The sequence below is a fragment of the Pseudomonas sp. FSL W5-0299 genome, from assembly GCF_005930655.1.
GTDB classification, from domain to species: domain Bacteria; phylum Pseudomonadota; class Gammaproteobacteria; order Pseudomonadales; family Pseudomonadaceae; genus Aquipseudomonas; species Aquipseudomonas mandelii.
Genome location: NZ_RXHX01000003.1, coordinates 227013 through 284131 on the forward strand (window position 1 = coordinate 227013; position 57119 = coordinate 284131).

The window sequence follows — 57119 nt, forward strand, 5'->3', positions numbered from 1 at the left end:
TTTGTAGCGTTTATGACCGAGCACCGGATCTCCGATGTAGACCCAGCCCTGATGGACTCTTTGCATGACCACAAAGTGTTTGTAGCCACGGATATCCATGAGGACCACTACCGGGATTCTGATATCACTCAACGTTTCCGGTGCTACCCGATAGCCACGGGCTCGCATGCCGATGCTTTCCACGTAACGCTTCATGTCGAGCATGGAGAATCCCTGGACACGGACAAGATCTTGATCGGAGTGTGCCAGCATGCCTTCGATGATCTGTTCTTCATTCACGTCCAGCCAATAGGCTTGGCGCAAGATGGTCGCCAGCGCCGCAGCGCCGCAACTGAAGTCGGTTTTCTGTTGTACCAGGTCGGCAAATTTGCGCTCGCGAACGCTCTGGATCGGCTTGTACACCAACGCGCCGCCCGGCAGGATGGAGAGCGGCATTTGTGCGGCCTCGATCACAGTGGCCACGCAAAGCAAAAATGCCAAGGCGAGAATACGCATGATTGGACGCCCTCTGGTGATGTTGAAAAAGGCCCCCGTAAGGGGGCCTCCAGAGACAGCATTTAGAACGATTGGTTGGAAATGGCCAACGAGTTGCTTTGTTGGTTGCCCACACCAGCCGCCACGTTGACGCCCAGGTTGCCACTGCCGCCATTCACCGAACCGCTCAGGGTTGCAGTGTTGGTCACAGGGTTGGCCCAGCCAGTTGGAGTCAGCACTTGATAAGAGTAGGTGTTGCTCAAATCATAAGAGCTGCTTTCACTGTAGCTTTTCGCTTTTGCATACTCAGACTCGGACGATTGACTGCCCGATTTTTCGTACGAGGAGTCAGACGACTTCGAGTACGACTTGTCATACGATTTTTCGAACGACGAATCGCGCGATCTGTCGTACGAGGAGTCGCGCGATCTGTCGTACGAAGAGTCGTGCGATCTGTCATACGATTTGTCTATCGATGCATCAAGCGTCGCGTCGAGCGATGCGTTAAGCGATGCGTCGGAAGACGAGCTGCGGGTGCGGTCGCCGAAGCCAAAATTGACGGTAGTGGAGTTGGAAGCCGCCGAAGTAGCGTCCAGCGTAGCGTTCAAGGAAGCACTCAAAGAAGCGCTCGAAGAACCGCTTGCACTACTGCTGTTGGAACCGCTGGCATTGCTGCTGTTGGAACCGCTGGCATTACTGCTGTGAGAACCGCTTATATCAACGCTTTTTGACCCGCTGGCGTCATAGCTTTTGGAACCGGCTTTGTTCCAGCTGGAAGAAGCGCTTTGACTGCCGCTTGCCTCAAACGACTTATCTTTGGAGAAACTGCCGCTCGCCGTATTGGTAACGGTGATCGTATCAACGCGGTAGGTCCGATCAGCGTTGTTGTTCACGATCAGGCCGGGACCGTTTTGAACGGCGGACGCGGTGGCGGTTGCATTACCCAGTGGAGCATTGGCGTTGGCAATTGCCATGGTATTTTTCTGCTGGTTCAAATCGCCGCCAGCAATGTTGATACCCATGTTGCCGCTGCTACCGCCGCCGGATCCGCTCATCACGGCAGAGTTGGTGGAGCCAAAGTTGTCGACGCGGTTATTGTTGCTGACTTGCCTCACGTCAGCGGTGGCAGTGGCCGTGCCGAACACAAAGCTGTTATCGATCGCGGCGTTGTCGGAGGCTGCGTTGGCGATGGCGGCGGCGTTGTCTTGCTGGTTGCCGTTACCTGCCGCCACGTTGACGCCGACGTTGCCGCTCGCGCCTGCGGCCGAACTGCTCATCTCGGCCGAGTTTTCTGTCCCTTCATTCCAGATGCTATTGCCGGTACTGTTCTGCCGGTCCGTCGCATTGGCAGTCGCATTGATTGGGACCATTCTTGCAGGAGGGGTTTGTTGTTGGCCACCGTTGTGATGACCATGATGGTTGCCACGCCGATCATTTTGCCCAGCTTGTACAGCAACAGCCATGACCGCAGCAATTGCGAAAACCAGAGGCTTTAGTGCCATCGAAGGTTTCATGGTGATTCTCCGTACTTTATTTTAGGTTAAGTGTTGTTTCTTACCTTTTCGGGTCAATCCACGACCCTTACGCTCAGGGTATTGGCCATTCGGTTTCCCACCCCGGCGCTCTGATTCAACTGGATCACCCCACGGCTACCGGTGAATGCCTGGTCACTGGTAGTGACCAGGCGATGGCCTGGTGCAGAGTCAGTTGGATCGGAGTTGTTGAGCAGCGCCACGTTCTGTTGCATGAGGACGCTGTCGTCGATGCTTTGCGGCTGTTTACTAATGCTTATCCGCAGTGCGTTGGCTTGCTGGTTACTGGCGCCCGCGCTCTGGTTGACACCCAGTACGCCGTTGCCGTGACTGAAGGAGTCACCCTGGATGTTGGACTGGGCATCAATTCTGGGGTCGACAACGGTGCGCAAACGCTGGCGAATCTGCGTGGTCGCACTGGCATTGGTACCAATAGCGATGGCCCTGGCGTTGGCCTGTTGCTGAAGATCGCCCGCCGCCTGGTTGACCGTGAGGTTGCCTTGGTACTGCATACCCGAGCCGTCGATGTCGGCGTTGTTGATGACGGGAGGTTGGGCAAAGGTCGATGCACTGCAAAACATGGCGATCATCAGCAGCGAACGATTCATCTTAACGGTCTCCCGTTATGATTTTCAGAGCACCCAGGCCTTGCTGGATGTTGGAATTGACCATGTTGGCAATGCCATTGCCTGAATTTCCCGAACGTCCGGCAGGGAGGTTAGACAGTTGGGTTTGGTTGCTGATGTTGCCGCCCAGGTTGTTAGTGTTTTGAGTGACCAGGCGGTTGATGCCTGCACCACTGGCAACGTTGGCAAAATCGCCGTCGCTCAACTCGTTCGTTTGCTGGAGAATTTGTCTGGACGGGTTGGCATTGACGGTCGTGGGGTTAGGGTCGGGGATGAGCGGCGGGATGGTTGCGTTGCGGGTCTGCACATCACGTTTGATAGTTATGATGCCGTTGTCAGCCTGCACGGGCAGGCAGACTGTTGAGCCCAGTGCGCATCCGATCAGCAGGCTAAAGATGCTTCTATCAAATTTCCCCACGGCGGCAATTCCTTCTGTAAATGGAACGCTGGCCCTTATCAGCGTTGCGAGGTAGAGAGCAGAAGGTGTGCCGCTTTCGGTTATTCGTTTAAAAACAAGTGGTTGGATTAAATTGTCGGGGTGGTCAAAAAAATTGTGTAACGCCACTGAGACAGAGCTACGCAAAAACGACATCCATGCGGGCGGCGGTGCACGCTGGGGGCGTTGAACGCAGGTTGTATCAGAGGCTTAACATTTTCTTGCAGGAACGCTCGGGCCGCTTTAGTTCGCGGGTTTGCGTGGGATTGGGTGTTTCAGGAATGGACAGTTGCAGCGGGGCGGGGCACTCCGGTCAGGCCTTGAGCAAACGTGTCACAGCCTCGAATGCGGCGTCCTTGCGCTGTTGCCAGTCACCTTGCAGCACCTGACAAGGTTGGCGGTGCAGGTCAAGCCATGCACGGCTGGCCTGAAAAAACGCCTGGCGTTCTGCCAGTTGCGGCTGGCAACGCTGCCCGTCGTCATGCCAGGCCACGGTTTCAGGGCTCAGCAGCAAATGCAGGTCGTAGTGCCGGGCCAGCAAGGCTTGCTCGATCCATGCCGGGCAATCGCTAAACAACGTGCGACTCCAAAGGATATTGCTTAAGAGGTGCGTATCGAGGATCAGCAGTGACGGTTGCCTGGCGCGTGCTTCGTCCTCCCACGAAAGCTGGCCATGAGCTATCGATGTAATGTCATCGTAGCGGGTTTCACGGGCTTCGCTGTCGATAAAGTGTCGAACGTACTCATTGACTAATATGCCGCCAAAATTGGCGTGAATCTCGCCCGAAAGCCAGCTTTTACCGCTGGATTCAGGGCCCGCGAGCACCAGCACTTTCATGCGCGCAGAGCCGAGTCGGCGCGCCATTCACGCCAACCTTGAACGGCCAGCAGCAGGAACAGTGCATAGAGGGCGGCGGTCAAGTACATGTCCTTATAAATGAACAGCCCGACGAAAATCACATCGACGGCGATCCACAACGGCCAGCATTGCACGCGTTTTTGCGCCATCCATAACTGCGCCACAAGGCTGAAACCGGTCAGCGCAGCATCAAGCCAGGGCTGCGCGGCATCTGTCCAGTGCGCCATGGCGGCGCCCAGCAGCAGACTGCCGATGGCACCGGCCGCAAGGCCCGCAGCGATCGATTTGCTCTCAAGCCGACTGACCTGCCGGCCGCTATTGGCTTCGCCCGCGCGGGTCCATTGCCACCAGCCGTAGAGCTGCAGCGCGGCGTAGATCACTTGCAGGAGCATGTCCGAATACAGCTTCACTTCAAAAAAAATCCAGCTATAAAGCAGCACCATGACCAGGCCGATCGGCCAGCACCAGGGGTTCTGTTTGACCGTCAACCAGACGGCGATCACGCCGAGGGTGGCGGCAAACAGTTCAAGCCCGGACATGGAGGTTCCTTGGTGAAAACGAAAGAGGGGGGCGGATTGTACCCAGAGAGAAGGCCAATGCGGTAGCAACCCGAAACTGGCGTCTGACGCACACTTGTGGCGAGGGAGCTTGCTCCCGCTCGGCTGCGAAGCAGTCGCAAAGGCGCTATCCCGGTTTACCTGAAAAAACGGGATTGCCTATTTCAGGGCCGCTTCGCGGCCCAGCGGGAGCAAGCTCCCTCGCCACAGGGTTCTGTGTCTGCTTTTACACGCGGAACTGTTTGAGCAGGCTGTTCACCTGCTCGCTCAAGTCCTTGAGCCGAACGCTGGCCACACTCGATTGCTCGGCCGCCAGCGCAGTGCTGTGGGACAAGCCTGCCGCCTGGGTGACGTTCTGATTGATGTCTTCCACCACATGGGCTTGCTGCAGGGTTGCACTGGCGATTGATGCGTTCAGCCCGTTGAGGTTGCGCAGCGCCTGACCGATGGCATTGAGGCTGGCGCCGGCCAGACCGGCCTGTTCGATGGTCAGTTGCGAGGCTCGACTGCTGTCGCCGATCACTTTCACCGCCGCTTCGGAGTGAGTCTGCAGGCGCTCGATCATCGACTGGATCTCCGCCGTGGACTTCTGGGTACGCTGGGCCAACAGGCGCACTTCATCGGCCACCACCGCAAAGCCACGGCCTTGTTCACCGGCGCGGGCAGCCTCGATGGCGGCGTTGAGTGCCAGCAGGTTGGTTTGCTCGGCGATGGAGCGGATCACCTCCAGGACACTGCCAATCTGGGTGCTTTCAGCGGCCAGTGTGCGAATCACTTCCACGGCTTGATCGATGGTGCCGGACAGTTTGTCGATCTGCTGCAAGCTGCCATCAATATTGATCTGCCCCTGCTGCGCCTGGGATTCGGCATCGCGCATTTCGCTGGCCGCATGCTCGGCATTCTTGGCCACGTCCTGCACACCGTAAGTCACTTCGTTGATCGCGGTCGCCACCAGCTCCATCTGCTGGGACTGTTGCTGACTGCGTTGCTGGGCCTGGGCGGCGTCATTGCCCAGTTCGCTGGACGACTGGCCCAGGGCGCTCGCGGACACTTGCAGCTCGCTGATCACCCCTCGCAGTTTGGCAGTGAAGGCATTGAAGTGCCGGGCCAGTTGCGTGACTTCATCCTGGCCATGGGTGTCGAGGCTGCGGGTCAGATCGCTTTCGCCGCTGGCGATGTTGGCCATGGCGTTCACCGTGTCCTGAAGCGGTCGCACGATACTGCGAGCGATCATGATCACCAGCAACGCCATGATCAGCGCAATCACCAGGCCGACGAACGAAGCCTTCCAGACCTGGCCGTAGAACTCGGCCTGCATGTCATCGATGTACACGCCCGAACCGATCACCCAGCCCCAAGGCTCGAACAATTTGACGTAGGAGGTTTTCCCGACCGGGTCGCTGGCGCCCGGCTTAGGCCAGCGGTAGTTGACCGTACCGGCGCCTTTGGTTTTGGCGACGGCCACCATTTCGTTGAACAGCGCAAAACCGTCCGGGTCGCGGATCGCCGAGAGGTTTTGTCCATCGAGTTTGGGGTTGGCCGGGTGCATCACCATCACCGGCGTCAGGTCGTTGATCCAGAAATAGTCGTTCTGGTCATAACGCAGCCCGCGCACGGCGGTCAGTGCCTGCTTCTGCGCGGCATCGCGGGTGAGTGTGCCGGCGGTTTCCAGGCCGTGGTAGTAAGTCAGAATGCCGCTGGCGGTCTGCACTACGTGCTGGGTTTTCTGGGCTTTTGCCTGGTATAGATCGGTATGGATCTGCTTGAGCATCAACACGCCCAACGTCAACAACATCAATACCGACACAATCAAGATGAGCCACAAGCGTCGGCTGATCGACACACTGCGCAAGCTGTTCATAACGCTGTCACTCCGATTTCTTTTTCTTGTAATAAACGATTGCCAGCATCCAACCACGCTTTGCCGGTCGGGCCTATACGACCCAAGTCTCATTACGCGGCAGCGTTATCGGGGCTTGTCTGATAGGATTTCGGCCCCGCGCGGAAAAACCTGAATCCAAGTTGATTTTTCACGGAGTTTTTACGGCTCCGTCTGGATCCTTTGCGCGCGGGACTTCAGCTACGCTTGGCGCGGTGAACGCTTAAAAAACTAATGGGGCATGCCTTGGCGCATCGCCTTTGGGGGATTGATGGAACTTTGGACCGCCTTGCAGGCATTGATTTTAGGGGTTGTAGAAGGGCTGACGGAATTTTTGCCCATTTCCAGTACCGGTCACCAAATCATAGTCGCGGACTTGCTCAACTTCGGTGGCGAACGCGCGATGGCTTTCAACATCATTATCCAGCTCGGGGCGATCCTGGCGGTGGTGTGGGAATTTCGCCGAAAGATCTTCGACGTGGTCGTCGGTTTGCCGACACAACCAAACGCCCGGCGTTTTACCGCCAACCTGTTGATCGCGTTCCTGCCTGCGGTGGTATTGGGGGTGATTTTTGCCGATCTCATCCACGAATACCTGTTCAACCCGATCACCGTGGCCACGGCCTTGGTCGTGGGCGGGATCGTGATGTTGTGGGCGGAGCAGCGTCAGCATGAAGTGCATGCCCACACTGTCGACGAAATCACCTGGAAAGATGCCTTGAAAGTCGGTTTCGCCCAGTGCCTGGCCATGATTCCCGGGACCTCGCGTTCCGGCTCGACCATCATCGGCGGCTTGCTGTTCGGGTTGTCGCGCAAGACGGCCACCGAGTTCTCGTTCTTTCTGGCGATGCCAACCATGGTCGGTGCGGCGGTGTATTCGGGCTACAAATACCGCGACCTGTTCGTACCGGCTGATCTTCCGGTGTTTGCGATCGGCTTCGTCACGGCGTTCATCTTCGCGATGATTGCCGTCAGAGGCTTGCTGGTGTTCATCGGCAGCCATAGCTACGCGGCATTCGCCTGGTATCGCATTGCGTTCGGCCTGTTCATCCTGGCCACCTGGCAATTCGGCTGGGTCGATTGGGCCGCCGCACGCCCATGAATGACTCCAGCGCGCGCAACAATCCCGGACGCAGGTCCGGGGGCGAGCGGGTCCAGCACCCTCGGCTGAAATTGCTGGTGTTGGCGATCCTGTGCGCGCTGCCGCTGACGGGTTCAATGTCGTTGTGGCTGCATGGGGTGTCGCTGATTCCGCTGGCGGCTTACGGCATCGTCAGCGTGCTGGCGTTCTTCCTGTACTGGAGCGACAAACGCAAGGCTCGCGCCGACAGCTGGCGGACACCGGAAAATGTGTTGCACGCGGTGGAGCTGGCGGGCGGATGGCCGGGTGCCTTGCTGGCCCAGCAAGTGTTTCGGCACAAGACTCGCAAGGTCTCGTTCCAGCTGGTGTTCTGGCTCATTGTGCTGATGCATCAGGTGTTCTGGATCGACCAGCTGTTCCTCGGCGCTCACCTGTTTGCGCTGCTTTAAAGCAACAGGCTGACCTGGGTGCGCTTGGGCAGCTTGCTCACCACCAGTTGATGGGAACGTTGCAACAACGCCCGAAGTTCCTCGGATCCCAGCGGGTAGGGCGTTTGCATGATGATCCACTGGGCCCGCGCCAGGTACGGCGCCGGGTGAATCCCCGGGCGGTCGCAATGCCCGAGGAACAGATCCTTGTCGACCTTGAAGGCCAGGGAATCGCCGCGCAGGTTCTGCAAGGCGAACATCTTGTTCCCGGCAATCGAAAACACCCGAACGCCTCCCCACTTGTAGTCTTCCCGCGCACCGGGCAGCGCGAGACAGAACTGCGCGACGTCCTCTTCGCTCATGCGTCCAGCCTTCATATCAATCGGTCCCCACAGGCATTGAATGATTCGATCAAATGGTCGATCCAGGCGCGCACGGCCGGCATCACCCCGCGCCGATGAGGGTAGACCGCTTGCAGCCAGCCGCCAGGCAATGACCAATCGGGTAGCAACTGCACCAGCGAACCATTTTCCAGCTCCTGTTCGCAATACATCATCGGCAGCATGGTGAACCCCTGGCCGGCGAGCGTGCAGGCCTTGCGCACGATGAAATCGTCAATGCCCAATCGCGCTTCCAGGCTCAAATCGTAGCTTTTGCCCTGCTGATCGAGCATGCGAATGTGCACCAGACGGTCGGCTTCCAGCGCACCAAGCACCGGCAAGGATTTCAGGTCTTCGGGGTGGTTGATCTCACGTCCGTGCAGGAAGGCCGGGCTGGCGACCATCGCCATCTGTGCCTGGCGCAAGCGACGGGTCACCAGCAACGGATCTTCATCGCCCAACTCACGGACCCGCAGCGCGACATCGACGCCTTCGGTGACCAAGTCGACCCGGCGATTGAGCAACATGACTTCCAGTTGCACCTGAGGGTGTTTTTCGAGGAAGCGGCTGATTACCGTCGGCAGCATTTCGTGGGCCAGCCCGACGGGGCAGGACACCCGCAAGCGTCCGCGAGGTTCGCTGGACATACTCGCCACGGCTTCATCGGCCATCTCGGCTTCCAGCAGCATCGCCTGACAGTGCCGCAGGTAACGTTCGCCCACCGCCGTCAGCTTGAGTTGCCGGGTGGTACGTTGCAGCAGGCGCGCGCCGAGGCGTTCTTCCAGCTCGGCAATGCGTCGCGACAATCGGGATTTGGGAATCCCCAGCAAACGCCCGGCTGCGGCGAAGCCACCGGCTTCGACAACTTTGGCGAAATAGTAAAGGTCGTTGAGGTCTTGCATGATTGGAAATCCGATTGTTCTATCAGTGGGACGAACTATCGCATTGTTGCGGACTAATCAGCTATTGGTTTCATCTGTAGGATCCTCCCCATCAGATCGCCCGGTGGCGATCCTCACCTGGAGATCCCTTATGAAACTGCTGCATATCGATTCGAGCATTCTTGGTGACAACTCGGCTTCCCGTCTGCTGAGCAGCGAAGTCGTCAAAGCCTGGCAAGCCGCCGAGCCAACCGCGGTGGTGACCTACCGCGATCTGGCCGCCGATGCCATCAGCCATTTCTCCGCCACCACCCTGGTTGCCGCCGGCACCACCGCTGAACTGCGCAACGCCGCGCAACAGCACGAAGCCGAACTCAGCGCCACCACCCTGGCCGAATTCCTCGCGGCCGACGCCGTTGTCATCGCAGCGCCGATGTACAACTTCACCATCCCGACCCAACTCAAGGCCTGGATCGACCGCATTGCCGTTGCCGGCCAGACCTTCCGCTACACCGAAGCGGGCCCTGAAGGCCTGTGCGGTGGCAAGAAAGTCGTGATCGTCTCGACGTCCGGCGGTCTGCATGCCGGTCAGGCGACTGGCGTTGCGCACGAAGAGTACTTGAAGGTGCTGTTCGGCTTCATCGGCATCACCGACATTGAGTTTGTTCGTGCCCATGGCCTGGCCTACGGTGACGAAGTGCGCACCAAAGCCATGAGCGATGCCCACACGCAAATCAGTGAGCAATTGTTCGCCGCCGCGTAAGGCTTGCGTAAAGCGCTCAAACAGCTCAGGCACCACCCAAAAAACTCTGTATTCTGATCACGCAAGTGCCAGACGCAGAGTTTTTTGTTTCTGGTCATTACAGGTTGTGGCCCGGGTTATGCAATCGAGGGTTACCGACTCCGGTCCAGTAACAAGGTGGGGGCATCCCATGGTGCGTCTTTGTGCAACGTTTCTGATTTGCCTGCTCAGCAGCCTGAATTCAGTGCACGCCGCGCCTGCGCCGCACCCTCACTGGAGCGTCGGCTTCCATGAGATGAGTTTTCTCGATCCTCTGGACTTGCAGCCGATGCGCGCCATCGCGTTCTATCCCTCGAGCGACCGGGAACACACCAGCAAAATCGAGGGTTACACGGTCGAGGCAGGGGAAGACACCCGCGTCGCCATGGGCCGTTTCCCGATGCTGATGCTGTCCCACGGCAACACCGGAACCCCGCTGGCGCTGCACGACCTCGCCACCTCGCTGGCACGCAAAGGGTTTGTGGTGGTGGCGGTGATCCATCCCGGTGACAACTCCCAAGACCACAGCCGCCTCGGTACGTTGAGTAACCTTTACGGCCGGCCCATCCAGATTTCCGAAGCCATTACCGCGACCCTGGGCGACCGTATGCTCGCGCCTTTCGTCAATGCCGATCAGGTCGGCGTGATCGGTTACTCGGCGGGCGGCGAAACGGCGCTGATCCTCTCCGGCGCCACGCCTGACCTGGATCGTCTGCGCCGCTACTGCCAGGAACGCCCGGACGACCACGATGCCTGCAACACCCAGGGCGAGCTGATTGTCGACCGGGATGATTTGCAGCCTGTGGCGGATCCACGTGTCCATGCCTTGCTGCTGATGGCGCCGCTGAGTCTGAAATTCGGACGCCACACCTTGGCCGACGTGCATGTGCCGGTGCTGCTCTACAGCGGTGATGGCGACAAACTGGTGGCGTTCGACAAAAACGCCGCCGCCTTGGCGCGCAAGCTGCCGATTGCACCAGACTTCAAATTGCTGGCCGGGGCAGGGCACTTCGTGTTCATGGCGCCGTGCAATGAAGAGCAGATCGCCGCCATGCCGGCGCTGTGCACCGATGCCGATGGTGTTGACCGCGAAGACATCCATCGCAACATGGTGTCCGAAGCCGGGCGGTTCTTCTCGCACGCGCTGGGCAAGCCTACCCGGGCCGGGATGCAGACTGCGGATCAGTAATTTCCCCACCACCCCTGTGGGAGTGAGCTGGCTCCGGGCGGCGTTCCGATGATAGCGATCTGTCAGGCGACTGATGTATTGAATGTTCTACCGCCATCGCCAGCAGGCTAGCTCCCACAGTGGCGTCAGCTTGTTGCGCGGCGTTTGAGTAACAAGGTCAAGCCGAGCCCGGTGACAGACAACATCGCCGCACTGAAGAAAATCCACGAATACCCCAGGTTCAACGCCACCGCGCCCATCAACGGCCCGGCAATCGCCAGTGCCAGGTCGAAAAACACCGCATAAGCACTCAAACCCGCGCCGCGACTGGAGTTGGGCACTTGCTTGATTGCTTCCACCCCCAGCGCCGGATACACCAGCGAAAGACCGAACCCTGCCAGGCCCGCGCCGATCAGCGCATAAGCGGTCGAAGGCGCTAGCCACAACAGCACCAGGCCCACGGTTTCAATGCTCATGCACACAATCGCCGAGGTGAAACCGCCGAAGCGGCTGATCGCGGAGATAAACAGCAAGCGCGACAAAATAAAGCAGATCCCGAAGACCGTCAGGCACCAGGCCGCGCCGGTCCAGCCACGGCTGACGTAATACAAGGTGATAAAGGTCGTCAGGGTGCCGTAACCGATAGAGGCCAGGCTCAGGCTGGCACCGAAGGGCGCAATACGCCCGAACACCGCCCAGAAGGGCAGGCGTTCGCCACGAATCACCGGCACCGAGGGTTTATTGCGGATCAGCAACAAGGCGGCCAGGGCCAGCAATGACAACGCGATCCCCAGGCTGGCGAAGCCGTACTCGGCGACCATCACCACGCCCAGCGGCGCCCCGATCGCAATGGCGCCGTAAGACGCAATGCCGTTCCACGAAATCGAGCGCGCGGTGTGCTCCGCGCCGACCTGGCCCATGCACCAGCTGATCGTGCCCACACCAATCAAGCCCTGGGCGATGCCGAGCAACAAGCGTCCGGCGATCAGGATCAACAGGCTCAGCAGTGGAAAGCTTTGCAGCAAGGTTGAAATCAACGTCAGCACACCGCTCAGCACAATCCCGGACAGGCCGTAGACAATCGCCCGTTTGGTGCCAATGGTGTCTGACATGCGCCCGGCCATCGGGCGGCTGAGCAGGGTGGCCAGGTATTGAGAGCCAATGGTCAGTCCCGCGACGATCGCGCTGAAACCCAACTGCTCATGGACATAGCCCGGCAACACCGCAATCGGCAGGCCGATGCAGAGGAAGGCAATAAAGGTATAGAAAACGATGGAGACGATCTGCAGGGTGATCGCCATGGAGCTTTGCGGTGGCAGTTGCTGCACAGACATGACGGCTCGTTCGCGGTCGGCGGTGGGAGAACTGCATCATGGCTTGGGTGGGGTATAAAAGGAAGCAGGCTAACTATATTCGTTGTGGTTGAGGGCGCCCAAATCCATTCAGCCTCGAATGCAAAAAGCCCCGAATGCAAAAAGCCCCATCACCAGGACAGGGCTTTTACTTGCCGCTTGCAGCTTGAAACTAATAGCTGCTCTTAAAACACAACGCCCTGGCTACGCAGGTAGTCATCATAAGTACCGCTGAAGTCGATCACGCCGCTTGGGCTTAGCTCGATGATGCGGGTGGCCAGCGACGATACGAACTCACGGTCGTGGCTGACGAAGATCAGCGTGCCCGGGTAGTTTTCCAGCGCCAGGTTCAGCGCTTCGATCGATTCCATGTCCAAGTGGTTGGTCGGTTCGTCCATGATCAGCACGTTCGGCTTTTGCAGGATCAGCTTGCCGAACAGCATGCGACCTTGCTCACCACCGGAGATAACCTTGACCGACTTGAGGATCTCGTCGTTGGAGAACAACATGCGGCCGAGGGTGCCGCGAACGATTTGCTCGCCGCCCTGGGTCCACTGGCCCATCCAGTCGAACAGGTTGCAGTCGTCTTCGAAGTCGTGCGCGTGGTCCTGGGCGTAGTAGCCCAGTTCTGCGGCGTCGGTCCACTTCACGGTGCCGGCATCCGGGGTCAGTTCGTTGACCAGGGTGCGCAGCAGGGTGGTTTTACCGATACCGTTCGGGCCGATGATCGCGACGCGTTCGCCCGCTTCAACCTGGAAGCTGAAGTCCTTGAACAGCGGCTTGCCGTCGAAGCCTTTGGCCATGCGCTCGACAATGACAGCCTGACGGTGCAGTTTCTTGGTTTGTTCGAAACGGATGAACGGGCTCACACGGCTCGAAGGCTTGACTTCGGCCAACTGGATCTTGTCGATCGCCTTGGCGCGGGAAGTGGCCTGCTTGGCTTTCGAGGCGTTGGCCGAGAAGCGGCTGACGAACGATTGCAGCTCGGAAATCTGTGCCTTCTTCTTGGCGTTGTCCGACAGCAGTTGCTCGCGGGACTGGGTCGCCACGGTCATGTACTCGTCGTAGTTGCCCGGGAACAGGCGCAGCTCGCCGTAATCCAGGTCAGCCATGTGGGTGCACACGCTGTTCAGGAAGTGACGGTCGTGAGAGATGATGATCATCAGGCTGGAGCGCTGGGTCAGAATGTTTTCCAGCCAGCGGATGGTGTTGATGTCCAGGTGGTTGGTCGGTTCGTCGAGCAACAGTACTTCAGGATCGGAGAACAGCGCCTGAGCCAGCAATACGCGCAGTTTCCAGCCTGGGGACACTTCGCTCATCGGGCCGAAGTGCTGCTCGATGCCGATACCCAGGCCCAACAGCAATTCACCGGCACGGGATTCGGCGGTGTAGCCGTCCATTTCGGCGAACTCGGTTTCCAGCTCGGCCACGGCCATGCCGTCTTCTTCGGTCATTTCCGGCAGCGAGTAGATGCGGTCGCGCTCGGCTTTAACCTTCCACAGCTCTTCGTGACCCATGATCACGGTGTCGATGACGGTGAATTCTTCGTAGGCGAACTGGTCCTGGCGCAATTTACCCAGACGCACGTTCGGCTCAAGCATGACCTGGCCGCCGGACGGCTCGAGGTCGCCGCCGAGGATTTTCATGAAGGTCGACTTGCCGCAACCGTTGGCGCCGATCAGGCCGTAGCGGTTGCCCGCGCCGAACTTGACCGAAACGTTTTCGAATAGCGGCTTGGCGCCGAACTGCATCGTGATGTTAGCTGTAGAGATCAAAGGTTTTTCCTGCGAAGCATTCAGAGTAGCTAGGGTTGCGGCAGTACCGATTCAGTACCCGTTTCCGTTTTTCAAACCACGGGAAATGCATCCCGGTCAGAAGCGGAAGGTCCATCTGGCAATAAGTGGACAGCAGCAGTTGGAGCGCTTGGCCCGAGTCGAAGTGCGCTGAGACGGGGTTCATTCCCGTCATCAACCAAGGGGGGCGCGTAATGTTTGGCGGCGATTGTACTGGTCTGGCTCTTTAAACGATAGGGCGTTGAGGCCGCACGGGCGCTTTGGTGGCACCAGCGGACAGATTTTCACATTTGAAGGTTAACTATTGGTTACAAAATGAGACTAAAATGCCACTTTTCAACAGGCGCCGACCGTCGGTAGAGGCTCAAGGACGCGCCACCGGGACCGCTGTTTCGTATTCAGACGCTGCACAAGACCCTTGGGCCGCTAGGTTGGCCGGGGACGCAGTTTGTTCACTTCTGACATGTGACGATTTCTGTGAAACTGATCATTGCCGCTATTTACGTTGTATCCATTGCCTACGTCCATCTGCGTGGGCGGGTGCGCCACAAGCTGGGCCGCCAACTGAGCGATCACTCGTCGTTTCTCGCGCCGATCAATTGCTTCCTTTATCTGTTCTCGAAAATCCCCAACAAGCCTTATCTCGACCCGGCCGATTTCCCGGACCTGAGTCCGTTGCAGGCGCACTGGGAAGAAATTCGCGCGGAAGGCCAGAACCTGCTCAGGGCCGGGGAGATCAAGCGCTCGAACCAATACGACGATGTCGGTTTCAACTCGTTCTTCAAGACCGGCTGGAAGCGTTTCTACTTGAAGTGGTACGGCGACAGCCATCCTTCGGCGACGAAACTCTGCCCGCGCACCACTGAGTTGGTGCAAAGCATCGGGTCGATCAAAGCCGCGATGTTCGCCGAGTTGCCACCGGGTTCCAAACTGGTCCGCCACCGCGATCCCTACGCCGGCTCGTACCGTTATCACCTGGGCCTGGAAACGCCGAACGATGCCGGTTGCTACATCAACGTCGATGGTGAGAACTACCACTGGCGCGATGGTGAAGCGGTGATGTTCGACGAGACCTTCATTCACTACGCCGAAAACACCACTCAGCAGAACCGCATCATTCTGTTCTGCGACGTCGAGCGGCCGATGAAGTATCGCTGGGCGGCGGCGTTCAATGGCTGGTTCAGCCGTAACGTGATGTCGGCGGCGGGCGCGCCGAATGATGCCGGGGACAAGACCGGGGGCATCAACCGGCTGTTTGCCAAAATCTACGCGATTCGGCTGCGGGGCAAGGCGCTGAAGAAGCGTAATCGCAAACTTTACTACCTTGAAAAGTGGGCGATCTTTGGTGGGTTGCTGGCGGTATTTGTGCTGATCTGAATGTTGTATGCCGGCTTACAAACCCTTCGCGAGTTGGCTCGCTCCTACAGTTGACCGCGATCATTTGTAGGAGTGAGCCTGCTCGCGAAGGGGGCCTGACATCCAACGCGAAAACAACAATCAGCCACGAGACGTCTTCGTGGCTTTTTTGTTCGCTGCAGGTTTAGCCGCCGGTTTGGCCTTGCCGGCAGTCTTGCCACCCAGACTACGTTTAAGCAATTCAGTCAAATCAATCACATCAGCCGTCTTGCGTTCCTCTTCACCCGTCGCCGTTTCCACATCCTCGATCTTGCCTTCGTTCGCCTTCTTCTCGACCAGCGCCATGATCTTGTCTTCAAAACTGTCGCGATAATCCTCGGGCTTCCAGTCGGCGCTCATGTCCTGCACCAGACGCTTGGCCATGTCGAGTTCGCCCTTGGCCAGTTCGGGCTTGGTCACCTCAGGCCCCAGCTCTAGCGTATCGAGGCTGCGTACTTCAGCGGGCCAACGCAGCATGACCAGCACCATGGCCGATTCCAGGGGCATCAGCGCCGCCAGGTGCTGACGGGTATGCAGGACAACATGGGCGAGGGCGACTTTATTGGTTTTGCTGAGGGTTTCGCGCAACAGCGCATAGACCTTGCCGCCACGTTTATCCGGCGCGAGGTAGTAGGGCGTGTCGATGTTTTGCAGGGGGATCTGTTCGGCGTCGACAAAAGAGAAGATGTCGATGGTCTGCGTGGACAACGGGTGCGCCGACTTGATTTCTTCCTCACTGAGGACCACGTACCGGCCCTTTTCGTACTGCACACCTTTGACGATGTGTTCCTTGGTGACTTCCTTGCCGGTGACCTTGTTGACGCGTTTGTAACCGACCGGCTCCATGCTACGGCTGTCGAGCCAGTCGAAATCCACCCCCTGCGAGGACGTCGCCGACACCAGCGCCACAGGGATATGCACCAGCCCGAAACTGATTGCGCCTTTCCAGATTGCCCGTGCCATGGTCGTCTACTCGCGAGTGATGTGTTCAGGTGACCCGCGGCGCGGCGCAAAAGTTTCAGCGGGCTGCGGCCCGGTCCTGCTGGACCGTCAACTGGTGTTACATCTTAAGAAAGAGGTTTTAGTTAACAAATCCGAACCCCGGGCGTAGCGTGCTATCGAAGATTCTATCCACGCTGACGCCCAGAGGCTTCCCATGAACAGATTCGTGCTCGCCTGCACCGTACTGGCATTCAGTGGCCTGATGAGTCAGCTGGCCCAGGCATCGCCACTTTCGTTGATGCTGCTGGCCCAGAGCCCCACGGGCAATTCCAGCAACCCCTACAACAGCCCGATCCGCCGGGCCAATCCCAATAGCATGCAAGGCACACAACCCGCAGCCCCGGTCATTCGCGGGCCAAATACCGTCCCGGTGCCCCGTCCACCGACCCTTGATAACGGCGGCATCGGCAATCGCTATCCCCAGAACCATACCGCTCCCGCCAGCCCACCCAAATTCATTCCCAATCCGCCCCCTCGAGATGCAGGCACAAGCAACCGTTGAACGGCAGGACAGCGTTCTTGCCAGCTATTCGAACGACAAAAGGAATCGTGCATGTTGCGTAAAACCCTCTTGGCCACCTTCTGCGCCAGCGTACTGATCACCGCCACGGCACCCGTTCTTGCGGCACCGCCCCAGGAGATGAAAAGCGAACAAGGCACCCTTGAGGTCTGGCAAGTTGCGAAGGGCCTGGAACATCCGTGGGCTCTGGCGTTCCTGCCCGATCGCAGGGGCATGCTGGTCACCGAACGGCCCGGCAACCTGCGAGTGGTGGATTACGATGGCAAGCTCTCGGCACCGATCAATGGGGTGCCAAAGGTCTGGGCCAAGGGGCAGGGCGGCTTGCTGGACGTGGTGCTGTCGCCCGACTTCAAGCAGGACCGGACGGTTTATCTGTCTTACGCCGAGGGCGGTGGTGCGGGCGACAAGGCCGGTACGGCGATCGGGCGAGGCCAGTTGTCCGAGGACCTGAAAACCCTCAAGGACTTCAAAGTGATTTTCCGCCAGGAGCCGAAGCTGTCGGTCGGCAACCACTTCGGCTCACGATTGGTGTTTGATCGCGACGGCTACCTGTTCATCACCTTGGGCGAAAACAACGATCGGCCGACCGCTCAGGACCTCGACAAGCTGCAAGGCAAGGTCGTGCGAATCTACCCGGACGGCAAGGTGCCGGACGACAACCCCTTTGTCGGGCAGTCGGGCGTACGCCCGGAAATCTGGTCCTATGGCCAACGCAATCCGCAAGGCGCAGCGCTCAATCCATGGACTGGCGTGCTCTGGGAAAACGAGCATGGCCCCCGCGGCGGTGATGAAATCAACATCATCGAACGCGGCAAGAATTACGGCTGGCCGCTGGCGACCCACGGCATCAACTATTCCGGACAACCAATCCCGGAAGCCGAGGGCAAGACCGCAGAAGGCGCCGTGGCGCCGCACCATGTCTGGGAAAAATCCCCCGGCCTCAGTGGCATGGCGTTCTACGACGCTGATCGCTTCAAGGCCTGGCAGCACAACGTGTTCATCGGTGCGCTAGTGAGCCAGGAGCTCATCCGCTTGCAGGTTGATGGCGACAAATTGGTTCACGAAGAGCGCTTGCTCGGCGAACTCAACAAGCGCATCCGCGATGTGCGACAGGGGCCGGACGGTTACTTGTATGTGCTGACCGATGCGGACGACGGCGGGCTGTACAAGGTTGGCCTGAAGTAACCCGATTCGACCTCTCTGGGGGTTTGGTGGCGAGGGAGGCGCAGTGCTGACGCGGTTGCGCAATCATGCCGCCAAGGAACACTTCAGCGCCGAGGCCATCGGGCTGATCGACGACCTGATCATCGAAAACAACCAGTGCTATAAGCAGGCGGAAATTTACTCCACGGTGTTTTCCGGGCTGATCGACGCCCGTGGCAACCTGATGAACAACAGCATGAACAATCTGCTGCGCAAGCTGACATTAATTAACGTGGTGTTTTTGCCGCTGAACCTGATTGCGAGCATTGGCGGCATGTCCGAGTTCAGCATGATGACCGGGGACACGCCGTGGTGGGTGTCGTATCCGTTGTTTCTGGCGGCGATGATGATTGGGGCGGGGGCGATGGTGCTTGGGCTCAGGCGGTTGGCGAAATGACGATGTCGACTGTCAGGCCGTCTTCGCGGGCAGCCTCGCTCCTACAGGGGGATACGCTCCAATGTAGGAGCGAGGCTTGCCCGCGAAGGCTCTATCCGCAACACAACACTACTGTGGATCAAACTCGCTGGCGTGCATCACCGCAATTCCTGCGATTCTTGAGCCCCCGAACCACGAGGTACAACAGCGGCCCGACGGACACGAAAACCGCCGTAATCAGCAGATACGGAATCACCGATAACCCCGACTGCCCACGCTTGCGCGTATCCTGGTACATCCAGACGCCTGCAAGTGTCGCCAACAGATAAAGATCAATCACCACCTGCGCAGTATCCGGGCGTGACATCAAACCGATGCCGAAGTCGATCAACGACTGCTCCGCCTGAAGCATCACGGAAACGGTGTAGCCGGCAAAGGCGATCAAGGCAATGAGGGGCAGGGCGACAGACTTCATGGTTTCCTTCCTTGGGACAATGAGCGATGTCCGCCAGCCTACAGAGACCAAGGAAAATTGACCATTGACTTGCCCGCAACGCCCGGCTAATTTCCAGCCATGACTTCCACCGTATTGCGCTGCCAGCCAAGCATTATTACCGCCATTCCTTATTTGGCGGGCTAGCTCACGACTGCAGCACCCAACCCGCCCTAGAGGCGGGTTTTTACTTTCTGTCTCCTGGGCCCCGATCAATGTCAGGAGACGACCATGAGCAGCACCCCCGCCCAGCAGGCCTTGCTTGAGCACTATGTGAAAAAGATCCTCTCCGCGCCGGTGTATGAACTGGCCGTGCGCACACCGTTGCAACCCGCGCCAGCGCTGTCCGAGGCCTTGGGTAATCAGATCCTGCTCAAGCGTGAGGACTTGCAACCGACCTTTTCCTTCAAGATCCGTGGCGCTTACAACAAACTGGTGCAACTGAGCGATGAGCAAAAGGCTCGGGGCGTGATCACCGCTTCAGCGGGCAATCACGCCCAAGGCGTAGCGTTGGCGGCGCGTGAATTGGGGATCGCTGCGACGATTGTCATGCCTTGCACAACACCAGCATTGAAGGTGCACGGGGTGCGCAGTCGGGGGGCAGAGGCCGTGCTGCACGGCGAGAGCTTTCCGTTCGCCCTCGAATACGCCCTGAGCCTCGCCGAGCAAACCGGTTGTACCTTCGTCTCACCTTTCGATGACCCGGACGTAATCGCCGGGCAGGGCACCGTAGCCATGGAGATCCTGCGCCAGCAACAAGGCCCCCTGGATGCGATCTTCGTCCCGGTGGGTGGCGGAGGTCTGATCGCCGGCATCGCGGCGTATGTCAAATACCTGCGCCCGGAAGTCCGCATCATCGGCGTCGAATCAGAACATTCCGCGTGTCTGTACGCGGCGTTACAAGCTGGCGAGCGGATCGTCCTGCCCACCGTGGGCACGTTCGCCGATGGCGTGGCCGTCGCGCAGATTGGCGCCTATGGATTTGAAGTCTGCCGGTTTTGCGTCGATGAAGTGCTGACCGTCAGCAACGACGAACTGTGCGCCGCCATCAAGAATATCTACGACGATACCCGCTCGATCACCGAGCCCTCCGGTGCCTTGGCGGTGGCCGGCATCAAGAAGTACGTCGCTCAAACCGGTGCGTGTGGTCAAACCCTGATCGCGATCGACTCGGGCGCCAATATCAACTTTGACAGCCTGCGGCATGTCGCCGAGCGCGCCGCGTTGAGCGACGCCTCAGCGTGAGGAGGGGCGCTGCGGTTACTCTTGAACGGCTTTCTCGACCTTGTCCGACGCCGACCAAATCCGATAGCGGACTTCGACGTCCTTGGGCACGTAGAGCACGATCGGCAATTTGCTGTTGTAACGAAGCATGAAGCCGTCACCGACCACCGGCACAAACGCCTTTTTACTCTTGCCGTCGGGGCAGGCCATCATCGTGCTCATCGGGCCGATGACTTTTTCCAGACGGTAAAAGGGGTAGCCCCAGCCTTCAAGGTTTTTTTCCTCAAGGATACCGCCCAGACGTTGGCGATTGCAGTCCACCGTCAGCGTCTTGCCCGCCAGCACCTCAACCTGGAAGTTTTCTTCCTGTGGCTGCGGCGCTACATGAATGACCTGGCGGGTAAAACCGCTTTCCGGTTTAGGGAACGGCGCGACGGTTTCGAGCTTTGCTGCACAGGCCACGCTCGAAAGGCTGGCAACAATCAGCCCGACGGTATTGATACAGGTCAAAAAACCCATGATGCCTCCTTGCGTGTGAGTAGGGTCAGCGGATACTGGATTGGCAGGCGCATTCTTACTTCCGACTGCCACCAATGCAAACCCGGTCGGGAATGTATGCAAATTGCAGGGTTCAAACTGCCCTTTCTTGCAGATTGCATGAGGCCTTCTTCAGGCATGTCCGTTAAATCATTGATTTACCGATGAGCTGCACGGCGAAATTTGCGGCATGCTTTATGCTCAAGCAGATCTTAAGTTGACCAGGACATTATTGAGTCAGCTCTAACCACAAGGAAGGTCTGCTGTGTGAAACGTAGAAACTCCGTCGACGGAAGAAACGGCGGGAGATTTCACCACGGACCGACGTTGAATTTTTCTGGCAGTCTCACAATCAGGAGAGAGTCGCCATGTTTCTTTCTGCCTTGGAACTTCGCAATATCGTTGAAAGCAGTTTTCTGCCGAAGCGCTGTCAGTGCACGCTGTCGCCGGACCTGTCGATGACCGTCAAGGTGTATTCAGACCGTGAAACCGATCACCTTGATTTGATAAGGACGGGGATAGATGCCAAGCACCTGAACGGTTGCCGTGAAATAAACGACCTGATTGCCGGTCTACGCTCTGAGATGCAGCATCAGGAAGAGAATCGACCACTGCATCCCGCCGGGAAAGCGCTTTAACCTGCAGTTTCGAATTCTGCCGACACGCGCCGGGCCTGGACAAACCCCAGTCCCAGCGCCGATTCGACCATCACCGCCAGCAATATGCCCGGCCCGGCATGGCCATTGAGCCATTCGCCAAAACCCAGTATCGCCAAGCCGAAACAACCCACGGTAAACCCGGTGCTCAGCGCATTGCGGGTGACCGACGGCGCCTCGTTCCGAACCAGATAAAACATCACGCCCAACGCCGCGAACAGCACTGCACTGCGTCGCGCGACAAACCCCGCCGCAGACGAATACTCAATACTCCAGATCGCCAACAACCCATCGGGCATCAAACCCCAGACCAGGGCCAGCAGAAAACAGAGAAGGGAAGTGAAGGTCGACACGATACGAAACGATAACTGCATGGCGGATCCTTGCGGCAGTGAGGGAGGCGCCAAAGCATAGCGCCTGATCCCTCACAGGAGTACCGCAAAGTGCAAAATCAGACCTTTCAGTCAGTTCTGATAACTGCAAGCGTCAGAAAGCTTCCGGTAGCTGATTTCTTCAGGCTTGCCTGACGTATCGATGTACTTCATGTCGGCCGTGATCACTTTGCATTCCAGCGTGTTCGGCTCAGTCAGCGCGACCACTTTGCCGATGTTCAGCGGCATGCCGTAGTGATAGGGGGTGGCTTGCGAGGACGACGTGTCATTGGCCTGCGCAAGACCAGTAAACGCGGTGCAGGCGAGGGCGGAAGTCATCAGCAGCGTACGGATGTTCATGGGGCGATCTCCAGTGCAGGCGTTGAGTCAGCTCGACGGTTGAGCGTCGAACCTGCCGCACTGGGCGTCAGAGGGAGCTGAGGGCGTGCGGTCCAGTAAAGTCTTGGACCGCGCGGTTAACGGATGGTTAACCCGGCTGAACGCCGCCTGTCGCGAGGTTTTTTCTGTCGGATGATTCGTTAGGAAAGCGTCTACGAAGTCTTCGGCTTGGTCCTACAAAGTCAGATGCTTTGTCGACTTTCGCCGGATGGGGTGAAGCGACTACTGTTTGGGCTCGCTGCAAAATCAGCGGACAGGTTTGGTCACCTGATTCCATCACATTTGTGTGCCATCATTCGCGCTTCGGACTTCTCAGTCCTCGTAGTGCGTTGCAATGGCGGCTGTGTGCTGGACGCCTTCGGGCGAGCCGATTTGATGGCGTCGGTTGACCAAGCCTGTACACAGCCGCCTCCCATCGTTTGGTCACGGTGCTGGCGATTACTAACTGCTCATCGAGTAATTACTATGCCAACGTTAAACCCGTTTCCCGATCGCTATCGCTCAATCAACAGCAGCGTTACCGACTCAAGTCCTTTGGTGATCGACACCGAAGCCAATCCTCAAGACATCCTCGAAGCCGCTCTACAGCGGGTCCGTGCCTCCAGTCAGCTGCTTGAAACGCTCCACTGCCAATGTTTCAAGCACGGCGATGTTCAGGATATTCCGCACATTACCCATGCGGTTTACCTTCTGACTCAGGATGGCTGTGACCTATTGCAGGTTGCCCAGCAGCGGATGATTGGGTGGAAGGCACCGGTCTGACGCCACTGCGGTACATAACAAGCCAGTCTCCTGCGGACACTGGCTTGTTTACACGCGTACCGAGTTAAAGCATTCCTGAAAACTACGCTGTCCTCAGGTCACTGCTGCTTGCATCAGGAATCATCGCGAGCTGGACCTCGACACTGTTTTCTTTTTTTGCCATCCAGCGATCTACGTTGATTTTATGTTCCGGCGCTTGAGTGGCGGAGCCGTAGATGTCCTCAGGCACTAGTTTGAGGAAGCTAAGGGTGTGAATCCGTTGTCTTGATGTATCAAGCCGTCCAATTTCTGCTCTCAACACATTTGCCTCTTGCTGGTACTGCCGACGGTCAGATTGGTAAGCGAACCTCAGTTCAGCTTCTTTCGCCTTCAGCCGCTCCTGCATCTCTTGCAATTGGTAGTAAACCTGGTCGTACTCTGTTTTGGTAACCACGGTAGTCCCGCTTTCCTGGGTTTGCTGCCAGCGGCGCAATGTTGCCCAAGCGTACGGAATGTAGGAGGGCACCATGTAGTGATCGCTCATCTGGAACAGTTGCATCACAAAAGCATCACGGTCGGGCATATCGCCGAACTTTTTCAATGCCTTGGTGCAAGCCGCCTCTTCGATGGAGTCGCAACCTGGGTCCCAGAGAACCGCGGATTGCTCGCGCCCTTTAAAATGAACGGGCATGAAATGGTGCAGATTACCCTGGTGTTCGTATGGAGCACCGCCAGTTCGCGACAGGCCTATAGCGAAAATAAGTGCGCCTAAAGGGGCGGTGACAAAACTGAGGACCACGCCGGGCATCCAGATACTTTTGCGGGTGTTCATCCAGGGCGCGGGAACACTTGGAATAGGGTCGTTGCTGTTGACCATGCGGTGATGGGCCAAGCCTACCGCGCCATTGACGAAGTCGGCGTCACCGGCTCGTGGGGAGCCGTAGGTATAAAGCAATATGTCGTACGCATTTGGACTGCGTCGTAATGCTTCTGCGAGCAACGTCGCGATTGCCCCGCCTAGGCTATGTCCGCAAATAATGATCTTTTGCCCCGTGTGGAACTGGTCGAGGTAAACCTGAACAAATTTACTCATCGCCTTATAGGCCTTGTAGAAACCTTGGTGCGTTTTACCTACACCTTCTTCAAATGGAACTTGCTCTGCATCGGTGTCTCGCACAAAGTCCACGAGTTCTTTCGTTCCACGGACGGAAATCAGAATGACTTCGTCATGGTGGGTTATGAAAGCCTGAGTATCACTACCACCTTTTACTTTCCCATCATCAAAGAAATGCCATTTTGCAGGACATTCCTGCTCTTCGCCTAATTCAGGTTTGTTTTTTTCGTAGAGTGTCGGATCAAATGGTAGGACTTCGAAACGCTTCGAGTACGGCACATCTTCATAAAGCGGGTAGTAAGGGGTCGTCTGGGCTGAATTGATTTTCCAAGCTTCTTTGAAACTAGCCAGTCCATTCCCAAACAAGTATCCGACGCTCGGGTCAAGAGGGAATTTGACAGTGTCTGTTGGCTGTTCGGCCGGTTCTTGACCAAAATCACAGTAGCTAAGACTGGCAAACAAAGAAAGCTGATACAAATTCAACGCGCTGAATTTATTGTCTTTTGAAAGCATGGGCCGAAAAGAGCGTAATGGACGAACTTCAAGAGCTGTGTGCTTTTCTGGAAGCAACACAACTCCCCATAGGCCCGGTTTTTCTTGACCGAATCCTAGGTCACCCATTAAGTTTAGAAGATTGTGATTCGGTGGGTATTTGCTTTTTGACTCAGGAGGAAGATGGGCATGTATTTTAACTAGGTGTTGAACTTCGACGTGAAAAAATTGGTCAGCTTTCGCTTTTGCAGGATTATTTTCAACCCGTAGGCCATCCTTGCGAATAAAGCGGGTTGTTTCGGCTCGCACCTGTAATTCGGTAATTTTTAGAGGGTAACTCGGTCGTGTCATTAGAGATTTATAGAGCTTATCGTCTCCTTTGTAGCCGCTATCAACTGTGAGAATGACAGGGCCTTCGTAATAGTCGCAAACCTTGGCGAAACCTTCAGAATCTAAAATCCCTTCATGGGATTGCTCGGTACTATCAACAAGTTTGTAGGCTAAACCGGCATAAGGTTTACCATTCCCTGACTCATCCACTAGTTGAAAACTAACCCACGTGCCTCTGAGTGGGCAAGCTTGTTTAGTGTCAGTCAGTAGCGGTTGTACTGGCTTCTTTGCTGGCATGTGTGAATTTCCTTATTCGGTGCAAGCCGGATAGACGGTGCAGTCACGTCCATCGGGCATTTTGAAGGGTTTAAAGTCAGTTTTATTGTCTCCGCAGAACGCATAAGGATCCTCAAGGCTGTCACCCATGCAACGCTTCCAGCCAGACGGGAATTTTACCCAGTTATCACCTACGGCCGGTCTTTCTTCGCTTGAAATAGCAAAAACTACTTTAACCGTCTTTCCTACCAATTGAGCACGTTGCAGCGGACCTTTTGCAACTGCGCCACTTTCCTGTTCAGGCGTTGCCACAGATTTACATTTTAGAATTTTAGCTATGTAACGATTGGGACCTACCGTACGAAACAACCATTCGCACTGTTTCTGTAGTGTCGTAGGTGAAGGAGGGCTGAGATTGTCCGCAATTCCATCCTGAAACGAAATCCCTGTGTAATCCCTGCCTAAATTGAGGCGGGCAGCTCCGTATTTTGCGTCGACCTCATATCCGAAACTTTTAAGTACTAAAGGGCAGCCTCCTTCATTGCTTACCAGTGGGACTTCGAAATGTGCCGTCTGCGCTTCGTTATTAAGTTCTTGCTCAAAAAATTTTTTGCCAGGGTAATTACGCCCATTGCGAGGCGGGATCGTACAATTCTCTCCCGTTCTAGGCACATAAGACGCTTCGCCTTTAATGCTGAATCCGGGTGGCAGTTCAGTGATCAGCGTAAAGCTATCCTGTTGTGCGACGGAGCAACCTGTAGCCCCAAACGCTCCCAAACCGATAGCCGCTGCTCGAACAAGTCCAGTGTAAAAGTCGCGATAAAGCATTTTATAGTCCTTGTTCGGTGCAGTTGGGGTAGACAGTGCAGTCACGTCCATCCGGCATCTTGAATGGTTTGAAGTTAGTCGTATTTCCGTTACAAAACCCGTAGGGGTCCTCGATGCTTTTCCCCAGGCACCGCTTCCAGCCTTCGGGAAATTTGATCCAGGTGTCTCCCATATAAGGAAGCTCTTCATGTGCCAGTGAAAATATAGCAGTTAAAGACTTTCCCAAAAGCTCGTCACGTTGTATGGCTTCGGGAGTAGTAGGGGCGGCGACTGCCTTGCAACTAAGTATCTTGCTGATATTGTTTTTTGGTCCGGCTGTGCGAAATAACCATTGGCAGTTTATTTGAAGTGTGTTTTGGTGCGTTATTGGTGAGGTACTGATCGCTTTATCTACAAAAGAAATCCCAGCGTAGTCTCTCCCTATGTTTAGCCGGGTTCGGCCATATTTTGCGTCTACTTCATAATCAAAACGTTTAAGCACTAAAGGGCAGCCTCCTTCGTTGCTTATAAGGGGGATTTCGAATCGTGCTGTTTGCGCTTCGATTTTAAGATCTTGTTTGAAAAATTTTTTGCCCGGTTGGTTTCTTCCTTCGCGAGCCGGGACTGTGCAGCTTTCCCCCGTACGCGGCACATAAGACGCTTCACCTTTAATGCTGAACCCAGGTGGCAGTTCCGTCAGCAACGTAAAACTATCGGCAGGCTTGATGGCCGAACAGCCAGAAGCCACCATCACGCCCGCCGCAGCGAGGAACAAAGGCAAACGACCAGAAAAGTGTTCAGCCGTAAACGCTGTTTCGCCAGCCGCCACAAACTTACTCACGCTCTGGTTTGCCCAAACTCGCGTCAAAAACCCGCTGACACCGCGCAAAATGCTGCTCTGGGGTTTCACTCGGCAATGGCTGCCAAGCCACGTCTTCCGCGCATTTGGGATCAAGTCTCAGGCTGAGCATGAATTCGCGTTGTTCTGGCGTGTTCCATTGCCAGGTTTCAAGCAGGTCCATCTGTTCTTCCAGCCATTCGCGGACATTGCGGGTTTCGGAGAGTTTGGCGGCGGCCTCGACGTGGTACACCAGCAGCCAACGTTTCAGGTTTTCGCGCAAGATGCTGCGGGTACGCTCCGGCGCGTTTGGAATTCGCAACCACGGCGCGGGGTTGGGCACCGGGTACATGCCGGGGCGGGCGTTATCGGCGCTTTTCCATTGCTCCTCGTCCCAATACAGCACGCTGCTGATCGGGCCTAACAGCAACGGCCATTCGGTTTCGCTCAAGTTAGCGAGGCATCGAGCAATCACCCGATTGTCCTGAAAACGGAATAACGATCGTTCGCCGTCTTCCTCAATGACCATCCGCGCTTGCCAGTGTTGGGTCAGGCCGTCGAGGTCGGCTTTTTCCATGCTGCCGATCCAGCCCCAGTTGCGCTGCGGGTCGTCCAGCAGTTTGCGGAAGGCATCGGCGTTGGGTTCGTGCAATTCGGTCAGCCACGGGCTGATGGCGGCGAAGTCGGCATATGGGGTGCGTCGATAGAGCTGGACCGAGCGCTTCATCAATCCGGCGCTGTAGAGCGAAGTGACCGGGTTCGGCTCAGCGAGGCTGTCCAGGGCCAGGATCAGCACGCGATTGAGTTTTGCCTGTTCGCCGAGCCAGTTGTTCAGTGCGTCGCTCATGCTGCAGTCCCCAGATCGCACTTGCCTTCACGGCAGGCTTCGCAAATCGGGCAGCGTATGTCGCCCGCCGCACGGGCGGCTTTGGCCATGGCCATTTGTACGGCGGCCGGGACGAGCAGGGCGCCGGCTTTGTCCTGAGCGGCGGCCCACGGGATGACGGGCGGCAAAATCTGAATCCCTGTCCCCACCCCAGGCGAGCCCCCGGTGTTCACCTTCACCTCAGCCCCACTGATCGTCACGCCCCCCGCATCAACCTTGACGAAACTCCCGCCAGCTTTCGCCGTCAGTTCCATCCCACCCTCAACCACCACCTTCTCGCCAGCGTGGTAATGAATCTCCTGACCCGCCTCGACAAACTGCGCCGTCCCCACTTTCACATGCTGGGTCACCGCCACGGTCAGGTGATCATCCGCCCGCGCTTCAGTCTTGCGATCCAGTTGCGTGATGCGATGTTCTTCAACCTTGAACTCGCTGAAAACATTGGCCTCAACCGTGTCATGGCGTTCATTGCCGATGCGGATTTTCTGGTCGTGCTCGATGTTTTCATCCCAGTCGCGCTGGGCGTGCAGGTAGATCTGTTCCGCGCCTTTCTTGTCTTCGATGCGGAACTCGTTGTAGCCCTTGCCGCCCGGTGAACTGAGGGTCTTGAAGGTGCTGCGGGTCTTGTTCGCCGGCAGGTCGTAGGGGACGACGTTTTCCTTGTGGAACAGGCAGCCGGTGATCAGCGGTTGGTCGGGGTCGCCTTCGAGGAAGGTGACGAGGACTTCCATGCCGACCCGCGGGATCGCGATGCCGCCGTAGGCACTGCCGGCCCAGCCGGTGGCAACGCGTAGCCAGCAGCTGGTGGTGTCGTTGGCCTGGCCGTCGCGGTCCCAGTGGAATTGCACTTTGACGCGGCCGTATTCGTCGCAGTGGATTTCTTCGCCGGGCGGGCCGGTGACGATGGCGGTCTGGCTGCCGAGGACTTTCGGTTTCGGGTGTTCGAGGGCAGGGCGGAAGTGCGCGTCCCACGGGGTGGCGAGGAAGGTGTTGCGGTAGCCCTGATGGAAATCGTCTTTGTTATGGGTGACGTCGCTGGTGACGTTTTTGCCGAGCACTTGCGGCTGCTTGCCTTCGTGCACGACTTCGAGCAGCAGCCAGAGATCGTTCCACTCGGCGCGCGGGTGTTCGCTCAGGGCCATGAAGTGGCCGCTGACGAGGGTTGGCTCGTCGCCTTTGCCTTCGGCCAGTTTGTAATCGCTGCGATGGCGCTCCAGCGCGCGGGTGGCCAGTTGTTTGCCGCGCTCGCGGGTCAGGAAGCGGCCGGGGTAGTCGTAGTCTTCGAGATCCGGCGCGAAAGTGCTCTTGGCGGCGCCTTCGGGCAGGATGCGTGGTTTTTCGAAGTCGTAGTCGCGGCGGCTGACGCGGGTGGTGCGGGTTTCCAGGCGCAGGTTGAAACGTTTGATCACCGGTTTCGTGGCGGCCATGCCGGAGTCTTGCTGGTAGGCCACGGGTGCGAGTTTGCGGAACACCGTCTGGTCATCGCCGAAGACGAGTTTGTGGCCGCTGGCGCTGTGTTGGAAGTGGAAGTGAATGCCTTCCTCTTCGCACAGGCGCTGGATGAAGTGCAGGTCGGACTCGTCGTACTGCACGCAGTAATCGCGCTCGGGGTAGATCGCGCCGAGCTGGAAACTGTAGGCGTCAGACAGGATGCCGCGCGCCTCCAGTACCTGGGCGATGATCTTCGGCACACTTAAATGCTGGAAGATCTGCTGGTCATGGTTGTGGCGCAGGTAAGCGAGTTGCGGGACCAGGCTGATGCTGTAGCGCGTCAGGCTTTTGCCGGAATCGCCTTGCTCGATGCGATAGACCAGACCGTGAATGATGCCCTTGCCGGTGGCGCCGAAGGTCAGGCAGCCAGGCTTGTGCAGCAACTCTTCAAGTTTCAGGTCGGGACGGGCGCTGACCAGTTCGATGTCGAAACAGAACGGTTGATTGAGGGTTTCGCGACCGACGAAGCTGAGCACTTGCAGGTCAACGGAAACGCCTTCCAGCGTCAGGGAAATATGGGTTGCGTTCGCGTCCAGCATGCCTTTAATTCCGTCCTTTGAATAAGCTGGTGCGGATGGTGCAGGATTAAACCGCCACGTTCAAGGCGCAAATGGCGTAGGAGTGGATGCGTTGGGCTATCGGGAAAACCCTTAGATACAAGGTTTCGGCCAATGAATGCAGGGGATTTTTAGTTTTCTTTTCCTGGGTATCACTGCGCCACACCTTCCAGGTGGCCAAGAATCAACAGTCATTTCCAGACTAAAGTCCTCTTCGGCCGATAAAAGCCTGCTGCCGCCATTGCCGATGATCCTGTTGATCGTTCCTGCGCTCTGCGTGGGAATGCCTCACTGGACGCTCCGCGTCCGCGTTGGACGCGGAGCGTCCCGGGCTGTATTCCCACGCGGAACGTAGGAACGATCTGTCAGTTGAGTTGCTGCCGATACGGCAAATCCGGCCCGGTCTTGCTGCACGTCAGCGCCGCTGCCTGTACCGCAAACTTCAACATCCCGTCGATTTGCCCGCGCTCAAGGGATTGCACACCCGCAACCGAATCCAGCTGCTGCTCGGTCAACCAGGTAATCAACGCCGCCTGGAACGTATCGCCCGCGCCCACGGTATCAGCGATTTTCACTGAGCTCGCCGGTACTGACCACGAACCCTGAGTGCGGCTGAACACCGTGGCACCTTCACCACCTCGGGTCAGGAACACCAACTGACAGCGATGCTGCAACCAACCTTCAATCACCCGCTGCGGATCCTGCTCGGGGTACAACAGACTCAAATCCTCATCGCTGACTTTGATCAGATCCGCCAACTCAACCAGCGTCGCAATCCTCGAACGCCACAGGTCGATATTCGGTTCAGGATTGAGTCGGACATTCGGATCAAGGCTGATCAGGCGTTTTCCGCTTTCCCGCTGCACCAACGCCAGCAGCGTGTCGGCAATCGGCTGCACCACCAGGGAGAACGAGCCAATGTGCAAACCACGCACTTGCGGGCCCAGCTCAGGCAAATGCTCAGGTTTGAGCTGGCGGTCCGCGCAACCTTCACCGCGAAAGCTGTAGTGCGGCGAGCCATTGGCCCCGACCGCGACCATTGCCAGTGTGGTCGGTGCGGCGAAGTCCACCAGGTAATCCGGGCGCACACCTTCGTCCTGCAGCACTTGCTGCAAGCGTCGGCCCAGGTAGTCGGTGGAGAGTCCTGCAAAGAGCGCCGCTTCCACGCCCAATCGCCGCAAACCAACCGCCACATTGAACGGCGAACCGCCGGCAATTGCCTTGAAGTTCACTTTTGAAGCCAGGCCGCTGGCGTCGTCTTCACTGAAGAAATCGAACAGCGCTTCGCCACACACCAGATACATAGTTGTTCGCTCTTTAAAGGGTTGCGACATGTTGTTGATAACGTTCATAGGCCTGCTGACAGGCCGCCACATTGTCGGCAATCGGTAAGGTTTCACTGGCCAGATCGAGCTTTACACAACGCTCGCAAAGGTCCGCCAGACTGTCCTCGTGGCCGTTTGCCCTGGACTTGCACCACGCCGCCTGAATCGCTGCGCCCAGGGCTGCCGCTTCGCTCTGCTCGGTACAGATCACCGGGGTGTTCATGATGTCGGCGACGATCTGGCGCCACACCGGGCTTTTCGAGCCGCCGCCGATCAGGCAAATGCTGCGGCTTTGTAAGCCATTCTGGCGCAGCAGGTCCAGTCCATAACGCAAACCGAAGGTCGTGCCTTCGACGACTGCGCGGCACAGGTTGGCCTGCGTCAGGTTGGTCATGGTCAAGCCCAGCAGGCTGCCGGTGGCATGGGGCAGGGCGGGGACGCGCTCGCCATTGAGGAATGGCAGCATGCACACGCCTTCAGCACCGATGGGCGCCTGCTCGACCAAATCGTTGAAGTGTTCGATATCAAGGGCGAACAGCTCGCGGATGACCCCCGTGGCGTTGGTCAGGTTCATGGTGCAGATCAGCGGCAGCCAGCCACCGCTGGACGAGCAGAACGTGGCGACCGACGCATCCGGGCTGACTTTCGGCTGGTCAGCATAGGCGTACACCGTCCCCGAAGAGCCGAGGCTCATGGTGATCGCGCCGGGCTTGATATTGCCGGTGCCGATCGCGCCCATCATGTTGTCGCCGCCCCCGCTGGAGACCAGCGCCTGAGGGTTGATGCCGAGATGTTCAGCGATGCTCGGCAGGATCGTGCCGACTGCTTGATGCGCGTCGATCAACTCCGGCAACGCAGCTTGCAGGCGTCCGGTCGGGTCGATGTCGCGCAGCAACTGCAAATCCCATTGGCGGGTCCGCACGTTGAAATAGCCGGTGCCTGACGCGTCGCCGTACTCGCTGCAACTGCGGCCGGTGAGCCATTGGTTCAGGTAGTCGTGGGGCAGGAGGATGTGGGCGATCCGGGCGAAAATGTCCGGGTGCTGTTCTTTGGTCCACCGCAGTTTGGAAACGGTGTAGCCGGGCGCGATGACCACACCCAGGCGCTCAAGTGAACCCTTTTCGCCACCGAGTTGAGCCAGGAGACGGTCATTTTCCGGGGTGGATTCGGTGTCGCACCAAAGCTTCGCCGGACGCAGCACCTGACCTTGGTCATCGAGCAATACCAGGCCGTGTTGCTGTCCGGAGACGCCGAGGCCAAGGATGTCCTGACCGTCGACTTTCGCCGCGAGTAACGCACGGCGGGTGGCCAGGGTGAACGCTTCGAGCCACTGGCCGGTGTCTTGCTCGCGGCGACCGTTGGCGCCGCTGATCAAGCTGTGCACAGCGGCGCCCTGGCCCAGGACCTGGCCAGTGTGGGCGTCTAGGATCACGGCTTTGGTGCCTTGGGTGCCGCAGTCAATGCCGAGGAATAATTGTTGGTTTGCCATCGAAGGTCCTTGGATCGTCAGGTTCGACATTTAGGTTGTCGGTCAGTCCGTCATCGCGGGTAAGCCCGCTGCCACAGGGGATGTTTAGTCATGTTCGACAACGATCCAATGTGGGAGCGAGCCTGCTCGCGAAGACGGCAGCATTGTCACCGCCGCATTTACGCCAGCACCCGCTCCAGCGTCCGCGTCACACCCACCTCCCGCAAGCTGTTACAACACCATTCAAACGCCGCCACAAACGCCGGAGAACGGGGAATCGCCGTACCAAAGATCTCCTCAACCTCCAGCAACCGCTGGGTCATCAACGCATCATCGGCCACCAAGGCCTGGCAGAACGCTGCCCGCGGATCGGGAATCGAGTAAGTGTCTCCATTCTCATCCACCCCCTTCAAATACAACGCCCAGGCTGCCACCACCAGCGCGGCACGCTTGGTCTCCTGGCCATCGGCAATCAGGCGATTGATCGTCGGAACGGTGAACTTGGGAAACTTCGACGAGCCGTCCGAACACACACGCTCCAGCTGATCGGCGATGGCCTGATTGGAGAAACGCGCCACCAGCGTGTTCTTGTAATCCGTCAGGTCAATGCCCGGCACGGGCGACAGTTGCGGGGTGACGTCCAGGTCCATGTAGGCACGCATGTAGCGCACAAACAGCGGATCATTCATGGTCTCGTGTACGAAGCGATAACCCTTCAGAAACCCCAGATACGTCAGGGCCAAATGACTGCCGTTGAGCAGTTTGATCTTCATTTCTTCATACGGTGTGACGTCGTCGGTGAATTGCACGCCGACCTTTTCCCAGGCCGGACGCCCGTTGACGAACTTGTCTTCCAGCACCCACTGCACAAAGGGTTCGCAGACCACCGGCCAGGCATCGTCGACGCCATGTTTGTCGTGCAGTTGCAGCTTGTGTTCGGTGCTGGTCATTGGCGTGATGCGGTCGACCATCGCGTTGGGGAAGCTCACGCTGTTGGCGATCCAGTCACGCAGATCGGCATCGCGCAACGCGGCGAAGGCCAACAAGGCTTTGCGGGTGACGGCGCCGTTGTGCGGCAGGTTATCGCAGGACATCAAGGTGAAGGCCGGCGTGCCGGCGGCGCGACGTTTGGCCAGTGCGGCGCAGAGGAAGCCGAACACGGTTTTCGGTGCGTTCGGGTTGGCCAGGTCATGCTGGATTTGCGGCAGGTGCGCCATGAACTCGCCGTTGCTGTCATCGATGCAATAACCACCTTCGGTGATGGTCAGCGAGACGATGCGGATCTCTGGGCTGGCGAGCTTGTCGATCAACACCTGCGCGCCGTCTTCGGCCAACAGCATGTCGCGAATCGCGCCGATGACCCGGACTTCAGTGTCGTCGGTGTCGCCCAGTTCGAACAGGGTGAAGAGGTAATCCTGCTCTTTCAGATCGTCCCGGGCGCGACGGTCTTCGGCGCGCAGGCCGACCCCGCAAATCGCCCAGTCCAGGCCTTCTCCGGTATTCATCAAGGCGTCGGTGTAATACGCCTGATGGGCACGGTGAAAACCTCCGACGCCGATGTGGGCGATGCCTTGGCGCGTATCGCTCAGGGCGTAGGCGGGCAGGGCCACTTCGGGCGCGAGGCGGTTGAGGTTCTGTTGGTTGAGTTTCATCACAGGCTCTCTAAATCAGGCCGCTGCACGCAGCGGGCGGGTGAGCGCCACGCCGTCGGCATCGAATAAATGGCAGTGTTCGGCGTCCAGGTGCAGGCTCAAGGCTTCGCCGTAACGGCTGGCGAGGTCGCCACGAACGCGCATGGTCAACGCTTCGCCGGAAGCGGTCACGACGTGGCAGAAGGTGTCGCTGCCCAGGCGTTCGCTGACGTCGGCGGTGACCTGCAAGGTGCAGTCGCCGGTTTGCGCGAGGTTGAGGTGCTCCGGACGAATGCCCAGGGTCACCGCGCCGCCGACGTTCAGTTGGGCACCGCTCAGCGGCAGGGTGATGCGGGTGCCGGCGTCCAGCAGGACTTCACAGCTTTGGCTCTCGACTCGGGTGACTTTGCCTTTGAGGAAACCCATTTTCGGCGTGCCGAGGAACCCGGCGACAAACAGGTTGGCTGGCTGGTGGTACAAGTCCAGTGGCGAGCCGACTTGCTCGATTTTGCCGCCGTTGAGGACGACCACTTTGTCGGCCATGGTCATCGCTTCGACCTGATCGTGGGTCACGTAGATCATCGTCGCTTGCAGGTCTTTGTGCAGGCGCAACAGTTCCAGGCGCATCTGCACGCGAAGCGCGGCGTCGAGGTTGGACAGCGGTTCGTCGAACAGGAAGATTTTCGGGTTGCGCACGATGGCGCGGCCGATTGCGACACGTTGACGCTGGCCGCCGGAGAGTTGCTTGGGCTTGCGCTCAAGCATTGGCCCCAGTTCGAGGATGCGCGCCGCTTCACCGACTTTCTTCTCGACTTCAGCCTTCGGTACGCCGGCCAGATCAAGGGCGAACGACATGTTCTTTTTCACGGTCATGTGCGGGTACAGGGCATAGGTCTGGAACACCATCGCCAGATCGCGTTTGGCCGGGCTGACTTCGGTGATGTCGCGGCCGTCGAGTTCAATGGTGCCGCCGCTGACTTCTTCCAAGCCGGCGATCAGGCGCAGCAGGGTGGATTTGCCGCAGCCCGACGGGCCGACGAAGACCACGAATTCCTTGTCGTTCACTTCCAGGTCGATGCCTTTGATGATGGAAAAGCCTTCGAAGCCTTTTTGCAGATTCTTGATTTTCAGGTTGGCCATGATGATGGGCCTCCACGTGTTGTTATTCAGTTGAGCCGGGCGGGCTTTTCTGTGGGAGCGAGCCTGCTCGCGATTGCGGTGTGTCAGATGCATTAATGCTGCATGACACTCCCTCATCGCGAGCAGCCTCGCTCCCACAGGGATTTGCATGTCGGCAGGTCATTTCACAGCGCCAAACGACAGGCCGCGGACCAATTGTTTCTGGCTGATCCAGCCGAAAATCAGGATCGGCGCGCAGGCCAGGGTCGACACCGCCGACAACTTGGCCCAGAACAGGCCTTCGGGGCTGGAGTACGACGCGATCAGCGCGGTCAGTGGCGCGGCTTTCGACGAGGTCAGGTTCAGCGACCAGAACGCTTCGTTCCAGCACAGGATCAGCGACAGCAGCACGGTGGAGGCCAGGCCTCCCTTGGCGATCGGCAGCAGCACCCGGACCATTTCCTGCCAAAGCGTGGCACCGTCGAGGCGCGCGGCTTCGAGGATGTCTTTGGGGATGTCCTTGAAGTAGGTGTAAATCATCCAGACCACGATCGGCAGGTTGATCAGCGTGTAGATCACAATCAGCGCGATGCGCGTATCGAGCAGGCCGAAGCTCTTGGCCAACAGGTAGATCGGCATCAGCACGCCCACCGGCGGCAGCATCTTGGTGGAGAGCATCCACAGCAGCGTGCCCTTGGTGCGCTGGGTTTCGTAGAACGCCATGGAGTAGGCCGCCGGCACCGCGATCAGCAGGCACAGAGCCGTAGCGCTGAACGAAATCACCACCGAGTTCCAGGCGAAGCTGAAGTAATCGCTGCGCTCGTTGATGTGCAGGTAGTTCTCCAGCGTCGGCGTGAAGATGAACTGCGGCGGCGTGGCGAACGCGTCGATTTCGGTTTTGAAACTGGTCAACACCATCCAGAAAATCGGGAAGAAGATCAGGATCGCGATGGCCCAGGCCAGAGTGCCGAGCAGCAGGCTTTGCAGGCGGCGGGATTGTTGAAGAGTCATGGCGCAGGCCTCAGGCTTTGTCTGTCAGGTTTTTGCCGATCATCCGCACCAGCACGATGGCCGCGATGTTGGCGATCACCACCGCGATCAAGCCGCCGGCGGACGCCATGCCGACGTCGAACTGCACCAGCGCCTGGTTGTAGATCAGGTACGCCAGGTTGGTCGAGGCATAGCCGGGACCGCCGTTGGTGGTGGTGAAGATTTCGGCGAACACCGAGAGCAGGAAGATGGTTTCGATCATCACCACCACCGCAATCGGCCGTGCCAGGTGCGGCAGGGTCAGGTGCCAGAAAATCGCGATCGGCCCGGCCCCGTCGAGGCGTGCGGCTTCTTTCTGTTCCTGGTCGAGGGATTGCATGGCGGTCATCAGGATCAGGATCGCGAAGGGCAGCCATTGCCAGGACACGATTATGATGATCGACAGCAGCGGGTAGTGCGCCAGCCAGTCCACCGGCTGTGCGCCGAACAGCTTCCAGACGTAGGCGAGAATCCCCGACACCGGATGGAAAATCAGGTTCTTCCAGATCAGTGCGCCGACGGTGGGCATGATGAAAAACGGCGAGATCAGCATCACCCGCACGATGCCGCGACCGAGGAATTCGCTGGCCTCCAGCAAGGCACTGATCAGCACACCCAGTACCACGCTGATTAGCAGCACGCTGCCGACCAGCAACAGGGTGTTGGTGGCGCCGGGCATGAACCCGGAGTCAGTCAGGAAGTAGGTGAAGTTCTCCAGCCCGACGAATTCGTTTTCGCCGGGATAGAGAAGGTTGTAGCGGATCATTGAAAAGTAAACGGTCATGCCCAGCGGCACGATCATCCACAGCAGCAACAACGCCACCGAGGGGCTGACCAGAAACCAGCCGGGATTGGCCAATCGGCTTTTACGCACCGGTTGGGGGATGTCCATGTGAGCTTTGGCAGTTGAAATATTCATGGCGATCACTTGCTCGAAATGCGGCGAGACCCTGTGGCGAGGGAGCTTGCTCCCGCTCGGCTGCGAAGCAGTCGTAAATCCGGAAAATGCGGTCTGTCTGATGAATCGCGTTTCCCGGATTTGGGGCCGCTAGGCAGCCCAGCGGGAGCAAGCGCCCTCGCCACAATTTGGATGGCTAGGGGTTATTTGGGATAACCGGCGCGTTTCATCTCACGTTCGGTGGTTTGCTGGGCCGCCGTCAGTGCCTGGTCGACCGTGGTCTGGCCAATCAGCGCCGCCGAGAACAACTTGCCGACCTGGGTGCCCACCGCCTGGAATTCAGGGATAGTCACCAACTGGATGCCGATGTAAGGCACCGTTTTGAGGGTCGGTTTGCTCGGGTCCGCCGCTTTCAGCGATTCCAGCGTGACCTTGGCAAACGGTGCGGCGCTCATGTAAGCCTCGCTGTAGGTCGAGGCCCGAGTGCCGGGCGGCACGTTGGCGATACCGTCTTTTTCGGCAACCAATGCGCCGTATTCCTTGGAGGTAGCCCAGGCACTGAAGGTTTTCGCCGCGTCCTTGGCCTTGGAACTGGTCGGGATCGCCAGCGCCCAGGAATACAACCAGGCTGAACCTTTGTCGGTGGTCTCATGCGGCGCATAAGTAAAGCCAACGTGCTCGCTGACCTTGCTTTGGGTTTTGTCGGTGACGAAGGAACCGGCAACGCTGGCGTCTACCCAGATCGCGCACTTGCCGCTGTTGAACAACGCAAGGTTTTCGTTGAAGCCGTTACTGGAGGCACCCGGCGGGCCGGATTTCTTCATGGTGTCGACGTAGAAATTCAAGGCGTTTTTCCACTCAGGACCAGTGAATTCCGGCTTCCACTGCTCATCAAACCAGCGTGCCCCATAGGCATTGGCGACGGTGGTGATCAGCGCCATGTTCTCGCCCCAACCGGCCTTGCCACGCAGGCAGATGCCGTACTGTTCTTTGTCTTTATTGGTGAGCTTGCTGGCGAATTCGCCGATCTGGGTCCAGGTCGGGCGCTCGGGCATGGTCAGCCCGGCGTCCTTGAACAGGTCGGTGCGGTAATAGGTGATGGAGCTTTCCGCGTAAAACGGCAGGGCGTAGAGCGAGCCCTTGACCGAAAGGCCTTCACGCACCGAAGGGAACACATCGTCGAGGGCGTAGGTGGCCGGCAGATCCTTCATCGGCTCGAGCCAGCCCTTGGCGCCCCAGAGTGCGGCTTCGTACATGCCAATGGTCAGCACGTCGAACTGCCCGCCCTGGGTGGCGATGTCAGTGGTCAGGCGTTGGCGCAGGACGTTTTCTTCCAGTACCACCCAATTGAGCTTGATGTCCGGATGCTCGGCCTCGAAGGTTTTCGAGAGCTTTTGCATGCGGATCATGTCGCTGTTGTTGACGGTGGCGATGGTCAGCGTCTGAGCGCCAAGACTGACGCTGCTGAGGGTCATGCAGGTGAGGGCAAGCAGAGCTTTTACAGAAGGTTGCATCGTGCACTCCTTTTCTGCACCCGATGGGGGACAGAAGGACAGTTATTGTTTTTGTGTCTTCCGAGGGCAGGAAGAATGTGCACTGATTACAGCCTTCAATTGAGGATGTGACAAATCATCCGTCGCACTTGAATCGATACTTTTTTGCACTGGGATTAATGGGGGGAGATACAAGGACAGGCTTCACAGAGGTGAACAGTCATCGATTTTGTACAGGTTTTCTGGCTCCTTCGCGGGCAAGCCTCGCGCTCCTACAGGTATGGCGTATGGCCCAGAACGACCTGTGACCAAGACGTTCAGGCCAGATTCTGTTCGGTCAGCCGCTGTACCGCCAGCCGCCGGTAATGCGAGGGCGTCATGCCCTTGAGCTGTTGGAACCGCCGATTGAAGTTGGAAATATTGTTGAAACCCGATTCGAAACACACATCGGTCACCGGTTTGTCGCCATCGGCCAGCAACTCGCAGGATTTGCTGATGCGCAGGCGATTGACGAACTCGATGAAGCAGCGCCCGGTGGCTTGCTTGAACACCCGACTGAAATACGTTGGCTTCATGCCTAAATGCTCGGCGACTTCCTCGAGCGGCAGGTCCCGGGCGTAATGCGCAAAAATGTAATCCACCGCCCGGTTGGTGCGATCGATATTGTGTTCATCCGCCAGTTGCGGCGTGGTGGCACCCGACAGCAACTGAAAATCGTCAGAAGCCGCGAGCAGCTCCAGCAGTATGAAAAAGTGCCCGAGCCGGGTGACGCCTTTAGTGTCAGCGATGCGTTGCATCAACGTCATGGCCTGGCGGATGGTGCGCTTGCAACGAAATTCGATGCCGTACTGCGCGCGCTCCAGCAGTGGCGCAAGGGTCTTCAGTTCTGCGAATACCTGATGACCGCTCTCGAACAATTCATCCGTGAAGTTGACCAGCATGTCGCGCTTGGGCACTACCTCGTCTTCGGCCACCTGGCTGATCCAGTTGTGAGGCAGATTCGGGCCGGTCAAGAACAGGGTTTCCGGGTAGAAGTTGCCAATGTAATCGCCGATGAACACCTTGCCGGAACTGGCGACGATCAGGTGCAGCTCGTATTCCTTGTGGAAATGCCACCGCACCAACGGGCAGGGAAATCCATGCTGGCGATAGATGATCGACAACCCGTTGTGGTCGTCCATCAGTTCGTAGGAAGGATCGGTGACTCTTGCGGTTCGGGTCATGTCAGGGCGCTTTTTATTATCATTGCGCCCTGATCATGCCTCTTTCCAGGCCCCTAATGCCAGTGTGCAACGTTCCGTGTGTCAGCCCGGTGTCCGCTCATGCAACGCATGGCCGTAAACCGCTTTCATGCTGTTGGCCGTCCAGCAATAACGAACGATCTCTGATTCGTCGAAAAAGTCGGTATTGATGATGCTGCAGCGCGTGACCCAGTCCCGGGTGGGATTGAACCAGTCATTGATCTGGGTTTTGATGTCCTGAGGCCCTCCCAGAAACGCGTAGCTGGTGGCTGATAACGACCATAGAAACGTTTCGTACGGCGCGTCTTCGAGTGCGCTGGAAACATGGTTTTGCAGATCCTCGGTATCGGTAAACCGTTTGTTTATCCACTTGTGCGGGATGCGCGGCCAGAAGTAATCCTCATCCAGTTCCCGCCGTCCATGCGCCGCCAACACCACCCGGCGGCGGGAACTGATCCGCTTCAGTTCGCCGATGGTTTTTTCGGCGTCGCCGGGGGGGATCACTCGCTGCCCGAGTCGACTCACCAGAAGATCGTTGAGTTTCTGATAATCAAAGGGTTTGGACCCATCCGCGAGTTGGTGGAAATCCAGCACGATGAACTCATCGGGATTGCGGTCAAGGAACGCTGACACGTCTGTCATCAGTTCATCGAGGACCCGATGGGACTGGTATCCGTTGTGGTGAAAATAGAAAATCGACTGGTCCGCGCCCTCGGTGTAACCCAGGCGGATATCAAAGGCCCGGGCACCGTTGGACAGTTGCCAGGCAAATGAACCGTTTTGACACGTCGTCCAGTTGCCGATAACCACATCATAATTGGGTGCCTGTTTATCCATGCCGGCGTTATGGGCGCCCGGCCAGACGATATCGGTCAATTTTAATCGATGGATATCCAGGACGTTACTCATCCACTTTTGTTTGTCTAACGTGCCCGCTGTGTTTTGGGTCATGACAGTTCCTTGTCGTTGACGCGCCCCCTCCGTGGGGCGACGAAATTCATGTATCAGAGTTGGCTGCACGCCACACCTGTGTTGATCGCCCTGCGCAGAAAGGCTTTCATGACCCAGCATAGAAGTGAGTAAGAGGATTTCCAGTCATGGAAACAGTTACACATAGATAGCCGTTTAATGGCACGCCGATTAGTTGGCTCGTTTGGCGGCTTTATATACGTTTGCGGTTCGGCAATAGGAAACAATTTGCGACTCTTCAATGAAGTCAACATTGATGATGTTGCACTTTGCCGCCCAATCACTTTTTTCCGGGTCGAACCAGGCATTGAGTTCATCATGAATATCCACGGGGCCACCGAGGGCGCTGTAACTCGCTGCCGAGAGCGACCATGGTGCCCATGTGCCTGGCGGGTAGGTCAGGACGCTCGTAATGTGCTTCTCCAGATCGGCGGCGCTTGTGATGCCGCTGCCAGACCATTGGTGTTCAATCTGTTCAAGGAACACGTTTCGATCAAGCTGCCAATGCCCAGGGGCTGCGACCAGAAGCCTTTGCTCAGAACTGATTTGCTTGAGTTGTTGCAGGCTCAGAGAACGGTTTCGAGTGGGAATTATCTGGTGCCCCATAAGATGGATCATCATGTTGTTGAAGAAAGTGTAATCAAACGCATCCCCTTTTAGTTCGTGGAAGTCCAGGACAATGAATTCATCGGGGTTCTCGTCAAGAAACTGCCTCAGGTCGGTAAACAAGTTCCCCAAGGTACGATTGTTGCGGTAGCCGTTGTGATGCATTCGGAATTTTCCAAGCCCCGGTTCCTTGGCGTCAAATACGAGTCTGATATCCAACGCTCGAGAGCCTTTGCACAGTTGCGAGTAAAACGATTGGTGCTGACAAGCCAGCCAGTGGGCGCCTGGAATAAGCGGCCAAGAGGCTTTCCAGTCGCTGCCAGCGTTATGGGTGCCCGGCAGGGTCAATTCGCAGAGTGACAACGTGTCAATGGCCGGCGTGCTGGCCATCCAGTTGTTAAGTGTCAGGTTGTTTTGAACAATGGTAGTCATTTAATGCATCCTTGCATCAAGTGGTAAGTTAGATAAATGCCGCCGGATAAGTTTGTCTGAATCTAATCCGGCGAGTTATTTATAAGATGGGGTGTGAAAGGGGTCAATAAGCGTGACGATGCAAAGTGTGTAGCGATAGTGTCGATAGTTAGTGAGTGCGGTTTTTTGCTTCAATCCATTGCGCCATATACTGCGTACTTTTATGGTGGTGATGACGCAACATGCTGCCGGTAAAGTTATCCGTTCTAAGTTGGGCGAGACGTTGTTGGCAGTCTATTAATTTTTCGATAAGTGCCGGGCCATGTTCGGCTTGTCTATAACGATTGGCCAGCAACACCTGCCCTCTGGATTGGGCGTCCGTCCAGAGTGCTTCATCCTTGTACAACCGCACCGCATCATCGGCGAACTCCCGTGCCGTCCGGGCCACGGCGCCAGGCCAGGGATGCTGGCCGTGCATTGCTTCTGCGCCGATAGGCGTTGTGACTGTAGGCGTGCCACACAGCATGGCGTCGATGATCTTGCCCTTGATGCCCGCGCCGAAACGCAGCGGTGCCAGGCACACGCGCGCCGCCGACATCACTTGCAAGGCGTCTTCCGCCCAGTTCATGACATGGAACCCTTGGGCCGCGTTATGCAGCGCAGTGGCCTTGGGCGGCGTGTAAGCGCCATAGATGTGCAGTTGGGCGCCGGGTAGTTGTTCGCGGATCAACGGCCAGATCGCCGTTTTCATCCAGAGCACCGCATCCCAGTTCGGCGCATGTCGAAAGTTACCGATGCTGAGAAAGTGCGCCCGATCTTCAAAGGCAGCCGCCGGCACGCTCGGCGGTTCGACCATCAACGGGCACCAGTGCAGCAAATTGCGCGGCATCTTGAACTGCTCGACCAGCAACTCGATTTCCACTTCAGAGATCATCAGGTTCAAATCGCAACGATACAGCGCGGCCATTTCCCGTTTGGCCAGATCGGTATCGGCCATCAAGTCAAACTCTTCGCGCAATGCCGGTGCGAACAGGTCAGTGAAATCATTGTTATCGTCGCTGGTCTTCAAGCGATCCTTGAGACGCTGATGTCGGGCGTGCCGCAGGCTTTGCAGATCCGAAGTTTCAAGCACTCGCAAGGCGGCGGGGCAGTGTTTCTCGACACGCCAGCCGAATTGCTCTTCCATCATGAATTGATCAAACAGCACGATATCCGGGGCCAGTTGGCTGACGAAGTCGTCGAAACTGCTGTTGTTCAATTCGATCGGGACTTCGCGAATGCCTAGCGCCGTCAGATCCGCGCGATGTTCACCGGTACCGGCCGGACTGCTGAAGGTAATATCCCAGCCTTGTTTCAGAAACGTATCCAGAATCTGCATCACATGCCCACTGGCGGCCGAAGAGCGGGGCTCGGGCCAGACGTAACCAATGACGAGGACTTTGGTTGCGCGGGGCTGATTCATGAACGGTATTTCCTTGACTCGGGATGAGGGCTGAGTGACGCGAGAGGCGCGGGATTTAACCATATCTGGCCGCAAGGGATCACGACGTCGATGGAATGTTCTGCCATCCAGGGCGGCCTGTGCAACCGGTGGTGGGCAGGCTAAGGCTATGGAAAACGTGCTCAGGTTTATCCGCACAGGTCCGGTAGCAAGGTTGTTAGTGTGATGGATTGTTTCAATAAACAGGGAAGGCGCATTGATTGCTCAAGTGCAGCAGGATCATTTATAGGCAGCTAAGGTTTGCCGTTGATACGGCAAACCATTTTTTGGAAAAAGTGCGCCTAAGAAAATGTAATGAATGATTAAGCAAGCATGCCTTTGACCTTGTCGCGCAACTTATCAATCGAAAACGGCTTGCCGATCACTTGCATGCCCGCAGGGAGCTCGATGCTCTCGGCATAACCGCTGGCGAACAGGATCGGCAATTCATGACGCAGCATCCGCGCCTGTTTCGCCAGTTCTCTGCCATCCATATCCGGCAAACCCACATCGGTCATCATCAAATCGATGTGCTGGTCCTCATCGTTTAGAAACTCCAGCGCCTTTTTGCTGCCATCGGCCTCAAGGACCTTGTAGTCCAGTTCCTCCAGTACATCGACGATCAGCATGCGCACGATGTCATCGTCTTCTACTACCAGGATGGTGGACGGGGTGGAGGACATAAGAGGGCTCTCAAGGTAAATTCAGGGTCGCAGGTCGATCGAAATCGCCGGGCTCTATCATGAGTAAGTGGCAGATCCCGACAAGTTCCCGGCGTTGTGCAAAAAAGAATAGCTGTACAAGAGACGGCAGGATAACCGCTCCTTAGATCGATCGCAGCTAAATGCGGGTATTTGCCCGGATCGGCCGCAGAAAGTTGGATCAATGTGCCCGTTTTGGGGCAAACTCCCTGGTTTTGAATAGTTCGACAAGGCCTCCCCATGACCCCTGCGTCTTCGGTTGATGAGCAACGATTCCGTAAACTCCTGAGCCGCAACATCAGTCTGCCGTTGGGCGTTGGTGTGCTCAGCGCGGTGTTCTTTGTCTCGCTGATCACTTACCTGCTGTCGGTAATCCAGTGGGTCGAGCACACCGACCGGGTGATCAATAACGCCAATGAGGCGGTGAAACTGACCGTTGATCTGGAAACGGGGATGCGCGGCTTTCTGCTCAGCGGCGATGAGCATTTTCTCGACCCTTACGAAACGGCCAAGCCGAGAATCGCGGTCGCGCTCAATACTTTGCTCGAGCTCACGGCCGACAATCCGGTTCAGACCGATCGTCTGCGCCGACTCCAGGCCTTGCAGGTTGAGTGGGCCAACTATGCGCAATCCATGATCGAGTTGCAGCGCACCAACGGTGATTATCGCGGTGCTGTCAAAGCTGGGCAGGGCAAACGGCTGACCGACGAAATCCGCAAGCAATTCGAAGACGTGATCGACATGGAGCAGCAGTTGCGCACCACGCGCAACGAGGAAGTGCGCCGCACCACGATCTGGAGCATCTCCCTTTACCTGCTGTTCATCCTCGGCATCAGCGGTTTGCTGGCCTATATCGGTCGTCGCGATTTGCTCAACCTGTCCCAAAGCTATAGCGCCAACCTCGCCGCACAACAGGCCAGCGCCCGGCGCCTGGAACAGCAAGCGTGGCTGCGCAACGGCCAGACCGAACTGGCCGAGCAGGTGCTGGGGCAACTGTCCCTGAATCTGTTGGGGCGCAACATCCTGCAGTTCTGCGCGCAATATCTGGGCACTGCGGTCGCTGCTATTTATGTGCGCGAAGAACATGGCGGCCTCAGACGAATAGCGTCCTACGGTTTTTCTCGCGAGCAGGAAGAGCGCGACCAGCAGATCTACAGCGATGAAGGGATTGCCGGCCAGGTGGCGCAACAGGCTCGCCTGATCCGTCTCGATGACGTGCCAAGCGACTATTTCAAAGTCAGCTCCGGTCTGGGCGAAGGCCTGCCGCGTAGCGTGCTCGTGGTGCCCACCAGCGACGATGATCGGGTTAATGGCGTGATCGAGTTGGGTTTCCTGCGCCCCTTGGACGACCGCGACGTCGAATTGCTCGAGCTGATCGCCGGCAACATCGGCACGTCAATCGAGGCCGCTCGCTACCGTCAGCGTTTGCAGGAAGTGCTGGCCGAAACCCAGCAGCTCAACGAAGAGCTGCAAGTTCAGCAAGAAGAACTCAAGACCGCCAACGAAGAGCTCGAAGAGCAATCGCGGATTCTCAAGGAGTCCCAGGCTCACCTGGAAACCCAGCAAGTCGAGTTGGAGCAGACCAACGAACAACTCGCCGATCAGGCACAGATCCTGGCCGATCAGCGTGATGCGATGGACTTGAAGAACACCGAGCTCAACCAGGCCCAGGCCCAGCTTGAAGAGCGCGCCGAAGAATTGCAGCGCTCGAGCAAGTACAAGTCCGAGTTCCTCGCCAACATGTCCCACGAACTGCGCACGCCGTTGAACAGTTCGCTGATCCTGGCCAAGTTGCTGGCGGAAAACCCTCAGGAAAATCTCAGCGCCGAGCAGGTGAAGTTCGCCGAGTCGATCTACTCCGCCGGCAATGACTTGCTCAATCTGATCAATGACATTCTCGATATTTCCAAGGTCGAGGCCGGCAAGCTGGAAATGCGCCCCGAGAACACCAGCGTTGCGCGTCTGGTGGACGGACTGCGCGGAATGTTCGAGCCGATGGCCGCTGACAAGAAGCTGGAGTTCGAGGTCGACGTGCAGCCCGGTTCGCCGATGATGCTGTTCACCGACCGCCAGCGTCTGGAGCAAGTCGTTAAGAATCTGCTGTCGAACGCGGTGAAATTTACCGAAAAAGGCATCGTCAGCCTCACGGTGGCGTCCCAGCCGAACGACGGCATCGCCTTTATCGTCCGCGATTCCGGGATCGGCATCGCCGCCGACCAGCAGGACAGCATTTTCGAAGCCTTCCGCCAGGCCGACGGCACCACCAATCGCCGTTATGGCGGCACGGGGCTAGGCCTGTCGATTTCCCGCGATCTGGCGGCGTTGCTGGGCGGTTCGATCAGCGTCACCAGCGAGCCGGGGCAGGGCAGTGTGTTCACCCTCGTGCTGCCGCAGCAATACGTAGAACCGGGTGATGCGCCCCTCGCGCCGATGCAGGCTACCCCGGTCGCCGCAAAACCTAGGGTGACAACGCCCGCGCTGGTGCCGCTGATTGCCGAAGTCGACATTCCACGTTTCGATGATGACCGCAGCAAGGCGCCATTCACCACCCGTTGCATCCTGGTGGTGGAAGATGAGCCGAATTTTGCAAACATTCTCTACGATCTGGCCCACGAACTGGGTTACCAGTGCCTGGTCGCTCACGGGGCCGATGAAGGCTACGACCTGGCCAAGGAGTTCATTCCCGACGCCATTTTGCTGGACATGCGCCTGCCGGACCATTCCGGGCTGACCGTATTGCAGCGTCTGAAAGAACATGCCGAAACCCGCCACATTCCGGTGCATGTGATTTCGGTGGAAGATCGGGTCGAGGCGGCCATGCACATGGGCGCGATCGGTTATGCGGTCAAGCCGACCACTCGCGAAGAACTCAAGGACGTGTTTGCCCGCCTCGAGGCCAAGCTGACCCAGAAGGTCAAACGGGTGCTGCTGGTCGAAGACGATGATTTGCAACGCGACAGCATTGCTCGCCTGATCGGCGACGAGGACATTGAAATCACCGCCGTCGGCTTCGCCCAGGAAGCGCTCGACCTGCTGCGCACGACCATTTTCGATTGCATGATCATCGACCTGAAGCTGCCGGACATGCTCGGCAACGATCTGCTCAAGCGCATGTCCACCGAAGATATCTGCTCGTTCCCGCCGGTCATCGTTTACACCGGACGCAACCTGACCCGGGACGAAGAGGCTGACCTGCGCAAGTACTCGCGCTCGATCATCATCAAAGGCGCTCGCTCACCCGAGCGTTTGCTGGATGAGGTCACACTCTTTCTGCACAAAGTCGAATCCAGGTTGTCCCATGAACGCCAACGGATGCTCAAGACCGCGCGCAGCCGCGACAAGGTCTTCGAAGGCCGCAAAGTGCTGCTGGTGGACGACGATGTACGCAACATCTTCGCCCTGACCAGCGCTTTGGAGCAAAAGGGTGCAGTCGTGGTCATCGGCCGGAACGGTCGTGAGGCGATTGAAAAACTGAATGAAGTCGAGGACATCGATCTGGTGTTGATGGACGTGATGATGCCGGAGATGGACGGTTTCGAAGCCACCATCGAGATCCGCAAGGACCCGCGCTGGCGCAAGCTGCCCATCATTGCGGTGACGGCCAAGGCCATGAAGGACGATCAGGAGCGCTGCCTGCAAGCCGGCTCCAACGATTACCTGGCCAAGCCCATTGACCTGGATCGCCTGTTTTCGCTGATTCGCGTGTGGTTACCGAAGATGGAACGCATTTAGTGGAACGCATTGAAACAGTGGCGCGTAACAGCGAGATCGAATTGCGGTTGTTGATCGAGGCGATCTACCTCAAGTACAGCTACGACTTTCGCGATTATTCCGGCGCTTCGATCAAGCGCCGGGTCAATCATGCGTTGGCGCAATTCGAGTGCAATACCATTTCGGCCCTGCAAGAAAAGGTGCTGCACGATCCGACCGCGTTCATGCAGTTGCTGCAATTGCTGACGATCCCGGTCAGCGAAATGTTTCGCGATCCTTCGCATTTCCTCGCGATCCGCAAGGAAGTCGTGCCACTGCTCAAGACCTATCCGTCGATCAAGATCTGGATCGCCGGTTGCAGCACGGGTGAAGAAGTCTATTCGATGGCGATTCTGCTGCGCGAAGAAGGCTTGCTCGATCGCACGATCATCTACGCCACCGATATCAATCCGCGCTCGCTGGAGAAGGCCAAACAGGGGATTTTCTCCATGGAGAATGTCCGCGCCTACACTCACAACTACCAGCAGGCCGGTGGCCAGCGTTCGTTCGCCGACTACTACACGGCGGCGTATGGCTACGCGATTTTCGACAAGACGTTGTGTGAGAACGTGACGTTCGCCGATCACAGCCTGGCGACGGACAGCGTCTTTTCAGAAACCCAATTGATTTCGTGCCGTAATGTTTTGATTTATTTCAATAAAAAGCTTCAGGATCGCGCGTTCGGTTTGTTCCATGAATCCCTTTGTCATCGAGGATTCCTGGTGCTGGGCAGTAAGGAAACCCCGGATTTTTCCGCCTTCGGCAACCAGTTTTCGCCCTTGGTCAAACAAGAACGGATTTACCGTAAATCATGAACAATGCAGCGGATTTGCCTTCGATAGACGCTATCGTGATCGGCGCTTCGGCCGGTGGGGTGGAGGCATTGCTCAACATTCTCAGTCCGTTGCGTAAAGGTTTCATGCTGCCGATCATCGTAGTCCTGCACCTGCCCGACGAGCGGCGCAGCCAACTGGCCGAAGTCTTTGCCCGCCGGGTTTGCATGCCTGTCGAGGAAGCTGGCGACAAAATTGATGTGGCAGCCGGAACGTTGTATTTCGCCACTCCGGGCTATCACTTGTCAGTGGAGCAGGACCGCAGTTTTTCCCTGAGCCTTGAGGATCGCGTGCATTACTCGCGGCCTTCCATTGATTTTCTGTTCGAGTCGGCGGCCGATGTCTATGGCCCAGGCCTGGCGGCCGTGCTGCTGACTGGCGCGAACCGTGATGGCGCACACGGATTGGCGCGGGTCAAACGTTGTGGCGGCCTGACCATCGTGCAGGACCCGGACGAAGCCCAGGTCGCGACCATGCCTCGGGCGGCGCTGGATTTGCACTGCCCTGACCACATTCTCCCAATACGCGGCATCGGCCGTCTGCTTGTCGAGCTGGAACGAATAGCATGCTAAGTAACATCCAAGCCAAATTGCTGATTGTCGACGATCTGCCGGAGAACCTGCTGGCACTTGAGGCGCTGATCAAGCGTGAAGACCGCATGGTCTACAAAGCCTTGTCCGCCGACGAAGCCTTGTCGTTGCTGCTGCAACACGAATTCGCCATGGCCATTCTCGACGTACAGATGCCGGGCATGAACGGCTTTGAACTGGCCGAGTTGATGCGCGGTACAGAGAAGACCAAGAACATCCCGATTGTGTTTGTCAGTGCCGCGGGCCGCGAGCTGAACTACGCGTTCAAGGGTTACGAAAGCGGGGCCGTGGACTTCCTGCACAAGCCACTGGATATTCACGCCGTCAAAAGCAAGGTCAACGTCTTCGTCGACCTCTACCGCCAAAGCAAGGCGATGAAGCAACAGGTTGAAGAGCTGGAGCAGGCTCGCCGCGAGCAGGAAGCGCTGCTCAAGCAGTTGCAGACCACCCAGAATGAACTGGAGCAAGCGGTGCGCATGCGCGATGACTTCATGTCGATCGTCGCCCACGAAGTCCGCACGCCGCTCAATGGCCTGATCCTCGAAACCCAGCTGCGCAAGATGCACCTGGCCCGGGACAACGCGTCGGCGTTCACCCTCGACAAGATGCACGCCATGGTCGACCGTGACGAGCGGCAGATCAAAAGCCTGATCCGTCTCATTGAAGACATGTTGGATGTGTCACGCATCCGCACCGGCAAGTTGTCGATCCGCTCGACCAGATTTGACCTCGTGCAGTTGGTCAGCAACCTGCTGCAAAACTTCGCGCCGCAAGTTGACGCCGCCGAGTGTTCCGTTGCGTTTACCGCCGAGCAGCCAGTGGTCGGCAACTGGGACGAATTTCGTATCGAACAAGTGATTTCAAATCTGCTGACCAACGCCTTGCGTTATGGTGGCAAGAGCCTGATTGATGTCAGGGTCTACAGTCACGAGGGTCAGGCACGGGTCGAAGTGCAGGACCGCGGGATCGGTATCAGTGAAGAAAACCAGAAGCGCATTTTTCAACAGTTCGAACGGGTGTCAGCCAAAACCGTGGTCGCGGGGCTGGGACTGGGGCTGTTTATTTCCGAGCAGATCGTCGCCGCCCATGGCGGCTCCATCGCCGTCGAGAGCAAGATCAACGAGGGCGCCTTATTTCGCGTTTGTCTGCCGTTGTAGGAAAACAGCCGGATAAACGCAACCTCTGATCGACCCCATGGTCGTATCAGCAGCTATTGACCGAACAAAGGCTTCCCATGAGTGAAGATGCACAAGATGTAGTACTCATTGTCGAGGATGACCCCTCGATTCTGATGGTATTGTCCGCTTACTTGTCGGGTGAGGGTTACCGGGTGCTGCAGGCCGAAAACGGCGAGCAGGCCTTCGAAATATTGGCGAGCAAGCCGCACCTGGACATGATGATCACTGATTTTCGCCTGCCTGGCGGCATCTCCGGCGTGCAGATCGCCGAGCCTGCCGTAAAGCTGCGACCAGAGCTCAAAGTGATATTTATCAGCGGTTATCCGCAGGAGATCCGCGAGACCGACAGCCCGATCACGCGCAAGGCGCCGATCCTCGGCAAGCCGTTCGATCTGGATGTGTTGCAAGAGCTGATGCAGGAAATGCTGTCGTAAATAGCCCCGAAGCCCCCGTCATGGGGGCTTTCAGATTCGGATCATCTCCCGCACCTTGGCCGTCAACAGGTCGAAGGTGAACGGCTTAGTGATCATCTGCATGCCCGGGTCAAGGAATCCACCGCGCACTGCCGCGTGTTCGGCATAACCGGTAATGAACAATACTTTCAGATCAGGCCGGTACTGCCGACCGATTTCCGCCAGTTGCCGGCCATTCATCCCTGGCAATCCCACATCGCTGATCAACAAATCGATACGCTGGCCGGAATCGAGAATCGGCACCGCGCTGTCGGCATCGCCTGCTTCGACGAAGGCGTAGCCCAACTCACTCAGTACCGCGCTGACCAACACCCGTACCGCCGGATCATCCTCAACGATCAGCACGGTTTCTCCGTCCTGAGCATGAGGCGCGTGTGCGATGTCGATCAGCGTGTCCTCGACTAGCGCACCGTTGTAGCGCGGAAGATACAGGCTCACCGTCGTACCGTTGCCCACTTCACTCTCGATGGTGACGTGGCCGTGGGATTGCTTGCTGAAACCGTAAATCATCGACAAGCCCAAACCGGTGCCCTGGCCGATCGGTTTGGTCGTGAAGAACGGATCAAAGGCTCTGGTGATGGTGCCTTCCGGCATGCCGCAGCCAGTGTCGGTCACGCGCAGCACGACGTAATCACCCGGTTGCAGGTTGCTGTGAACCTGCGTGAAACCTTTGTCCAGATGCTGATTCGAGGTGTTGACCACCAGTTTTCCGCCTTCGGGCATGGCGTCGCGGGCGTTCAGCACCAGGTTGAGGAGGGCGCTTTCGAGTTGGTTGGGGTCGGCCTCGGCCACCCACAAGTCCTCGCTCAACTGCATGTCCAGCTGAATGCTTTCGTTGATGCTGCGCTGCAGGAGTTCGCCCATGGACACCACCAGGGTATTCATTTTCACGGGTTTTGAATCCAGCGACTGGCGTCGGGAAAACGCCAGCAGACGATGGGTCAGACCGGCCGCGCGATTGGCCGAGGTCACTCCCAGATCGATCAGGCCGTCCAGGTCATCGGTGCGACCTCGGGCCAGGCGTCGACGTAGCAACTCGAGGCTGCCGATGATGCCGGTCAACATGTTGTTGAAGTCGTGGGCGATACCACCGGTGAGTTGGCCGACAGCCTCCATTTTCTGCGACTGTCTGAGGGCTTCTTCGTTATGACGCAGTTGGGCGGTACGTTCCTCGACCTGTTGCTCGAGGGTTTCCAGCGTATTTTGCAGACGCAGTTCGCTTTGGCTCAGGTCAATCAACCGGTCCCTGGCTTCATACTGCCGTCGTCGCCCACGCAATGCGGTAGTGACCAGGCTGATCAATGTCACCGGATGAAACGGGCGCTCGAGGAAGGTCACGTTGCCCAATTGCGGTCCGAGACGTGACGCGGGGTTTTGTTCCGGCCCGCCGTGGTGGGTCAACAGTACGATCGGCAGGTCTGACCAGGCCGGTTGTTCCTCGATCAGGCCCAGCAGCGGTTCGAGGTCGCAACCCAGCAAGGCTTCCGAAGAAATCAACAACAGCCCGGCACCTTGTGCCAGCTCGCTGCACAGCGTGACCAGATCCCGTGTCACAAGACCCTCGAATCCCGCCTCGTTAAGCATCATCAGCGCAATCTGGCTGTCACGTCCCAGCGGCGCGAGAATAAGCGCGCGCTCGGACATCGCCTCGACAACACTCACCGTTCATCATCCTTGAGCAGTGGCTGGCTGGCACCCAGATAGGTTGGAACGCCGCGCAATACACCTTGGAATGCATCCAAAGGCTCGCCGATGGTCATGCCTGCGCTGCCGATGCGGTATTCGCGAATGGTCGATTCGTGGCTGCCGGTGCGTTTTTTGATAATTGAAATGGCCCGGCGAACCTTGCCTACCGCTTCGAAGTAGCGCAACAGAATCACCGTGTCAGCCAGATAAGTAATGTCGACCGGGGCCTGCATGTCCCCGACCAGCCCATGTTGGGCCACTGTCATGAACGTCGCGGCGCCTCGGCGATTGAGGTACAGCAGCAACTCGTGCATGTGTAGCACCAGCGCGTTTTCCTCGGGCATCGCGGCCTGATAGCCGTTGATGCTGTCGATCACCACCGTTTTGATGTTGCGCTCATCGACGCAACGACGAACCCGGTGCGAGAACTCGCCGGGGGACAGTTCGGCGGCGTCGACTTGCTCGATCAGCAGGTTGCCGGTGTCTTGCAGCGCCTGCAGGTCGATGCCCATGTTTTTCATGCGTTCGAACAGCAGTCCCAGCTCTTCATCGAAGATAAACAGCGCGGCTTTCTCACCCCGGGCGACGGCCGCGGCGGCGAAGATCATCGAGATCAGCGACTTGCCGGTACCGGCCGGGCCGAGAATCAGCGTGCTGGAACCGGTCTCGATGCCGCCGCCGAGCAGGGCGTCCATTTCCTTGATGCCGCTGGTCAACTGCTGGCGGATATAACCGCCGCGGTGTTCAGCGGCGACCAGACGAGGGAAGACGTGCACACCGTCGCCCATGATCGTGAAGTCATGGAAGCCGCCACGGTACTTTTGACCGCGATACTTCACGACACGTATGCGCCGGCGTTCGGCGCCGTAGTTGGGCGTCAGTTCTTCCAGGCGAACCACGCCGTGCGCCACGCTGTGCACGGTTTTATCGAGGGATTCGGTGGTCAGGTCATCGAGCAGCAGCACGGTTGCGTCGTAGCGCACGAAGTAGTGCTTGATCGCCAGGATCTGCCGGCGATATCGCAGGGAACTCTGGGCGAGCAAACGGATTTCGGAAAGGCTGTCGAGGACCACACGGGTCGGCTTGACCCGTTCGACCACTTCGAAAATCTGTTTGGTTGCTTCGCCCAGTTCAAGGTCCGAGGAGTACAGCAGACTCTGCTGATGTTCGGCATTGAGCAGGCTTTCTGGCGGTGTCAGTTCGAAGATGTGGATGTTTTCATCCAGCTCCCAACCGTGGGACAACGCCCCTTGGCGCAGTTCGCGCTCGGTTTCTGAAAGCGTGATGTACAACGAGCGCTCGCCGGCACGGGCGCCGGCCAACAGAAAATGCAAAGCGACGGTGGTTTTGCCGGTTCCGGGTTCACCCTCCAGCAAGAACACATGGCCGCGGGACAATCCACCGGCCAGGATGTCATCCAGACCGTCGATGCCGGTGGCGGCTTTTGCACTGAACAACTCGTTAGATGTAGACAAAAAAAACCCTCTCATGACTAGGGGAAGCGAGGCAGCAGGCTTGAAGTGCCTGAATGGACTGCCTGATCACTTGACCTTTTGCCGTGGCGACGGTTCAACCTTTTTGCCGGTGTGATATCAGTGGCGTTATAAACCCTGCTGCAACGCCGGATCGTCTGGATTGAGTTGTTCCAGCTGCGCCAGAAGGATCTGCACGTTCTGCAATTGTCCGCTTTCTTTCCAGTAGTTGATGAGCAGCACTCGCGCCTTGCGATCCGCCGGATGGCGCTGGACGATTTCCTGCAACTGTTTTTGCGCCGCTTCCAGCTCTTGCTCGCCGTGCAACGTAGTCGCAAGGTCGTAGCGGTAATCCTTGTTGTTCGGCTCGATCTCGACCGCTTTGGACAGCCCAAGCAGGGCAAATTCACTTTGCCCGTGATGCAGCAACCAAAGCCCCAGGGCATGTTGCAGGTAGGCAGAGTCGGGTTGAGCCTTCAACTGTTTCGCCAGCAATTGCCGGGCTGCGTCGCTTTGGCCTTGTTTATCCAGCACTTCAATCTGCATCACCAACGCCGGCAGATTGCCCGGCTCCAGTTGCAGCGTGCGTTCCAGCGCCTGCTGCGCATCTTTCAGTTCGGCATTGTGCAAGTGCAGACGGGCCAGCTGGTATTGGGTTTCGGCGCTTTCCGGGAGACTTTTCAGGTCCCGTTCCCAGGCATCGATGGCTTGCTGCAACGGCCCGAAATACAAGCCCAGGTCATCCGGCGATAAACCCAGCAGCGCGTTGATCGCGGCAGACCGGACGCTTTGTTCGCTGTCGTCGAGTAATGGTCCGATCAGCAAACTGCGCTGCCCACTGGGCACCAGTCCGCCAATGCTTTTGATGGCGGCGATGCGCACGTCGGCCGACGGGTTTTGCAGGTCTGCATCCGCCAGTTTCAAGGCTTGCGGGCTCGGGTAGTTCGGCAGTTCGGCATGCAGCCAGACACGGCGCTTGGGCGACAGGTCAGGGCGACCCAGCTGCTGGTAGAGCACCCGTGCGGCCCCCGGTTGCCCGGCACGTGCCTGGGTCAACGCTTCGCTATAGCCGCGCTTGATGGCTTCCGGCACCACGGGCGTCGTGCTGCGCAGGAAAAACCAGGCAAGAGCGATGGCGAACAGGACACAGAGGCTGATGAGCAAGTAGCGGCGGGACTGGGGCATGCAGGAATCCGGGGCTGGCAGCTTTTGCAAAGCTGTCAGCTTCGGTCAGGTGGGCGTGTGAGTCAAACCCTGACTCAGTCCGATGCCGGCGATTTTGCCTACAAGTCACGTCGACGTTGAAACCGGTCGAAGCCTTGAAGCAGTGACTACGCTTGCTGGAGATGGCTCGAAGAGTGTTCCCATGCAACCGCTGCTCCAGTACTTCAAGGCGATGATCAACCCCGGGCTCAAAACCGACCCTGATCCCTGCTATGGCAACGGGCTCACATTGTCTTCTGAAAAAGCAAAAAAAAGCCCCGCGACCGAATGAGGCGCAGGGCTAAAAAGTTGGTTGGTTGCGGCCAACCAAAGGAGCTCTTTAAAAATTACTTGCTGGCGACCGTCTCTGGTTGCCAGCCACCGCCAAGGGCTTTGTAGATCGCGACAATGCCGCGATAAAGATCGGTTTCCGCCGAGGCCTGGGTATCTTCAGCCGCCAGACGCTCACGTTGGGCATCCAGCAGGACGAGGAAGTCCACGGTGCCTTCGCGGTAGCGGATTTGCGCCAGGTCTGCGGCGGCGCGGCTCGCTTCGCTTTGACGGATCAGCGAGATCAGCCGTTGCTGACGTTTACCGTAGTCGCTGAATGCGTTTTCCGATTCTTCCAGCGCCAGCAGCACTTGCTGTTCGTAAGTCGCCAGCGCGCCTTCGGCATCGGCATCGGCGCCGCGCAGACGGGCTCGCACGCTACCCAGGTCAAACGCAGCCCACGTAATGCTCGGGCCGAGCGCCCAGGCATTGGCCGCCGCAGAACCGATCTGCGAACCACGGCCGGCGGTAAAACCAAGGAAGCCGCTGAGGCTGACCCGAGGGAACAGATCAGCCTTGGCCACGCCTATACGGGCGGTGGAGGAGGCCAGTTTGCGCTCGGCGCTGAGGATGTCCGGACGACGTTGCAGCAACTGCCCCGGGTCACCGATCGGCAATGCTTTGGCAATCGCCGGCAAGTCTTTTGGACTCAAGTCGACAGTCAGCTTGTCCGGACGCTCTCCCAGCAGGGTGGCGATACGGTTTTTCTGTCGAACCTGTTCGGCCTGTAACTGCGGCACGCTGGCTTCGACCGAGGCCAGGCGTGCATCGGCACGCTCGACGTCCAGTTGATCGCCGACGCCGGCATCACGCAGGCTTTCGGTGATCTTGCGCGACTCCTGCTGGTTGTTCAGGTTGGCCAGGGCAATCTTTTCGCGCAACTGTGCGCCGCGCAATTGGCCATAAGAATCCACCAGTTCGGCAATCATGGTGACTTGCAGTTGGTACAGATCGGCTTCGAGCGCCTGCTGTTCGGCATCGGCGGACTCGAGGTTGCGCTGGATACGCCCAAACAGGTCGATCTCCCACGCCATGTCCAGGCCGAGGTCGTAACGTTCGCTGTTGACCCGTTTGGTGGTCTGGCCCGGGATCTGACCCTTGCCCAAGTCACTGCTGGCGCGGCTGGTGATGGTGGGCATGGCGTCATTGCTGACGTCATCGCGAATCGCCCGGGCCGCTTTCCAGCGGGCGAAGGCCACGCGCAGATCACGGTTGCCTTGCAGCGATTGAGTCACCAACTGGTTGAGGGTCGGGTCTTCGAACTGCTGCCACCAGATGCCTTCGAAACGCGAGCGGTC

General features: G+C 57.8%; 53 protein-coding genes and 1 pseudogene (2 of these 54 cut by a window edge). 17 read left to right on the forward strand and 37 right to left on the reverse strand.

The features are described from left to right. From FHL16_RS06620 to FHL16_RS06650, 7 genes are all read right to left on the reverse strand, one after another. Positions 1–495: the 5' portion of a C39 family peptidase gene (locus tag FHL16_RS06620; protein ID WP_077747799.1), read on the reverse strand. Its footprint begins 186 nt before the window's first position; 495 of the gene's 681 nt are visible here — the first part of the coding sequence; its start codon is at positions 493–495; its stop codon lies off the left edge, out of view. Between the two features lie 62 nt (positions 496–557). Beyond that, a complete protein-coding gene (locus FHL16_RS06625; RefSeq protein WP_042932036.1) occupies positions 558–1988 on the reverse strand; it encodes a hypothetical protein in 1431 nt (476 codons plus the stop codon). 53 nt (positions 1989–2041) lie between these two features. Further along, the gene (locus FHL16_RS06630; protein WP_077747800.1) at positions 2042–2614 is read right to left on the reverse strand and encodes an adhesin; all 573 of its coding nucleotides are present in this window, start codon (positions 2612–2614) and stop codon (positions 2042–2044) included. Between the two features lies 1 nt (position 2615). Beyond that, positions 2616–3050 (reverse strand): hypothetical protein, encoded by a 435-nt coding sequence (locus FHL16_RS06635; RefSeq protein ID WP_010460541.1) that lies wholly within the window; start codon positions 3048–3050, stop codon positions 2616–2618. A 331-nt stretch (positions 3051–3381) separates the two neighbouring features. Further along, on the reverse strand, positions 3382–3906 hold the full coding sequence (locus FHL16_RS06640; RefSeq protein ID WP_010460539.1) for an AAA family ATPase: 525 nt from the start codon (positions 3904–3906) through the stop codon (positions 3382–3384). Continuing rightward, on the reverse strand, positions 3903–4466 hold the full coding sequence (gene pnuC, locus FHL16_RS06645; protein WP_077747801.1) for a nicotinamide riboside transporter PnuC: 564 nt from the start codon (positions 4464–4466) through the stop codon (positions 3903–3905). Before pnuC ends, FHL16_RS06640 begins: the two co-directional genes overlap by 4 nt. Positions 4467–4710: 244 nt before the next feature. Beyond that, complete coding sequence (locus FHL16_RS06650; RefSeq protein WP_077747803.1) at positions 4711–6345, reverse strand: methyl-accepting chemotaxis protein; 1635 nt, start codon at positions 6343–6345, stop codon at positions 4711–4713. Positions 6346–6634: 289 nt separating this feature from the next. Between FHL16_RS06650 and FHL16_RS06655 the strand changes: the two genes are divergently transcribed. After that, on the forward strand, positions 6635–7465 hold the full coding sequence (locus FHL16_RS06655; protein WP_042932039.1) for an undecaprenyl-diphosphate phosphatase: 831 nt from the start codon (positions 6635–6637) through the stop codon (positions 7463–7465). Next, positions 7462–7893, forward strand: coding sequence for a DUF1294 domain-containing protein (locus FHL16_RS06660; protein ID WP_077747804.1), 432 nt, complete (start codon positions 7462–7464; stop codon positions 7891–7893). The genes FHL16_RS06655 and FHL16_RS06660 overlap by 4 nt, the downstream gene beginning before the upstream one ends. Here FHL16_RS06660 and FHL16_RS06665 read toward each other — a convergent pair. Together FHL16_RS06665 and FHL16_RS06670 are read right to left on the reverse strand one after the other, a co-directional pair. Then, entirely contained in the window at positions 7890–8249 is a 360-nt protein-coding gene (locus tag FHL16_RS06665) for an MmcQ/YjbR family DNA-binding protein (RefSeq protein WP_077747805.1), read from the reverse strand. The genes FHL16_RS06660 and FHL16_RS06665 overlap by 4 nt on opposite strands. Beyond that, positions 8246–9154, reverse strand: a complete 909-nt coding sequence (locus FHL16_RS06670; RefSeq protein ID WP_010460527.1) for a LysR substrate-binding domain-containing protein — start codon at positions 9152–9154, stop codon at positions 8246–8248. Before FHL16_RS06670 ends, FHL16_RS06665 begins: the two co-directional genes overlap by 4 nt. Before the next feature lie 130 nt (positions 9155–9284). On the opposite strand from FHL16_RS06670, the gene FHL16_RS06675 reads away from it, so the two are divergent. Together FHL16_RS06675 and FHL16_RS06680 are read left to right on the forward strand one after the other, a co-directional pair. Beyond that, positions 9285–9896, forward strand: a complete 612-nt coding sequence (locus tag FHL16_RS06675; RefSeq protein WP_077747806.1) for an FMN-dependent NADH-azoreductase — start codon at positions 9285–9287, stop codon at positions 9894–9896. A gap of 169 nt (positions 9897–10065) precedes the next feature. After that, entirely contained in the window at positions 10066–11103 is a 1038-nt protein-coding gene (locus tag FHL16_RS06680; protein ID WP_077747807.1) for an alpha/beta hydrolase family protein, read from the forward strand. A gap of 125 nt (positions 11104–11228) precedes the next feature. Here FHL16_RS06680 and FHL16_RS06685 read toward each other — a convergent pair whose 3' ends face one another. Together FHL16_RS06685 and FHL16_RS06690 are read right to left on the reverse strand one after the other, a co-directional pair. Further along, complete coding sequence (locus FHL16_RS06685) at positions 11229–12416, reverse strand: MFS transporter (RefSeq protein WP_077747808.1); 1188 nt, start codon at positions 12414–12416, stop codon at positions 11229–11231. A gap of 203 nt (positions 12417–12619) precedes the next feature. Then, entirely contained in the window at positions 12620–14209 is a 1590-nt protein-coding gene (locus FHL16_RS06690; RefSeq protein WP_010460520.1) for an ABC-F family ATPase, read from the reverse strand. Positions 14210–14704: 495 nt separating this feature from the next. Here FHL16_RS06690 and lpxO point away from each other — a divergent pair, with 495 nt between their 5' ends. Beyond that, complete coding sequence (lpxO, locus tag FHL16_RS06695) at positions 14705–15604, forward strand: lipid A hydroxylase LpxO (protein WP_077747809.1); 900 nt, start codon at positions 14705–14707, stop codon at positions 15602–15604. Positions 15605–15724: 120 nt separating this feature from the next. Here lpxO and ku read toward each other — a convergent pair whose 3' ends face one another. After that, on the reverse strand, positions 15725–16585 hold the full coding sequence (gene ku / locus FHL16_RS06700) for a non-homologous end joining protein Ku (RefSeq protein WP_010460516.1): 861 nt from the start codon (positions 16583–16585) through the stop codon (positions 15725–15727). Between the two features lie 193 nt (positions 16586–16778). On the opposite strand from ku, the gene FHL16_RS06705 reads away from it, so the two are divergent. The 3 genes and pseudogenes from FHL16_RS06705 to FHL16_RS06715 all read left to right on the forward strand — a co-directional run. Continuing rightward, positions 16779–17126, forward strand: a complete 348-nt coding sequence (locus FHL16_RS06705) for a hypothetical protein (RefSeq protein WP_077747810.1) — start codon at positions 16779–16781, stop codon at positions 17124–17126. A 51-nt stretch (positions 17127–17177) separates the two neighbouring features. After that, positions 17178–18329, forward strand: a complete 1152-nt coding sequence (locus FHL16_RS06710) for a PQQ-dependent sugar dehydrogenase (RefSeq protein WP_077747811.1) — start codon at positions 17178–17180, stop codon at positions 18327–18329. A 37-nt stretch (positions 18330–18366) separates the two neighbouring features. Beyond that, positions 18367–18744, forward strand: a pseudogene (locus FHL16_RS06715) (CorA family divalent cation transporter); the annotation flags it as partial. A 118-nt stretch (positions 18745–18862) separates the two neighbouring features. On the opposite strand, the gene FHL16_RS06720 reads toward FHL16_RS06715, so the two are convergent. Next, positions 18863–19198, reverse strand: coding sequence for a DUF2834 domain-containing protein (locus tag FHL16_RS06720; protein WP_077747812.1), 336 nt, complete (start codon positions 19196–19198; stop codon positions 18863–18865). Between the two features lie 249 nt (positions 19199–19447). Here FHL16_RS06720 and ilvA point away from each other — a divergent pair, with 249 nt between their 5' ends. Continuing rightward, positions 19448–20461: a threonine ammonia-lyase, biosynthetic gene (gene ilvA, locus FHL16_RS06725; RefSeq protein ID WP_077747813.1), complete on the forward strand. Its 1014-nt coding sequence runs from the start codon at positions 19448–19450 to the stop codon at positions 20459–20461. A gap of 15 nt (positions 20462–20476) precedes the next feature. Here ilvA and eco read toward each other — a convergent pair whose 3' ends face one another. After that, positions 20477–20959: a serine protease inhibitor ecotin gene (eco, locus tag FHL16_RS06730; protein WP_077747814.1), complete on the reverse strand. Its 483-nt coding sequence runs from the start codon at positions 20957–20959 to the stop codon at positions 20477–20479. Positions 20960–21345: 386 nt separating this feature from the next. Between eco and FHL16_RS06735 the strand changes: the two genes are divergently transcribed. Further along, a complete protein-coding gene (locus FHL16_RS06735; RefSeq protein WP_077747816.1) occupies positions 21346–21615 on the forward strand; it encodes a DUF1652 domain-containing protein in 270 nt (89 codons plus the stop codon). Here FHL16_RS06735 and FHL16_RS06740 read toward each other — a convergent pair. After that, complete coding sequence (locus FHL16_RS06740) at positions 21612–22007, reverse strand: hypothetical protein (RefSeq protein ID WP_077747817.1); 396 nt, start codon at positions 22005–22007, stop codon at positions 21612–21614. The genes FHL16_RS06735 and FHL16_RS06740 overlap by 4 nt on opposite strands. Before the next feature lie 90 nt (positions 22008–22097). Further along, on the reverse strand, positions 22098–22364 hold the full coding sequence (locus tag FHL16_RS06745; RefSeq protein ID WP_077747819.1) for a DUF2790 domain-containing protein: 267 nt from the start codon (positions 22362–22364) through the stop codon (positions 22098–22100). 504 nt (positions 22365–22868) lie between these two features. Here FHL16_RS06745 and FHL16_RS06750 point away from each other — a divergent pair. After that, positions 22869–23165: a hypothetical protein gene (locus tag FHL16_RS06750; protein ID WP_077747870.1), complete on the forward strand. Its 297-nt coding sequence runs from the start codon at positions 22869–22871 to the stop codon at positions 23163–23165. Positions 23166–23247: 82 nt separating this feature from the next. On the opposite strand, the gene FHL16_RS06755 is transcribed toward FHL16_RS06750, so the two are convergent. The 17 genes from FHL16_RS06755 to FHL16_RS06835 form a co-directional block, all read right to left on the reverse strand. Next, positions 23248–25377 carry a lipase family protein gene (locus FHL16_RS06755; protein ID WP_077747820.1) on the reverse strand — a complete coding sequence of 710 codons (2130 nt, stop codon included), beginning with the start codon at positions 25375–25377 and terminating at the stop codon, positions 23248–23250. 12 nt (positions 25378–25389) lie between these two features. Then, on the reverse strand, positions 25390–26184 hold the full coding sequence (locus tag FHL16_RS06760; RefSeq protein WP_077747822.1) for a hypothetical protein: 795 nt from the start codon (positions 26182–26184) through the stop codon (positions 25390–25392). 1 nt (position 26185) lies between these two features. Beyond that, complete coding sequence (locus tag FHL16_RS06765) at positions 26186–27004, reverse strand: hypothetical protein (protein ID WP_238706158.1); 819 nt, start codon at positions 27002–27004, stop codon at positions 26186–26188. Continuing rightward, complete coding sequence (locus tag FHL16_RS06770) at positions 26997–27848, reverse strand: DUF4123 domain-containing protein (RefSeq protein WP_077747824.1); 852 nt, start codon at positions 27846–27848, stop codon at positions 26997–26999. The genes FHL16_RS06765 and FHL16_RS06770 overlap by 8 nt, the downstream gene beginning before the upstream one ends. Further along, positions 27845–29917, reverse strand: coding sequence for a type VI secretion system Vgr family protein (locus FHL16_RS06775; protein ID WP_077747825.1), 2073 nt, complete (start codon positions 29915–29917; stop codon positions 27845–27847). The genes FHL16_RS06770 and FHL16_RS06775 overlap by 4 nt, the downstream gene beginning before the upstream one ends. A 383-nt stretch (positions 29918–30300) precedes the next feature. Further along, positions 30301–31239: a carbohydrate kinase family protein gene (locus FHL16_RS06780; RefSeq protein ID WP_077747827.1), complete on the reverse strand. Its 939-nt coding sequence runs from the start codon at positions 31237–31239 to the stop codon at positions 30301–30303. Between the two features lie 13 nt (positions 31240–31252). Beyond that, positions 31253–32749: a xylulokinase gene (xylB, locus tag FHL16_RS06785; RefSeq protein WP_077747828.1), complete on the reverse strand. Its 1497-nt coding sequence runs from the start codon at positions 32747–32749 to the stop codon at positions 31253–31255. 158 nt (positions 32750–32907) lie between these two features. Continuing rightward, positions 32908–34380 carry a mannitol dehydrogenase family protein gene (locus tag FHL16_RS06790; protein WP_077747829.1) on the reverse strand — a complete coding sequence of 491 codons (1473 nt, stop codon included), beginning with the start codon at positions 34378–34380 and terminating at the stop codon, positions 32908–32910. Positions 34381–34395: 15 nt separating this feature from the next. Further along, the gene (locus FHL16_RS06795; RefSeq protein ID WP_077747830.1) at positions 34396–35499 is read right to left on the reverse strand and encodes an ABC transporter ATP-binding protein; all 1104 of its coding nucleotides are present in this window, start codon (positions 35497–35499) and stop codon (positions 34396–34398) included. A 159-nt stretch (positions 35500–35658) separates the two neighbouring features. After that, entirely contained in the window at positions 35659–36489 is an 831-nt protein-coding gene (locus FHL16_RS06800) for a carbohydrate ABC transporter permease (protein ID WP_007936731.1), read from the reverse strand. Positions 36490–36499: 10 nt separating this feature from the next. Beyond that, positions 36500–37426, reverse strand: coding sequence for a carbohydrate ABC transporter permease (locus tag FHL16_RS06805; RefSeq protein WP_077747832.1), 927 nt, complete (start codon positions 37424–37426; stop codon positions 36500–36502). A gap of 182 nt (positions 37427–37608) precedes the next feature. Then, on the reverse strand, positions 37609–38919 hold the full coding sequence (locus tag FHL16_RS06810; RefSeq protein WP_077747834.1) for an ABC transporter substrate-binding protein: 1311 nt from the start codon (positions 38917–38919) through the stop codon (positions 37609–37611). A 296-nt stretch (positions 38920–39215) separates the two neighbouring features. Then, complete coding sequence (locus FHL16_RS06815; protein WP_077747836.1) at positions 39216–40121, reverse strand: AraC family transcriptional regulator; 906 nt, start codon at positions 40119–40121, stop codon at positions 39216–39218. Between the two features lie 81 nt (positions 40122–40202). Next, complete coding sequence (locus FHL16_RS06820; RefSeq protein ID WP_010460458.1) at positions 40203–41090, reverse strand: phospholipase; 888 nt, start codon at positions 41088–41090, stop codon at positions 40203–40205. Positions 41091–41279: 189 nt separating this feature from the next. Beyond that, positions 41280–42146 (reverse strand): phospholipase, encoded by an 867-nt coding sequence (locus FHL16_RS06825; protein ID WP_077747838.1) that lies wholly within the window; start codon positions 42144–42146, stop codon positions 41280–41282. Between the two features lie 148 nt (positions 42147–42294). After that, positions 42295–43587, reverse strand: coding sequence for a glycosyltransferase (locus tag FHL16_RS06830; protein WP_077747840.1), 1293 nt, complete (start codon positions 43585–43587; stop codon positions 42295–42297). 341 nt (positions 43588–43928) lie between these two features. Continuing rightward, complete coding sequence (locus FHL16_RS06835; RefSeq protein ID WP_010460453.1) at positions 43929–44288, reverse strand: response regulator; 360 nt, start codon at positions 44286–44288, stop codon at positions 43929–43931. A gap of 258 nt (positions 44289–44546) precedes the next feature. Between FHL16_RS06835 and FHL16_RS06840 the strand changes: the two genes are divergently transcribed. The 5 genes from FHL16_RS06840 (at position 44547) to FHL16_RS06860 (ending at position 51091) form a co-directional block, all read left to right on the forward strand. Further along, positions 44547–48038 carry a response regulator gene (locus tag FHL16_RS06840; protein ID WP_010460451.1) on the forward strand — a complete coding sequence of 1164 codons (3492 nt, stop codon included), beginning with the start codon at positions 44547–44549 and terminating at the stop codon, positions 48036–48038. Then, entirely contained in the window at positions 48038–48871 is an 834-nt protein-coding gene (locus FHL16_RS06845) for a CheR family methyltransferase (protein ID WP_010460449.1), read from the forward strand. Before FHL16_RS06840 ends, FHL16_RS06845 begins: the two co-directional genes overlap by 1 nt. Then, a complete protein-coding gene (locus FHL16_RS06850; RefSeq protein WP_077747841.1) occupies positions 48868–49461 on the forward strand; it encodes a chemotaxis protein CheB in 594 nt (197 codons plus the stop codon). The genes FHL16_RS06845 and FHL16_RS06850 overlap by 4 nt, the downstream gene beginning before the upstream one ends. After that, positions 49455–50636 carry a hybrid sensor histidine kinase/response regulator gene (locus FHL16_RS06855; RefSeq protein WP_010460446.1) on the forward strand — a complete coding sequence of 394 codons (1182 nt, stop codon included), beginning with the start codon at positions 49455–49457 and terminating at the stop codon, positions 50634–50636. The genes FHL16_RS06850 and FHL16_RS06855 overlap by 7 nt, the downstream gene beginning before the upstream one ends. Before the next feature lie 77 nt (positions 50637–50713). After that, positions 50714–51091 (forward strand): response regulator, encoded by a 378-nt coding sequence (locus FHL16_RS06860; protein WP_059405185.1) that lies wholly within the window; start codon positions 50714–50716, stop codon positions 51089–51091. A 30-nt stretch (positions 51092–51121) separates the two neighbouring features. Here the strand turns inward: FHL16_RS06860 and FHL16_RS06865 are convergent, their stop codons facing one another. From FHL16_RS06865 to FHL16_RS06875, 3 genes are all read right to left on the reverse strand, one after another. Beyond that, a complete protein-coding gene (locus tag FHL16_RS06865; protein WP_154505554.1) occupies positions 51122–52774 on the reverse strand; it encodes an ATP-binding protein in 1653 nt (550 codons plus the stop codon). Between the two features lie 14 nt (positions 52775–52788). Then, complete coding sequence (locus tag FHL16_RS06870) at positions 52789–54291, reverse strand: ATPase domain-containing protein (protein WP_010460440.1); 1503 nt, start codon at positions 54289–54291, stop codon at positions 52789–52791. A 126-nt stretch (positions 54292–54417) separates the two neighbouring features. After that, on the reverse strand, positions 54418–55473 hold the full coding sequence (locus tag FHL16_RS06875) for a tetratricopeptide repeat protein (protein ID WP_010460438.1): 1056 nt from the start codon (positions 55471–55473) through the stop codon (positions 54418–54420). 181 nt (positions 55474–55654) lie between these two features. Between FHL16_RS06875 and FHL16_RS34695 the strand changes: the two genes are divergently transcribed. Beyond that, complete coding sequence (locus tag FHL16_RS34695) at positions 55655–55783, forward strand: hypothetical protein (RefSeq protein WP_256577972.1); 129 nt, start codon at positions 55655–55657, stop codon at positions 55781–55783. Positions 55784–55838: 55 nt separating this feature from the next. Here the strand turns inward: FHL16_RS34695 and FHL16_RS06880 are convergent, their stop codons facing one another. Next, positions 55839–57119 carry the 3' portion of an efflux transporter outer membrane subunit gene (locus FHL16_RS06880; protein WP_010460436.1) on the reverse strand. 141 nt of this gene lie beyond the right edge of the window, so only the last 1281 of its 1422 coding nucleotides appear in the window; its start codon lies beyond the right edge, outside the window — the gene reads right to left on this strand; its stop codon occupies positions 55839–55841.

Excerpts from the sequence above, each read along its gene's own strand:
- FHL16_RS06625 (WP_042932036.1), bottom strand. The coding sequence starts at position 1,988 with ATGAAACCTTCGATGGCACTAAAGCCTCTGGTTTTCGCAATTGCTGCG.
- FHL16_RS06630 (WP_077747800.1), bottom strand. The coding sequence starts at position 2,614 with ATGAATCGTTCGCTGCTGATGATCGCCATGTTTTGCAGTGCATCGACC.
- FHL16_RS06640 (WP_010460539.1), bottom strand. The coding sequence starts at position 3,906 with ATGAAAGTGCTGGTGCTCGCGGGCCCTGAATCCAGCGGTAAAAGCTGG.
- pnuC (WP_077747801.1), bottom strand. The coding sequence starts at position 4,466 with ATGTCCGGGCTTGAACTGTTTGCCGCCACCCTCGGCGTGATCGCCGTC.
- FHL16_RS06650 (WP_077747803.1), bottom strand. The coding sequence starts at position 6,345 with ATGAACAGCTTGCGCAGTGTGTCGATCAGCCGACGCTTGTGGCTCATC.
- FHL16_RS06655 (WP_042932039.1), top strand. The coding sequence starts at position 6,635 with ATGGAACTTTGGACCGCCTTGCAGGCATTGATTTTAGGGGTTGTAGAA.
- FHL16_RS06660 (WP_077747804.1), top strand. The coding sequence starts at position 7,462 with ATGAATGACTCCAGCGCGCGCAACAATCCCGGACGCAGGTCCGGGGGC.
- FHL16_RS06665 (WP_077747805.1), bottom strand. The coding sequence starts at position 8,249 with ATGAAGGCTGGACGCATGAGCGAAGAGGACGTCGCGCAGTTCTGTCTC.
- FHL16_RS06670 (WP_010460527.1), bottom strand. The coding sequence starts at position 9,154 with ATGCAAGACCTCAACGACCTTTACTATTTCGCCAAAGTTGTCGAAGCC.
- FHL16_RS06675 (WP_077747806.1), top strand. The coding sequence starts at position 9,285 with ATGAAACTGCTGCATATCGATTCGAGCATTCTTGGTGACAACTCGGCT.
- FHL16_RS06680 (WP_077747807.1), top strand. The coding sequence starts at position 10,066 with ATGGTGCGTCTTTGTGCAACGTTTCTGATTTGCCTGCTCAGCAGCCTG.
- FHL16_RS06685 (WP_077747808.1), bottom strand. The coding sequence starts at position 12,416 with ATGTCTGTGCAGCAACTGCCACCGCAAAGCTCCATGGCGATCACCCTG.
- ku (WP_010460516.1), bottom strand. The coding sequence starts at position 16,585 with ATGGCACGGGCAATCTGGAAAGGCGCAATCAGTTTCGGGCTGGTGCAT.
- FHL16_RS06705 (WP_077747810.1), top strand. The coding sequence starts at position 16,779 with ATGAACAGATTCGTGCTCGCCTGCACCGTACTGGCATTCAGTGGCCTG.
- FHL16_RS06710 (WP_077747811.1), top strand. The coding sequence starts at position 17,178 with ATGTTGCGTAAAACCCTCTTGGCCACCTTCTGCGCCAGCGTACTGATC.
- FHL16_RS06720 (WP_077747812.1), bottom strand. The coding sequence starts at position 19,198 with ATGAAGTCTGTCGCCCTGCCCCTCATTGCCTTGATCGCCTTTGCCGGC.
- ilvA (WP_077747813.1), top strand. The coding sequence starts at position 19,448 with ATGAGCAGCACCCCCGCCCAGCAGGCCTTGCTTGAGCACTATGTGAAA.
- eco (WP_077747814.1), bottom strand. The coding sequence starts at position 20,959 with ATGGGTTTTTTGACCTGTATCAATACCGTCGGGCTGATTGTTGCCAGC.
- FHL16_RS06735 (WP_077747816.1), top strand. The coding sequence starts at position 21,346 with ATGTTTCTTTCTGCCTTGGAACTTCGCAATATCGTTGAAAGCAGTTTT.
- FHL16_RS06740 (WP_077747817.1), bottom strand. The coding sequence starts at position 22,007 with ATGCAGTTATCGTTTCGTATCGTGTCGACCTTCACTTCCCTTCTCTGT.
- FHL16_RS06745 (WP_077747819.1), bottom strand. The coding sequence starts at position 22,364 with ATGAACATCCGTACGCTGCTGATGACTTCCGCCCTCGCCTGCACCGCG.
- FHL16_RS06750 (WP_077747870.1), top strand. The coding sequence starts at position 22,869 with ATGCCAACGTTAAACCCGTTTCCCGATCGCTATCGCTCAATCAACAGC.
- FHL16_RS06755 (WP_077747820.1), bottom strand. The coding sequence starts at position 25,377 with ATGCCAGCAAAGAAGCCAGTACAACCGCTACTGACTGACACTAAACAA.
- FHL16_RS06760 (WP_077747822.1), bottom strand. The coding sequence starts at position 26,184 with ATGCTTTATCGCGACTTTTACACTGGACTTGTTCGAGCAGCGGCTATC.
- FHL16_RS06770 (WP_077747824.1), bottom strand. The coding sequence starts at position 27,848 with ATGAGCGACGCACTGAACAACTGGCTCGGCGAACAGGCAAAACTCAAT.
- FHL16_RS06775 (WP_077747825.1), bottom strand. The coding sequence starts at position 29,917 with ATGCTGGACGCGAACGCAACCCATATTTCCCTGACGCTGGAAGGCGTT.
- FHL16_RS06780 (WP_077747827.1), bottom strand. The coding sequence starts at position 31,239 with ATGTATCTGGTGTGTGGCGAAGCGCTGTTCGATTTCTTCAGTGAAGAC.
- xylB (WP_077747828.1), bottom strand. The coding sequence starts at position 32,749 with ATGGCAAACCAACAATTATTCCTCGGCATTGACTGCGGCACCCAAGGC.
- FHL16_RS06790 (WP_077747829.1), bottom strand. The coding sequence starts at position 34,380 with ATGAAACTCAACCAACAGAACCTCAACCGCCTCGCGCCCGAAGTGGCC.
- FHL16_RS06795 (WP_077747830.1), bottom strand. The coding sequence starts at position 35,499 with ATGGCCAACCTGAAAATCAAGAATCTGCAAAAAGGCTTCGAAGGCTTT.
- FHL16_RS06800 (WP_007936731.1), bottom strand. The coding sequence starts at position 36,489 with ATGACTCTTCAACAATCCCGCCGCCTGCAAAGCCTGCTGCTCGGCACT.
- FHL16_RS06805 (WP_077747832.1), bottom strand. The coding sequence starts at position 37,426 with ATGAATATTTCAACTGCCAAAGCTCACATGGACATCCCCCAACCGGTG.
- FHL16_RS06810 (WP_077747834.1), bottom strand. The coding sequence starts at position 38,919 with ATGCAACCTTCTGTAAAAGCTCTGCTTGCCCTCACCTGCATGACCCTC.
- FHL16_RS06815 (WP_077747836.1), bottom strand. The coding sequence starts at position 40,121 with ATGACCCGAACCGCAAGAGTCACCGATCCTTCCTACGAACTGATGGAC.
- FHL16_RS06820 (WP_010460458.1), bottom strand. The coding sequence starts at position 41,090 with ATGACCCAAAACACAGCGGGCACGTTAGACAAACAAAAGTGGATGAGT.
- FHL16_RS06825 (WP_077747838.1), bottom strand. The coding sequence starts at position 42,146 with ATGACTACCATTGTTCAAAACAACCTGACACTTAACAACTGGATGGCC.
- FHL16_RS06830 (WP_077747840.1), bottom strand. The coding sequence starts at position 43,587 with ATGAATCAGCCCCGCGCAACCAAAGTCCTCGTCATTGGTTACGTCTGG.
- FHL16_RS06835 (WP_010460453.1), bottom strand. The coding sequence starts at position 44,288 with ATGTCCTCCACCCCGTCCACCATCCTGGTAGTAGAAGACGATGACATC.
- FHL16_RS06840 (WP_010460451.1), top strand. The coding sequence starts at position 44,547 with ATGACCCCTGCGTCTTCGGTTGATGAGCAACGATTCCGTAAACTCCTG.
- FHL16_RS06850 (WP_077747841.1), top strand. The coding sequence starts at position 48,868 with ATGAACAATGCAGCGGATTTGCCTTCGATAGACGCTATCGTGATCGGC.
- FHL16_RS06855 (WP_010460446.1), top strand. The coding sequence starts at position 49,455 with ATGCTAAGTAACATCCAAGCCAAATTGCTGATTGTCGACGATCTGCCG.
- FHL16_RS06860 (WP_059405185.1), top strand. The coding sequence starts at position 50,714 with ATGAGTGAAGATGCACAAGATGTAGTACTCATTGTCGAGGATGACCCC.
- FHL16_RS06865 (WP_154505554.1), bottom strand. The coding sequence starts at position 52,774 with ATGTCCGAGCGCGCGCTTATTCTCGCGCCGCTGGGACGTGACAGCCAG.
- FHL16_RS06875 (WP_010460438.1), bottom strand. The coding sequence starts at position 55,473 with ATGCCCCAGTCCCGCCGCTACTTGCTCATCAGCCTCTGTGTCCTGTTC.
- FHL16_RS34695 (WP_256577972.1), top strand. The coding sequence starts at position 55,655 with ATGCAACCGCTGCTCCAGTACTTCAAGGCGATGATCAACCCCGGGCTC.